Origin of the sequence: Streptomyces sp. B5E4 (genome assembly GCF_039871555.1) — a bacterium.
GTDB lineage: Bacteria > Actinomycetota > Actinomycetes > Streptomycetales > Streptomycetaceae > Streptomyces.
Genome location: NZ_JBDPMI010000031.1, coordinates 1 through 57,671, shown reverse-complemented (window position 1 = coordinate 57,671; position 57,671 = coordinate 1). Strand labels below are relative to the sequence as shown.

Sequence of the window (57,671 nt, the reverse complement as noted above, 5' to 3'; positions counted from 1 at the left end):
CCCAACTCAAGCCCGGCCGCCAAGGCGGCAGGCAGGGAGAGAATCTCCCGCCTCCAGGCGGGAGAGGACGTCAATGAGACAGCGACGCGCCCGTGGGGCGCAGGTGCCGCCACCGGCGTGGGATCCATGCCCGGCGAGGACGCGCGGGAGACCGCGCGCACGGTGACCGGCGAGGTCGGCGACTTCCCGTTCCTGCCCGAGCTGCCCGCGCGCGGGCCCGGCGCCGACATGGTCGGCCGCAGCGTGGGGATGCTCGTCGACGTCTACGCGCACCTGCAGCCCAGCGGCTGGCGCATCGCCGACCGGCCGGGGATGGACACCCGCAGGGCGCGCTCCTGGCTGGGCGAGGACCTGGACGCTCTGGAGGAGTTCACCCAGGGCTACGCCGGCCCGCTGAAGGTCCAGGCCACCGGGCCGTGGACGCTGGCCGCCGCGCTGGAGCTGAAGGGCGGCGAGGCCGCGCTGCGGGACCCGGGCGCCTGCCGCGACCTGGCCGCCTCGCTCGCCGAGGGGCTGCGCGCCCATCTGGCGGAGGTACGCCGCCGGGTGCCCGGCGCCGAGGTGGTGATGCAGCTCGACGAGCCGTCGGTCACCGCCGTGCTCACCGGCCGGATCGCCACCGCCAGCGGCTACCGCACCTACCGGGCCGTGGACCGCGCCGTGGTCGAGGGCACCCTGCGCGACGTGATCGACGCCGCCGGCGCCACCGGTCCGGCCGGCACCCCGGTGGTCGTCCACTCCTGCGCCCCGGACGTGCCCTTCGCGCTGCTGCACCGCGCGGGGGCCGCGGCCGTGTCGTACGACGCGGCGCTGCTGACCGAACGCCAAGGCCAACTGGAGACGCAGGTCGGCGAGGCCGTGGAGGGCGGGCTCGGGCTCTTCGCGGGCGTCGTACCGGCGACGCCGAACCCTCCCGCGGGCGCGCCCGCCGGTGCGGGCCCGATGTCAGACCCTGCAGGTAGCGTCGGGGGTGTCAGGACGTTGTGGCGCAGGCTGGGGCTGTCGCCGCAGGCGCTCGCCGGCAGTGTGGTGATCACTCCGGCGTGCGGCCTCGCGGGCGCCGACCCGGAGTACGCTCGCCGGGCCCTCGCCCACTGCGTCCGTGCCGCGGGGTCCCTCGCCCGGGACCCGGAGTGACGACGGGAGGCCCGGTGTGAGTACGGACAGCGTGGCGCGTGAGCGGCATCGGCTGCTGGCGGAGCAGATCGAGGAGCACCGCTTCAGGTATTACGTGACGACGCCCGTCGTCAGCGACGCCGACTTCGACAAGCTGCTGCGGGAGCTGGAGGCGCTGGAGGAGCGGCACCCGGAGCTGCGCACACCGGACTCGCCGACCCAGAAGGTCGCCGGGGCGTACGAGACGGATTTCACCTCCGTCCGGCACCGCGAGCGGATGCTCTCCCTGGACAACGCGTTCACGGACGAGGAGCTGGACGCCTGGGCCGACCGGATGGCAAGGGAGCTGGACCCCCAGCCGTACCACCTGCTGTGCGAGCTGAAGGTCGACGGCCTCGCGGTCAACCTGACCTACGAGCACGGCCGGCTGGTCCGCGGTGCCACCCGGGGCGACGGCCGCGCCGGCGAGGACATCACGCCGAACATCCGCACCATCGGCGAGATCCCCCACCGCCTGCGGGGGGAGAACATCCCGGACCTCGTCGAGATCCGCGGCGAGGTGTTCTTCTCGCTCGCGGAGTTCCAGCAGCTCAACGCGGACCTGGTGGCCGAGGGCAAACCCCCCTTCGCCAATCCGCGCAACTCCGCGGCCGGTTCGCTGCGCCAGAAGAACCCCCAGGTCAGCGCCTCCCGTCCGCTGCACATGGTGGTCCACGGTATCGGCGCGCTCGAAGGCGCCCGCTTCGACCGGCTCTCCGGGGCGTACGACCTGCTCAAGGAGTGGGGCCTGCCCACCTCGCCGTACACGAAGGTCGTCGACGGCATCGACGGCGTACGGGCCTACGTCGCGGGCTACGCCGACCGCCGGCACGACGTGGCGTACGAGTTCGACGGCGTCGTCGTCAAGCTCGACGAGATCGCCCTGCAGGGCCGCCTGGGCTCCACGTCCCGCGCGCCGCGCTGGGCCATCGCCTGGAAGTTCCCGCCGGAGGAGGTCAACACCAAGCTGGTCGACATCCGCGTCGGCGTCGGGCGCACCGGCCGGGTCACGCCGTACGCGGTGGTCGAGCCGGTGACGGTGGCCGGCTCCGAGGTCGAGTTCGCCACGCTGCACAACCAGGACGTGGTCAAGGCCAAGGGCGTCCTCATCGGCGACACGGTCGCGCTGCGCAAGGCGGGTGACGTGATCCCCGAGATCCTGGGCCCGCTGACCGACCTCAGGGACGGCAGCGAGCGGGAGTTCGTGATGCCCGCGGAGTGCCCCGAGTGCGGCACGGCGCTCAAGCCCATGAAGGAGGGCGACGTCGACCTGCGCTGCCCCAACGCCCGGTCCTGCCCGGCCCAGCTCCGCGAGCGGCTGTTCTATCTCGCCGGCCGCCGCTGCCTGGACATCGAGAACTTCGGGTACGTCGCCGCGACCGCGCTCACCCAGCCGCTGGAGCCGGCGGAGCCGCCGCTCAGGGACGAGGGCGGCCTGTTCGACCTGAAGGTCGAGGACCTGCTGCCCATCAAGTCGTACGTCCTGGACCAGGACACCGGCCTGCCCAAGCGTGACCCGGAGACGGGCGAGAAGAAGGTCGTCACCTTCTTCGCCAACAAGGAGGGCAACCCGAAGAAGAACACCGAGCTGATGCTCGGTCATATCCAGGCCGCCAAGGACCGGCCGCTGGCCCGGGTCATCGCCGGGCTCTCCATCCGGCACGTCGGCCCGGTCGCCGCGGAGGCGCTGGCCCGCGAGTTCCGTTCGGTCGAGCGGATCATGGCGGCGAGCGAGGAGGAGCTGGCCGCGGCCGAGGGCGTCGGGCCGACGATCGCGGCCTCGCTGACGCAGTGGTTCGCGGAGGACTGGCACCGCGAGATCGTCGAGCGGTGGCGGGCGGCGGGCGTCCGGATGGAAGAGGAGGCGGAGGAATCGGAAGGTTCGCGTCCGCTGGAGGGTCTGACGGTCGTCGTCACGGGAACACTGCAGTCGCACACCCGGGACGGCGCGAAGGAGGCACTGCAGAGCCGCGGGGCCAAGGTGACGGGTTCGGTCTCGAAGAAGACCGACTTCGTCGTCTCCGGCGACAACCCCGGGTCCAAGTACGACAAGGCCGTGCAGTTGAAGCGCCCGATCCTCGACGACGCCGGCTTCGCCATCCTGCTGGAGCAGGGACCCGACGCCGCCCGCGAGGCCGCCGTGCCACCGCCCGAGTAGCCGCCGGGCGCGGCCTGTTCGAGTGCTGACCGAAACCCGGCGAGTCGGGGGCAATCGGGCGACCGCAGCCGATCGGCGCCCCAGACCGGCTTTCGCGGCCTAGTGTGGATGGGCGCGCCGACGCGCGCCCAGGCGGTGAGAGGGACGGGATGCGACCGACGGAGAGCACGGAACCGGCGCCGGTGCTGCGCCGGTTGGTGCTGCCCGCCCTGCCGTGGCTGGCGCAGGCGGCCGGCGGCCTGGTGTTCGCCATCGGGGTGCTGCACGGGCTGCGGCAGGGCCACGCGCCCTTCCCGCGCGGAACCGCGGGCTGGGGCCTTCTCGTCCTGACGGCTCTCCTCATCGCCCATCTGGTCGCACCCGGCCGCGACCGCTGGTCCGGCGGCAACGGCTCGGCCGCCGCGCTCACCCTCGCCGTGCTGCTGCTCTACGGCTGGACCCCGGCCGTCATCATCAGCCTGCTGGTCATCCTCGCCGTCGCCCTCGTCCGCCGCCCGGACCGCAGGCAGGCACCGCTGCACGGGGCCGTCGAGATCCTCGGCGTCTCGACGGCCGCCGTCGTGCTGTGGACCTGCGGTGAGCACCCGACGGTCGAGCGCCCCTGGGAGCCCGGCTCCTGGGATGTGTACGCGCTGCCCGAGCTGATCGCCGCCGCCCTGTCGTACGTGCTGGTGACCCGCGTGCTCACCTGGTACGCGGACCCCGGCCACCGCGAAGGCCCCGGCCTGCTCGCCCGCGCCGCGCTCACCCGGCAGGGCCTCGGCGGCGCCGCGCTGCTCGGCATCGCGCCGCTCATCATCGTCGTGGCCGTCAACACCCCCGTGCTGCTGCCGCTGTTCGCCGTGCCGCTCATCGCGCTCGACTCCAGCCTGTGGATGGCCCGCGCCCGCGCCGAGGAGCAGCTGCGCGACCCGCTGACCGGGCTGCCCAACCGTCAGTGGCTGCTGGAACGCACCTGGCACGCCCTCGGCGAGGCCGAGAGCACCGGCCGCCGCGCCGCCCTCATCCTCATCGACCTCGACCGCTTCCGCGCCGTCAACGACACCCTCGGCCACCGCGCCGGCGACCGGCTGCTCCTCCAACTCGCCGGCCGGCTGCGGCTCGCGCTGCCGCGCGGCGCGGAGGCCGCGCGCCTGGGCGGCGACGAGTTCGCCGTGCTCATCCCGCTGACCGACTCCGCCACCAGCGCCCAGCGCGTGGCCCGTACGCTCGTCGCCGCCCTCGGCTCCCCGCTCGATCTCGACGGGATGAGCCTGGTGCTGGAGGCCAGTGCCGGCGTCGCCGTCTACCCCGAGCACGCCACCGAGACCGAGGGCCTGCTCCAGCGCGCCGACGTGGCGATGTACCAGGCCAAGCGGGACCGCAGCGGCGTCGAGGTCTACGAGGCACGCCGCGACGGCAACACCCCCGACCGGCTCGGTCTGCTGGGCGACCTGCGCCGGGCGCTCCAGGCCCGCGAGATCGCGCTGCACTACCAGCCGAAGGTCGGCTTCGACGGCCGTGTCGTCGGCCTGGAGGCCCTGGTCCGCTGGGCGCACCCGGAGCGCGGGCACGTGAACCCGGAGGAGTTCATCGCCATCGCCGAGACCTCGGGCCTGATGCCGGTGCTCACCGAGTACGTGCTGGAGACCGCGCTCGCCCAGGTCGCCGACTGGCGCGCCGCCGGTCTCCACGTCCCCGTGGCCGTCAACGTCTCCCCGCGCGATGTGCACACGCCCGGCTTCGCCGGCGCCGTCGCCGCCCGCCTCGCCCGGCACGGTGTGCCGCCCGGCGCGCTGCAACTGGAGATAACGGAGCACGTGCTGCTGGAGGACCCGCAGCGCGCGGCCGACACCCTGGCCGGGCTCACCGGGCACGGCGTGAAGATGTCGCTCGACGACTTCGGCACCGGCTACTCCTCGCTGGTCCATCTGCGCCGGCTGCCGGTCAGCGAGTTGAAGATCGACCGCTCGTTCGTCGCCCGGCTGGCCGTCGACCCGGAGGACCTGGAGATCGTCCGCTGCACCGTCGACCTCGCGCACTCCCTCGGGCTGCGCGTCGTCGCCGAGGGCGTCGAGGACGACGAGACCTGGGAACACCTGCGCGACCTCGGCTGCGACGCGGTGCAGGGCTGGCTCGTCGCCGCCGCCATGCCGCCGGCCGAGACCACGGCCTGGCTGCGCGCCCGCGGGCCGGGACCCGCCGGGGTCAAGGCGCTGCCGGCCGCTGCGTCCGCCGGCGGCGCCGCGGCGGACGAGCCCGCGGCCACCGGGGCCGTGCAGCAACCGGACGAGGCGGAGGAGCCGGTGAAACCGGTGACGTGACCGGCGGCCGGGCGCGGTAGCGCACCCGGTCGGCCGATGTGTCCCGTGCGGCCGGGGCGACCGTACGGGCGGCCGGAACCGCCCCGCCGGGAAACCCGGTCGGGCGCACCGGCCCGCGCCCCATAGGATTGCCCCGAAACCGTCACACCACCCTGTGAGGATGACCCGCATGCCTGGCATCACGCGCGAGGAGGTCGCCCACCTCGCCCGGCTGGCGCGCCTGGAGCTGAGTGGCGAGGAGCTGGACCACTTCGCCGGCCAGCTCGACGCCATCATCGGCGCGGTCGCCCGCGTCGCCGATGTGGCCGGCGAGGACGTACCGCCGACCTCCCACCCGCTGCCCCTGACGAACGTCATGCGCCCGGACGCCGTCCGGCCGAGCCTGACCGTGCAGCAGGCGCTCTCCGGCGCGCCCGCGCAGGAGCAGCAGCGTTTCAAGGTGCCGCAGATCCTGGGGGAGGAGTGACCGTGGCGGACAGCTCGGGAATCATCAGGCAGACCGCGGCCGAGACGGCCGCGCGGATCGCCGCGGGCGACGTCAGCGCCGTCGAGGTGGCCGAGGCCCATCTCGCCCGCATCGAGGCCGTGGACGAGAAGGTGCACGCCTTCCTGCACGTCGACCGCGAGGGTGCGCTCGCCCGCGCGCGGGCCGTGGACGCCAAGCGCGAGCGCGGCGAGAAGCTCGGCCCGCTGGCCGGCGTGCCGCTGGCGCTCAAGGACATCTTCACCACCGAGGGGGTGCCCACCACCGCCGGGTCGAAGATGCTCCAGGGCTGGATCCCGCCGTACGACGCGACCGTGACCCGGCGGCTGAAGGAAGCCGACGTCGTCATCCTCGGCAAGACCAACATGGACGAGTTCGCCATGGGCTCCTCCACCGAGAACAGCGCCTACGGCCACACCGGCAACCCCTGGGACCTCACCCGTATCCCCGGCGGCTCCGGCGGCGGCTCGTCGGCCGCCATCACCGCGTACATGGCGGCGCTGGCCATCGGCACCGACACCGGCGGCTCCATCCGCCAGCCCGCGTCCGTCACCGGCACCGTCGGCGTCAAGCCGACCTACGGCGGCGTCTCGCGGTACGGGATGATCGCGTTCTCCTCCAGCCTCGACCAGGGCGGCCCGTGCGCCCGCACCGTGCTGGACGCGGCGCTGCTGCACGAAGTGCTCGCCGGCCACGACCCGATGGACTCCACCTCCATCGACGCCCCCGTCCCGCCCGTCGTCGAGGCCGCGCGCAACGGCTCGGTGGCCGGGATGCGCGTCGGCGTGGTCAAGGAGTTCCGCGGCGAGGGCTACCAGCCGGGTGTCATGCAGCGTTTCGAGGAGGCCGTCGAGCTGCTGCGCGAGCTGGGCGCCGAGGTCGTGGAGGTGTCCTGCCCGTCGTTCGACAAGGCGCTCGCCGCGTACTACCTGATCGCGCCCGCCGAGGTCTCCTCGAACCTCGCCCGCTACGACGGCCTGCGCTACGGCCTGCGCACCGGCGACGACGGCACGCACTCCGCCGAGGAGGTCACCTCGCTGACCCGTGCGGCGGGCTTCGGCCCCGAGGTCAAGCGCCGCATCATGCTCGGTACGTACGCGCTCAGCTCCGGCTACTACGACGCCTACTACGGCTCGGCGCAGAAGGTCCGCACCCTCATCACCCGCGACTTCGAGCGCGCCTACGAGCAGGTCGACGTGCTCGTCTCGCCGACCACTCCGACGACCGCCTTCCCGATCGGCGAGCGGGTCGACGACCCGATGGCGATGTACCTCGCCGACCTGTGCACCATCCCGTCCAACCTCGCCGGCAACGCCGCGATGTCGCTGCCCTGCGGCCTCGCGCCGGAGGACGGGCTCCCGGTGGGGCTGCAGATCATCGCCCCCGCCATGGCCGACGACCGGCTCTACAAGGTCGGTGCCGCGGTGGAGGCCGCGTTCACCGACCGGTGGGGCCACCCCCTGCTGGAGGAGGCACCCGCCCTATGAGCAAGTTCGCCAAGGCCAAGGACTTCAAGAAGTCCAAGACCGGTGTGTACATCTCCCTCACGTCCACGCTCTTCAGCGTGATCGGCGTCGCCAAGCAGATGAGGCAGGCGCGCTTCGACGAGGACCGGCTGCGCCAGCTCGACGCCGCGGTGTCCGCCGCCGCCATCGCCACCGGCGTCGCCCTGCTGGTGCGGGAGCTGCGCCGGATGAACGACGACGACATCCTCGCCGGCTGAGCGGGCCGCGCCGGGGTCGAGAGGCTGGAAGAGAGCTGTGACTGTCACGTACGAGGACGCCCTCGCGACGTACGAGCCGGTGCTGGGCCTGGAGGTCCACGTCGAGCTCGGCACCGCGACCAAGATGTTCTGCGGCTGCGCCACCGCGCTGGGCGCCGGGCCCAACACCCAGACCTGCCCCGTCTGCCTCGGCCTGCCCGGCGCGCTGCCGGTGGTGAACGAGACGGGCGTGGAGTCCGCGGTCAAGATCGGCCTGGCGCTCAACTGCGAGATCGCCGAGTGGTGCCGCTTCGCCCGGAAGAACTACTTCTATCCGGACATGCCGAAGAACTTCCAGACCTCGCAGTACGACGAGCCCATCGCGTTCGACGGCTACCTCGACGTCGAGGTCGACGGCGAGGTCTTCCGGGTCGAGATCGAGCGCGCCCACATGGAGGAGGACACCGGCAAGTCCACCCACGTCGGCGGCGCCACCGGGCGGATCCACGGCGCCTCGCACTCGCTGCTGGACTACAACCGGGCCGGCATCCCGCTGATCGAGATCGTCACCAAGCCGATCACCGGCGCCGGCGCCAAGGCGCCCGACGTGGCGAAGGCGTACGTGGCCGAGCTGCGGGAGCTGATCAAGGCCCTCGGTGTCTCCGAGGCCCGCATGGAGCAGGGCCAGATGCGCTGCGACGTGAACCTCTCGCTGATGCCCGCCGGCGCCACCGTCTTCGGCACCCGCAGTGAGACGAAGAACGTCAACTCGCTGCGGAGCGTCGAGCGCGCGGTGCGCTCCGAGGTCGTCCGGCACGCCGAAGTCCTCAACGGCGGCGGCAAGATCGTCCAGGAGACCCGCCACTTCCACGAGGACACCGGCACCACCACCTCGGGCCGGACCAAGGAGGAGGCGGAGGACTACCGCTACTTCCCCGAGCCCGACCTCGTGCCCGTCGCGCCGCCCCGCGCGTGGGTGGAGGAGCTGCGCGCCGGGCTGCCGGAGCTGCCGCGGCTGCGCCGCAACCGGCTGCGCGAGGAGTGGGGCGTCTCCGCGCACGACATGCAGTCCATCCTCAACGCCGGCGCCATCGGCCCGATCGTCGCCACCATCGACGCGGGCGCGGACGCCACGGCGGCGCGCAAGTGGTGGATGGGCGAGCTGGCGCGGCGGGCCAACGAGGACGGCGTCGAGCTGCCCGCGCTGGCGATCACGCCCGAGCAGGTCGCGCGGGTGGCGGCGCTGGTCGCAGAGGGCAAGCTGAACGACAAGCTGGCCCGCCAGGTCATCACCGGTGTCCTCGACGGCGAGGGCACCCCGGACGAGGTCGTCGACAAGCGCGGCCTGGCCATCGTCAAGGACGAGGGTGCGCTCGGCGCCGCGGTCGACGAGGCCATCGCCGCCAACCCGGGGATCGCGGACAAGATCCGCGGCGGCAAGGTGCAGGCGGCCGGGGCACTGGTCGGCGCGGTCATGAAGGCCACCCGCGGCCAGGCGGACGCCGCCCGCGCCCGGGAGCTGATCATGGAGAAGCTGGGCGTAGCGGACTGATCGTGTGAAAAAAGCCACTCACCGGACAAACGATCTCCCGCACCTGTAACAGTGGCAGCGCAGGTGCAGGAGTCTTTGAGGGCCGACCTCCCTGAAAGATCGTGAATATCTCAGGGAGCCGCCCGTGTCCGGTCTCGCCCGGTGGTGTCTGCGCCGCCGCCTGATCGTCGTCCTGCTCTGGCTCGCCGCCTTCGCCGGGACCGCCGTCGCGGCGGTCCTGCTGGGGCCGGCGTACTCGAACGACTACGACGTCCCCGGCACCGAGTCCGGGCGGGCACAGGTGCTCATGGCCGAGGCGTTCCCCGGCATGGACGGCGTCGCGGACACCGTCGTCTGGCACGACGACGGCGGGGTGCGCGACGCGCAGACCACGGCGCGGATGGACGCGGCGCTGACGGAGATCGCCGGGCTCCCCGGGGTCGCGGACGTGACCGGTCCCGACGGCTCGTACGCCGCGGACGAGACCGGCGGCGCCACCGGGAACGGTGCCGGCGAGGGCGGGGCGGCCAGCGCCGACGGGCGCACGGCGTACGCCACCCTCACGTACGACGGCGCCGTGGACGACCTGGCGGCCGGTGACGTCCGCAAGGTCGTCGACACCGCCGGGGCGGCGGCAGGAGACGGTCTGGAGGTCGCCGTGGGCGGCCAGGGGGCCGGGCTGCTCCAGGCGCCGTCCGTGCACTACGGCGAGGCCGTCGGGGTGGTGGTGGCGGCGGTCGTGCTCTTCGTCGCGTTCGGCTCGCTCGCCGCGATGGCGCTGCCGATCGCCACCGCGCTCGTCGGCGTCGGCACCGCGTACTGGTGCGTCACGCTCCTCGGCCACGCCATGGCCGTCGCCGACTTCGCCCCCATGCTCGGCATGCTCATCGGCCTCGGCGTCGGCATCGACTACGCCCTGTTCATCGTCACCAGACACCGCCGCGGGCTGCGCGAGGGGCTGCCGGTCGGCGAGGCCGCGCAGCGCGCCGTGGCCACGGCCGGGCGGGCCGTGGTCTTCGCCGGCGTCACCGTGTGCATCGCGCTGCTCGGCATGCTCGTGCTGCGGCTGAACTTCCTCACTGGCGTCGCGGTCGCGGCCTCGCTGACCGTCGTGCTCACCGTCGCCGCCTCGATCACGCTGCTGCCGGCGCTGCTCGGCGTCATCGGCATGAAGGCGCTCAGCCGCCGCGAGCGGCGCGCGCTCGTCGAGCACGGCCCGCGGCCCGAGGTGCCGCGCGGGCTCGCCGCCCGCTGGGCGGCCCTGGTGGAGCGCCGGCCGCGGCTGCTGGGCGCGCTCGCGCTGGTGCTGATGGGCGTCCTCGCGCTGCCCGTCGCGGCGCTCCACCTGGGCAGCTCCGACCAGGGCAACCATCCCGCGAGCGCCACCACCAGACAGGCGTACGACATGATGGCCGACGGTTTCGGCCCCGGCAGCAACGGCCCGCTCACGCTCGTCGCCCACCTCGACGGGGCCGGCGACCGGGTGGCCTTCGACTCGCTGCCCGAGACGCTGCGCGGCACCCCGGGCGTCGCCGACGCCACCGCCGCGGTGCACGGGAAGGGCGGCGGCACCGGGATGATCACCGTCACCCCGGAGACCGCGCCGCAGGACGAGGCGACGTCGGACCTGGTGGACCGGCTGCGCTCGGACGTGCTGCCGGAGGCCGCCGACGGCACCTCGATGGAGGTGCACGTGGGCGGGATCACGGCGGGGCAGGACGACTTCGCCGAGGTGATCGTCGGCAAGCTGCCGCTCTTCGGCGGCGTCGTGATCGCGCTGGGCTGCCTGCTGCTGCTGGTGGCGTTCCGCAGCGTGGGGGTACCGCTGAAGGCCGCGCTGATGAACGTGCTGGCCGTGACGTCGTCCTTCGGGGTGGTGGTGGCGGTCTTCCAGTGGGGCTGGGGGAGCGGGCTGCTGGGGCTGGGCGCCACCGGGCCGATCGAGCCGTTCCTGCCGGTGATCATGATTTCTGTGCTCTTCGGGCTCTCCATGGACTACCAGGTCTTCCTGGTCAGCCGGATGTACGAGGAGTGGCGGGCGACCCGCGACAACCGGCGGGCGGTACGGGTCGGGCTGGCCGAGACGGGCCGGGTCATCAACTGCGCGGCGCTCATCATGATCGCGGTCTTCTCTGCGTTCGCGCTGGGCGGAGACCGGATCATCGCGATGTTCGGGGTGGCGCTGGCCGCGGCGGTGGCGCTGGACGCCTTCGTGCTGCGCACGCTGCTGGTGCCGGCGCTGATGCACCTGCTGGGCCGGGCCAACTGGTGGCTGCCCGGCTGGCTGGAGCGGCGGCTGCCGCGCATCGGCGTCGAAGGGCCCGGGGAGCCGGCGGCGGCCGAGCACATCGGGCTGCCGCAGGAGACGGCCGTACGTTAATACTCCTCTCAGACGGGCCGCCTACGGTGCCCGGCATGACTGCACTATCGAAGACCGACGAGGCGGCCGACGCCGCCGGGAACGACGCCGCGGACGCCACGGGGGCAGGCGGCACCGCGAAGACCACCGGCACGGCGGAGGCGCCGGCCGACGAGGCCGCGCACGACGGCACCGCGGCGGCCGGCGACCCCGCGGACACCGCCGCGCCGGGCGGGCACGACGACCCCGACGCGGACGACGACGAGCCCGGCGAGCCGGCCCCCGCCGCCCGCGCCTCCTCCGGCGTGGCCGCCGGCGCCGCCGCGCTCGTGGGCGCCGCCCTGGGCCTCGCCTCGCTGACCGGCACCTGGCTGGCCGACCTGGTCTCCGCGCGCCGGGAGCTGACCGGCCAGCTCGAATCCGCCAACGGCACCGCAGCCGAGCAGATCTCCGCCGCGTACGGCACCCCCTGGCACACCATCGCCCTGTTCAACGGCCTCACCGCGGTCGTCGCCCTGATCGTGTCCGCCGCGGTGCTCGTCCGCCCGGCGTTCGGCGACAGCGCCCTGCGGCCCGTGGTGTGGGTACGGGCCGTGGCCGTCGCGGGGCTGGTGCTGGGTGCGCTCGGGCTGGTGATCGCGGCCGTCATGCGCTTCGACGTCTTCACCGACCTGCCCACCGTGCCCGGCCAGTGAGAAAACCGATTCCACGCTGTCAGTGCAGCGTGCGATGCTCGACAGCGTGCAGAGCCGATCCATCAGTCCGGTGTTCGCAGGCCGTCATGCCGAGTTGAAGACCCTTGACGCCGCGCTCGCCCGCGCCGCGCTCGGTGAGCCGCAGGTGCTGCTCGTGGGCGGCGAGGCGGGCGTGGGCAAGAGCCGGCTGCTGGACGAGTTCCTGGAGGCCGCGCAGGAGGCCGGCGCGGTCGCCGCGGTCGGCGGCTGTCTGGAGCTGGGCGCCGACGGCCTGCCGTTCGCGCCGTTCGCCACGGCGCTGCGCATGCTGCACCGCAAGGTCGGCGCCGAGCTGACGGAGCTGGCCGCGGGACAGGAGCCGGTGCTCGCCCGGCTGCTGCCCGACCTCGGCCCGGTCACCGAGGAGCCGCACGGCCAGGACAGCCGGGCGCGCCTCTTCGAGCTGACCGTCGGCCTGCTGGAGCGGCTGGCCGCAGGACGCACCGTGGTGCTGGCCCTGGAGGACCTGCACTGGGCGGACCGTTCCACCCGCGAGCTGCTCGGCTATCTCGTCCGCTCGGTCCAGGGCGCCCGCCTCGTGGTCCTCATGACGTACCGCTCGGACGACGTCCACCGCCGCCATCCGCTGCGCCCCTTCCTCGCCGAGCTGGACAGGCTGCGCTCCGTGCAGCGGTTGGAGCTTGCCCGGCTCAGCGAGGACGAGGTGCGCAGCCAGCTCGCCGGGATCCGCGGCGTGACCGAGCCCGAGCGCGAGCTGACCGCCGAGGTGTATGCGCGCAGCGAGGGCATCCCCTTCTTCGTCGAGGAGCTGGCCCTCAGCGACGACGCGGGCCGCCTCAGCGACTCCCTGCGCGACCTGCTGCTCGTACGGGTCGAGGCGCTGTCCGACGGCGCCCAGCGCGTCGTGCGCCTCGCCGCGCGGAACACGCGCGTCCCGCACGCCCTGCTCGCCGTCGTCTCCGGCCTCAGCGAGGACGAGCTGATCGAGGGCCTGCGCGCCGCCGTCGGGGCGAACGTGCTGGTGCCCGACGAGGAGGGCGAGGCCTACCGCTTCCGGCACGCGCTGCTGCGCGAGGCCGTGCTCGACGACCTGCTGCCCGGCGAGCGCACCCGCCTCAGCCGGCGGTACGCGGAGGCCCTGGAGGCCGACCCCTCGCTGGTCGCGGCGGAGGAGCGGGCGACCCGCCTGGCGAGCTACTGGTACTACGCGCGCGACCCCGCCAAGGCCCTGCCCGCCGTGCTCCACGCCGCCCTGGAGACCCGTGCCCGGCACGCCTACGCCGAGCAGCTCAAGCTGCTGGAGCGGGCGTTGGAGCTGTGGGACGAGGTGTCGCCGGAGGAGCGCCGCGGGCTGCCGCCGCAGGGCCCGCTGGAGTCGTATCCGCCGTGCGGCTGCGGGGACCGGCCGGAGGAGATCGAACTGCACCTGGTCGACCTGCTGGCGCACGCCGCGTTCGCGGCCCGTCTTGACGGCCAGTGGGAGCCGGCGCTGAAGTTCGTGAAGAAGGCGCTCAAGGTCGTCGACGAGACGCGGGATCCGCTGCGCGCCGCCTGGTTCTGGCTGGAGCGCTCCAAGCTCATCGCGCTCGCCGGCCGCGGCGACGGCCGCGCGGAGCTGACCCGGGCGCACGAGCTGGTGCGCGACCTGCCGGCCTCGGCCACCCACGCCGACGTCCTGGCGCAGGTGGCGATGTGGGAGCTGCTGCACGCCTCCGACCTGGACAGCATGGCGCTCGCCGAGCGCGCCGTCGAGCTGGCCCGGCAGGCCGGCGCCGTGGAAGTCGAGCTGGGCGCGCGGATCACGCTGTGCACGCTGCGCTCGGCCAAGGGCGACCCCGACGCCTGGATCGCCGAGTTGTACGAGATACGGGATCTGGCCGGGCAACGGGGCGCGTTCCGCCAGATGAGCCGCGCGTGCATCAACCTGTGCGACGCGCTGGAGAAGGCCGGCCGGTCCGCGGAGGCGGTCGAGGCGGGCCTCGCCGGCATGAAGGACATGTACGCCCGCGGCCTGTACGACTCCGCGGCCTTCGCCGCGCTCAACGTGGTGGAGTCGCTGACCTCGCTGGGCGAGTGGGACCGGGCCGAGCAGGTGCGCCAGGAGTGGAAGCGGTACGCGGCCGGCTCGCGCAGCGGCGCGTCGGTGGCGCTGCGGCGGGCCCAGCTCGCGCTGCTGCGCGGAGAGTTCGAGCTGGTGCCGGAGCTGATCGCCGCGGCCCGCCGGTACCGGGGGCGCAACGACGGCGAGCCGCAGTACGAACTGCCGTTCGCCGTCGTGGAGATGAGTGCGTTGCGGACGCTGGGCCAGGCGCCACATGCGCTCGACCTGCTGGAGGGGAACCTCGCTCTGCTGCCGCTGTCCGGCCAGGAGACGTACGTCTGGGAACTTCTCGTCGCCGGTGCCCGGCTGGCGGGGGACGTCGCGGGGGTGCCGGGCGTGCCGGAGGCGCGGCGTGCGGAGATCGTGGCGCGGCTGGCGGACGCGGCGGCGGGCCTGCCGGCCGAAGGACCGCTCTGGACGCCGCTGTTCCGCCTCTTCACCGCCGAACTGGCCCGCGCCCGCGGGGTCACCGACCCCGCCGTCTGGGCGGCGGCCGTCGCGGCGTACGAACCGCTGGGCCACCCGCACACGCTGGCGCACCTCGGGTACCGCCGGGCGGAGGCGCTGCTCGTCGGCGCCCCGGGCGGCGGCGCGGCGGCCCGCGACACCGCGGCCCCCCTGCTGGCCGCGGCGCACGCGACGGCGGTCCGCCTCGGCGCGGCCCCGCTCCGCGAGTCCGTGGAACAACTCGCCGGCCGCGCCCGCGTCCCTCTCGGCCCGGCGTCCCGGCCGCCGGCGGACCCCGTGGAGTCGCTGGGCCTGACGGCCCGGGAGACGGACGTGCTCCGGCGGGTGGCGGCGGGGCGGAGCAACCGCGAGATAGCCGAGGAGCTGTTCATCGCGCCGAAGACCGCGAGCGTGCACGTGTCGAACCTGATGGCGAAGCTGGGGGTGTCGAACCGGGGCGAGGCGGCGGCGATGGCACACCGGTTGCGGCTCTTCGAGGACTGACCGCCGCGGGTCGGGTCGCGCGTCGCGGAGCGCGGTTGCCGGACCCGTACGGTGACGGGGAAACCCGGGGCGGTGCAGGACGGCGCCCCGCGACCATGCCCGCCGGGCCCTCTCCGTCCCCGGGACGGGCCGGCGCCCGCCACCCCGGGGGAGCCGGGGGTGTCAGGCGCTCTCGAAGAGGCGCAGCCGGTGCGCCACCGCCGCGGCCTCTCCGCGGTTGGACACCCCGAGCTTCGCCATCAGGTTCGACACGTGCACACTCGCCGTCTTCGGCGAGATGAACAGCTCCTCGGCGATCTGCCTGTTGCTCCGCCCCGCCGTGACCAGCCGCAGCACGTCCCTCTCCCGCGCCGTCAGACCCAGCGCCTCCACCGGGTCCTCCGGCCCCGCCGCCGCCTCGCCCGGCCCGGTGAGCGGGATCCTCGCGCGCGCCGCCAACTGCTCGACGCCGTCGCGCAGCGGCGCCGCGCCCAGCGCCTGCGCCGCCCCATGCGCCTGCCCGAGCAGCCGCGCCGCCTGCTCTCGTACGGGCACGGCCGCGCCGCCCGCGAGCAGCGCCTCCGCCCACCGGTACCGCACCCAGCCCAGCTCGTGCGGCCGCTCCAGCGGCTCCAGCGCCGACGCCGCCACCTCCCACGGGGCCACCTCGGAGCTGCCCCGCGCCCGGGCCAGCTCCGCGACGAAGTACCGCTGCCACGCCACCCAGATCGGCGTCGGCGTGTCCAACTGCCCCGCCGCGCGCTCCAGTCGGTCCAGCAGCTCGTCGCGGCCCGCCGCCGTCCCCGGCAGCCCGCGCGCGTCGCCCTCGGCCGCCGCCGCGGAGACCAGGAGCTGCCACAGATACGACTCGTGCCCCAGCTCCGGCAGCTTCACCAGCCCTTCGGCGAGCATCGCCCGCGCCTCGTCGTACCGCCCGCGCTCCATCAGGATCCGCGCCCCGATCTGCACCATGCGAAAGGCGCCCTGCGGCTCCGCCTGGCTCGCGCCCGCCTCCTCGCGCGCCTCGGCGAGCAGTTCCCCGGCCCGGTCCACGTCCCCGCGGTACAGCGCCAGCCAGGCCGCGGCCAGCGAGGCGAACGCGCGGGTACGGGCCTGGGCCCCGTACGACCGCAGCCGGGCGAGGTCTCCCTCGGCGGCGTCCCACTCGCCGACGGAGATCATCGCGTCGACCATGTTGCACCCGATGAAGGCGATCGAGTCGCGCAGGCCCTGCTTCCTGGCCGCCGCGAGACCGCCGCGCGCCGCCTCGATGGCCTCGCGGGACCTGCCGGTCATCTCCAGCACGGACGCGAGGTTGTTGTGCGCCCGGCCGATGACGGTCGGGGCCCCGCTGCGGTCGGCGGCGTCGCGCAGCTCGTACAGCTCGGCGATGCCGCGGGCGACGTCGGCGGCGTGCGTACGCAGCGTGGCCAGCGTGATCCGCGCGTGCAGCTCGACCTCCGCGGCGCCGACGAGCCGGGCCTGCTCCACCGCGCTCTCCGCCAGCGGGATGCTCGCCGGATCGGGGCTGTGCAGCATCTTCCACAGCGCCGCCGTCGCCAGCACGTCCGCCTTCACCGGCGACGGCGGCCGGTCCGCCACCAGCTCCTGCGCCTTGCCCAGCTCCGCCCAGCCGTCGGCGCCGCCGCTGTTCACGACCTGCCACTGCCGCTCCAGCCAGAACCATGCCGCCCGCTCCGGCTCCGCCTCCTCGTCGAGCAGTTCCAGCGCCCGGCGGGTCAGCGTGCGCGCCTGCTCGTGCGAGTCGTCCAGCCGGGCGGCGACGGCGGCCTCGGCCAGCAGGTCGACGAAGTGCAGATGGGGCTGGTCGGCGCAGCGGCACAGGGGATACGACTCGGCGTAGCGCGCGGCGGGCAGCTCGCGCAACTGCTCCTCCGGCACCTCGTCCCACAGCTCGACGGCCCGCCGCAGCAGGGCCAGTTGCTCGGCGAACGCGTGCCTCATCCCCGCCTCGTCGGCCGCCTTGAGCGCGGCGGGCAGCGCCCGGGCGGGGTCGCGGGCCGCGTACCAGTGGCTGGCCAGCCGGGCGGCGTGCTCCTCCGCGCGGACCAGCGAGGGGTCGGCCGCCAGCGCCTCCGCGTAGCGCCGGTGCAGCCGGGAGCGCTCGCCGGGCAGCAGGTCGTCCCCGGTGGCCTCGCGCAGCAGCGCGTGCCGGAAGCGGTAGCTGTCGGCGCCGGGGCCGCCCGCCGCGGGCATCAGGATGCCGGCGTCGACCGCGGGCCGCAGCGCTTCGATCAGCTCCTCCTCGTCCTGCCCCGACACCGCGAGCAGCAGCCCGAACTCCACGGTCGAGCCGGCCTCCGCGGCGGTCCGCAGCACCCGCTGCGTCGCCTCCGGCAGCGTCTCGACCCGGACGAGCAGCAGGTCGCGCAGCGACTCCGACAGCGCGTCCGGCGAGCCGCCGCAGTCCAGCAGGGCGGTCAGCTCCTCGACGAAGAAGGGATTGCCGTCCGAGCGCTGGAAGATCGTGTCCACCAGGTGGGGCAGCGGCCCGACGCCGCGGATCGCGGTGAGCTGGCCGATCACCTCCTGCCGGGAGAAGCGCGCCAGCTCCAGCCGCTGCACCGTGCGCAGCCGCTCCAGCTCGGCGAGAAAGGGGCGCAGCGGATGGCGGCGGTGGATGTCGTCCGAGCGGTACGTGCCCAGCAGCACGACGCGGGCGCCCTGCAGGGACCGGATGAGGTAGCCCAGCAGCTCGCGGGTGGAGCGGTCCGACCAGTGCAGGTCCTCCAGCACCAGCACCACCGTCCGCTCGGCGGCCAGCTTCTCCAGCAGCCGGGCGGCGTGCTCGAAGAGGCGGGCCTTGGCCTCGACGTCGTGCCGGTCCCCGGGCTCCTCCGCGCCGCCGGCACCCGCCAGCTCGGGCAGCAGCCGGGCCAGCTCGGCCTCGCCGCCGCGGGCGGCCTGCGCCAGCTCGTCGCCGAGCGCGCGGTGCAGCGCGCGCAGCGCGGTGGCGAACGGCGCGAACGGCAGCCCCTCGGCGCCCAGCTCCAGACAGCCGCCGACGGCCACCACGGCGCCGGCCCGCTCGGCGCGGTCGGCGAACTCCTCCACCAGCCGGGTCTTGCCCACCCCGGCCTCGCCGCCGACCAGCAGGGCCTGCGGCGCGCCGGCACCGGCCCGCTCCAGGGCGGTGCCGAGGGAGCGCAACTCGTCGGCCCGGCCGACGAGCACGGGGCTCACGCACGAGATCGTCACAGTTGAGAGCATCGCACAGCCTTACGACACGGGGGCAGCCCGGCAAAGCCACGGGGGAGGGGCCGCGGACGGCGAGAGCGCCCGACCCGCGGTGCGCGGGTGGGCGCTCTGTGGCTCGGTCCGGGGCCGTGGGCCCGGTCCCCTCTCCGGTCTTCGGTGGGGACGGCGGCCGCTGCTCAGCAGAAGGGCAGCGGCCGGCCGCCCGGGGTCCTGCGGTCCGGGTGCGGGGTCTCGCGTTCCCGCGGCCCGGGCCGCACGCTGATCGGTCGCACCGCCGGCCACGTCACGCGGCCTTCACCCAACGGGCCAGGACGCGCGCCCGGCGGGCCGCGCGGCGCTGCTCCCGGCGGGCGACTGCGGCCTCGCGGGCGAGGCGGTACTCCGCCGCTTCGCGGCGCAGGTCGGCGGAGCGGGTCTCGTGCATCTGGTACGCGAACATCTCTTTACTCCCCGGCGTTTTGGCTGGTCTCCTGCTGTGTGACTCCAGCTTCGCCGCCCAGGGGGGTCCGCCACATCGGGAGACTTCCGCATCTCTGCGCGCCCACCGCCTTACCCGGACCCCCTACGCGCGCGTAGATGCCTAAGGCCCCCGGGGATTCGCCGCCACCGGGGGCCTGAGGTGCCTTACGCCCGCCGCCGCACGCCTCAGACGACCCGAAACCGCAGCTCGCGGCCGAGCGTTCTACGCGTCCTCGAAGAGCCGGAGGCGGTGTGCCGTCGCGGCGGCTTCGCCGCGGCCGGAGACGCCGAGCTTGGCCATCAGGTTGGAGACGTGCACGCTCGCCGTCTTCGGTGAGATGAACAGCTCCTCGGCGATCTGGCGGTTGCTGCGCCCGGCCGTCACCAGCTTCAGCACCTCCTGCTCCCGCGACGTCAGCCCCAGCGCCCGCACCGGGTCCGCCGGGGCCGGGTCCGGGCCGCCGAGGGACACCCGGGCGCGGGAGGCCAGCGCCGTGACCGCCGTGCGCAGGGGGACCGCGCCGAGGGCGCCGGCCGTCGTGTGGGCGTCGGCGAGGAGGGGCGCGGCGCCGTCCCGGTCGCCGGAGGCGAGCAGCGCCTCCGCCCACCGGTGCCGTACCCGGGCCAGCTCGTAGGGCCGGTCCAGCGGCTCGAACGCGGCCGCCGCCGCGGCCCACGGCGCCGGGTCGGGGTCGCCGGCGGCGCGGGCCAACTGCGCCCGCAGGAGCAGCGCGTGGGCCGCCCACACCGGCGCCGAGCAGGACAGCCCCGCCGCCGCGTGACGGATCCGCGCCAGCGCCGCGGCGGTGCCACGCGCGAACGCCGGCACCCGCCGCCCGTCCCCCTCGGCCTCTGCCGCCACCTCCAGCAGCAGCCACGCGTACCGGTGCACGCCCGGCGCCAGACCGGCGTCGACGGTGCGGGCGGCCTCCTCGCGGGCGCCCGTCAGGTCGCCGCGCGCCGCCGCGACCGCCGCCGTCAGCGTGCTCAGCGGGATCGCCATCTGCGGCTGCGTCTGCTGCGGTCCGAGCCGGTCGCGGGCGGTGGCCAGCAGCGCCTCCGCCCGCGCGACGTCGCCGCGGAACAGCGCCAGCCGGGCGCGGGCCTGGACGAGGTTGCCGTACGTCAGGGCGACGACCGCGTCCCGCTCCGCCCGGTCGGCGACCTGCTCCGCCTCGTCCCAACGGCCCATCGCCACCAGGGAGTCCATCTGGTTGCCGAGCGAGAACGCCACCTTGTCGCGCCGCCCGCGGCTGGCCGCCGCCCGCGCCGCGTCCGCGGCGACCTCCGCCGCCTCCCGGGAGCGGCCAAGGTTCTCCAGCGCCGCGGACAGGTTCAGCTCCGCGCGCGCCGCCGCCGTGTAGTCGCCGCTGCGCCGGGCCCGGTCGCGGGCCCCGCGCAGGATGTCCAGGCCCACTTCCTCCCGGCCGGAGTCCTCCAGGTGGATGCCCAGCATCACCTGCGCGTTCAGCTCCAGGTTCTCCTCGCCGGCCGCGGCGGCGGTACGTACCGCCAGCTCGGCCGCCGCCAGCCCCTCGGGCCGGCCGGGCCGGTGCAGCATCTCCCAGCTCGCCGCGGCCGTCAGCGCCAGCGCCGGGACCCGGGACGGCGGCAGGTCCCGTACCAGCCGCAGCGCGTGGTCCAGCTCCGCCCGGCCGTCGCCGCGCGCCAGGTCCTCCACCAGCCAGTGCCGCTGCACCCAGAACCACGCCGCGCGCAGCGGCTCGGCGGCCTCGTCGATGGCCTCCAGCGCGCGCCGGGTCAGCGCCAGCGCCCGTTCCCGCTCGTCCGCGAGCCGGGCGGCGACGACGGTCTCGGCGAGCAGGTCCAGCTCGGTGAGCGGGGTGTCCGCGCCCGTCTCGTAGTCCTCGATGCGGTCGGCGGGCCGCAGCCGGGCGCGTAGCTCCGCCGGCACGTCGTCCCACAGCTCCATCGCCCGCTTCAGCAGTTCGTACTGCTCGGCGAAGGCGTGCCGGCAGCGCGCCTCCACCGCCGCCGCCAGCACCGCGGGCAGCGCCCGCGCGCTGTCCCGGCCGTGGTGCCAGTGGCGGGCGATGCGGGTGAGCCGCTGCTCGGCCCGGACGAGCGTGGGGTCGGCCTGGAGCACCTCGGCATAGCGGCGGTTGAGCCGGGAGCGCTCGCCGGGCAGCAGGTCGTCGCGGACCGCTTCGCGCAGCAGGGCGTGCCGGAAGCGGTACGACTCGCCGTCCTCGTCGGGTACGAGCACGTTGTCGGCGACGGCCGCGCGCAGCGACTCCAGCAGCGCGTCCTCGCCCTCGCCGGTGACCGCGGCCAGCAGCGCGTGCTCCGCGTGGCTGCCGGCCTCCGCGGCGACCCGTACCACCCGCTGCGCGGGCTCGGTCAGCCGTTCGACGCGGACGAGCAGCAGATCGCGCAGCGACTCGCTGATGCTGCAGTCGGGGTTGGCCGACAGCTCCTCGACGAAGAACGGATTGCCCTCGCTGCGCCGGAAGATGTCGTCGGCGTGGGTAGGGGTGGGCACGGTGCCGTGGATGCCGGTGAGCTGGGCGGCGACCTCGTCGCGGCTGAGCGGGGCCAGCTCGATGCGGCGTACGGAGCGCAGCCGGTCCAGCTCGGCGAGGAAAGGGCGCAGGGGGTGGCGGCGGTGGATGTCGTCGGAGCGGTACGTCGCCAGCAGCACGAGCCGGGTGGCCTGCAGGGTGCGGTAGAGGTAGGAGAGCAGCTCGCGGGTGGAGCGGTCGGACCAGTGCAGGTCCTCCAGGGCCAGGACGACGGTGCGGTCCGCGGCCAGCCGCTCCAGGCTCTGCGCGGTCAGCTCGAACAGACGGGAGCGCCCGTCGCGCTCCTGCGGCGGTGCGCCCGCCGGGGGCACGTACGAGGAGTCGGGCAGCAGCCGGGACAGCTCGTCCTCGCGGCCGCCGACGGCCGCGGCGATCGCGTCGTCGCCCAGCTCGCGCTGCAGGACCCGCAGGGCGGTGGTGAACGGGGCGAACGGCAGCCCGTCCGCGCCCAGCTCGACGCAGCCGCCGGCCGCGGTCACCGCGCCCGCCGCCCGCGCGGCGGCCAGGAACTCCTCCACCAGCCGGGTCTTGCCGACGCCGGCCTCGCCCGCCACCACGAACGCCTGCGGCTCGCCCGCGGAGGCGCGGGCGAGCGCGGCGTCGAGGATCTTCAGTTCTTCCGTGCGCCCTGCGAGTACGGGGCTGAGGCGGACGGCTCTCACGCCGCCGAGGATGTCATGCGCCTCGGCCCCGGCGACAGGTGCCGGCGGGGCGGCCATGCTCAGGCCGCCTTCACCCAGCTCCCGCGGCCGGCGGCGGCCCCGCCCGGCCCGCCCCTGCCGGCCGCGCCGCGGCGGCGCGCCCGGCGGGCGGCGGTGGCGCCGCGCGCCATCCGGTACTGCTCCGCCTCGCGGCGCAGCTCGGCGGACCGGGCCCGGTGGATCTCGTAGTCGTACATTTTCGCTCCCCTGTGAGTCGGCTTTCCCGCCGTGTTCTCCCTGTGCCTCAAGACTCGTCTCCCAGGGGGGTGCGGCACATCGGGCGACTTCCTCATCTCTGCGCACCCGGCGCCTTAGATGCCCGCCCCGGCCGGGCCCCGCCGCCTAAGGCCCCCTCTTACGACCCCTTCATACGACCCTTGCGGCCCCTGCCGCGCCCGGCTCCCGGCGAGTGTCGGGCCGGCGCCGCGCCCGTCCGCGTGCCATGCGATGCTCGGTCGCGTGGAGTCCCCGCAGCCCCTGGAGCCGGCCGGCGCGGACGCCGGCATACGCACCGGCGCCCGGGTCTTCGTCGGCCGCGCCGCCGAGCTGGGCGCACTGACGGAGGCGTACGACCGGGCCGCCGCCGGGGAGCCGTGCGCCGTGCTCGTCGGCGGTGAGGCGGGTGTCGGCAAGTCCCGGCTGGTGGAGGAGTTCCTGGCGCGCGCCGAAGCCGCCGGCGCGGTCACCGCCGTCGGCAACTGCATCGAGTCCGGCGCCGACGGCCTGCCCTTCGCCCCCTTCTCCACCGCGCTGCGCGCCCTGCGCCGCCGCCTCGGCGACCGGCTGGACGAGGCCGTGGCCGGGCAGCAGGGCGAGCTGGCCCGGCTGCTGCCCGAGCTGGGGCCGATCCCCGACCTGCCGGCGGCCGCGCAGGGCGAGGCCGGGCGGGCGCGGCTGTACGAGCTGGCCGCCCGGATGCTGGAGAAGCTGGCCGGCGAGCGGGTGCTCGTGCTGGTCGTCGAGGACCTGCACTGGGCCGACCACTCCACCCGCGAACTCCTCGGCTACCTGCTGCGCTCCGTCCAGGCCGCCCGGCTGCTCGTCGTCGCCACCTACCGCTCCGACGACCTGCACCGCCGCCACCCGCTGCGCCCCGGCCTCGCCGAGCTGGACCGGCTGCGCGGCGTCCGCCGCTTCGAGCTGGCCCGGTTCAGCCGCGACGAGGTGCGCACCCAGCTCGCCGGGCTGCGCGGCGGCGAACCGCCGGAGGACCTGGTGGCGGAGGTCTACGGGCGCTCGGACGGCAACGCGTTCTTCGTCGAGGAGCTGGCCGCGGGCATCCCGGCCGCGGGCAGCGGCGCGGCCGCCGGGCGCCCCACGGGCGGGATCGGCGAGTCGCTGCGCGACCTGCTGCTCGTACGGGCCGAGGCGCTGCCGGACCCCGCCCGCCGGATCGTCGCGCTGGCCGCGGTCGGCGGCGACCGCGTCGACGCCGCGCTGCTCGCCGCCGTCTCCGGGCTCGGCGAGGACGCCCTGTTCGACGCGCTGCGCACGGCCATCGGCGCCGGGGTGCTGCTCCCGGCCGACGAGCGGGTGGACGCCTACCGCTTCCGGCACGCCCTCATGCGCGAGGCCGTCTCCGACGACCTGCTGCCCGGCGAACGCGCCCGCCTCAGCCGCCGCTTCGCCGAGGCGCTGGAGGCCGACCCCGGTCTCGTCCGGGCCGACGAGCGCCCCGCCCGGCTGGCCGGCTACTGGTACCAGGCCGCCGACCCCGCCCGCGCGCTGCCCGCCGTCCTCGCCGCCGCCGCGGACGCCCGCGCCCGGCACGCCTTCGCCGACCAGCTCGCGCTGCTGGAGCGGGCCGTCGCGCTCTGGGACGAGGCGCCGCAGGAGTCCCGTACCGTGCCGCACTCCGGCGGCGCCTACCCGCGGGCCGACCGGCCCGAGTTCGCCGACCTGCTCGCCGAGACGGTGTTCGCCGCCCGGCTCGCGTCCGCGTTCGGCAGGGCCCTCACGCTCGGCGACCGCGCGCTGCGGCTGCTCGGCGCCCGGGCGCCGCTGCGCGCCGCGTGGTTCCGCGTCGAGCGCGCCCGCTGTCTGCAGGGCCTCGGCCGCGGCGACGGCCGGGAGGACCTGGACCGGGCGCAGGAGCTGGTCCGCGGCCTGCCGCCGTCGCCGGTGCACGCGCAGGTGCTCGCCGAGGTCGCCAACTGGCAGGCGATGCACACCCCCGGCGGCGGTGCCATCGAGGCCGCGGAGCGCGCGGTGCAACTCGCCCGGCTGGTCGGCGCCGAGGAGACCGAGCTGACCGTGCGCATCCCGCGGGCCTGGATGATGGTCGACTCCGGCGATGTCGAGGGCGGCATCGCGGAGTTCCACGCGGTACGGGAACGGGCGGTGGCCGACGGCCTGGTGGTGGCCGCGGCCCGGGCGTACGCGAACCTGCCCTCGGCCCTCGAAGGCGTCGGCAGGTCCGCGGAGTCGGTGGCCGCGGCCGACGAGGCGGTCGAGATGCTGGCCGACTCCGGGCTGGCCACGTTCCTGTCGCTCAGCCACGGCAACCGTGCCCACGCGTTGCTGTCGCTGGGCCGCTGGGCCGAGGCGGAGGCGGCCATGGACGCGCAGTTCCGCACCGCGCGCAGCACGCAGTTGCGCGGCAGCGCGCTGCTGGACCGGGCGCTGCTGGCGCTGCTGCGCGGCGACCACGCCGCGGTGCACGGCGAACTCGCCGCGGCCCGGGACGAGTTCGGCAACGACCGGCAGCCGCAGTACGAGCTGCCGCGGGCCGAGATGACGATCCGGCTGGCCGCCGCGGAGGGGCGGGTCGCCGAGGTGCGCGCCGCGTTCGGGCGGGCCGTCGGCGACGGGCTGCGGCTGGGCATGCAGCGCTACGCCTGGCCGCTGCTGTACGCCACCGCCGCCGCCGAGGCCCGGCTGCGCGGTCTGCCCGCGGCCGAGTCGGGCCGGCCCGCGGCGCTGGCCGCGATCCGCGCGGCGATGCGCAACCTGCCGCGGTTCGCGCCGCCGTGGGAGGCGCAGGCGCTGATGACGGAGGCGGAGCTGTGCGCGGCCGAGGGCCGCGACGCGACGGCCCGCTGGGCGGAGGCCGAGGCGGCGTGGGCGGAGCTGGAGTGGCCGTACGAGCAGGCTGTGACCCGTTACCGCTGGGCGGAGTCGGCGCTCGCGAGCGGCCAGGCCACCGCCGCCGCCCGGGACGGCGCGGCGCGGGCGCTGCGGCGCGCGTACGACACGGCGAGGGACCTCGGCGCGGCCGGGCTCACCCGCGACGCGGAGGCCCTGGCAGCCCGCGCCCGGATCCCCTTGACCGCGGCCGCCGCACCGGCGGAACCGGAGGATCCGGCGGAGGCGCTGGGCCTGACGGCCCGGGAGGCGGACGTGCTGCGGCTGGTGGCGGCGGGACGGAGCAACCGGCAGATTGCGGAAGAGCTGTTCATCTCGCCGAAGACGGCGAGTGTCCATGTGTCCAACATCCTGGCGAAGCTGGGGGTGGCGGTGCGGGGTGAGGCGGCGGCGGTGGCGCACCGGCTGCGGCTGTTCGACGGCGGGTGAGAGCGGGCTCCCGCGTACGCCCTGTCAGCTGACCTCCAGCCGCAGGATGCGGTCGTCGCCCTTCTCCGGGGTGCCGCGCAGATCCGTCTCGTTGGTCATCAGCAGCAGATCGCCGTCCGATGCCCGCTGCACCGTGCGCAGCCGCCCGTACTTGCCGTCGAAGAACGCCTGCGGGTCCGCCGCCGCCTTCGTGCCGTCCAGCGGGATCCGCCACAGCCGCTCGCCGCGCAGCGACGCCATCCAGATCGACCCGTCCGCGAACGCGATGCCGCTCGGCGAGGCGTCCGGAGTGGGCCACTGCACGACGGGGTCGACGAAGCCCTCCCGGTTCTCCTTGCCCTCCACCTCCGGCCAGCCGTAGTTCTTCCCCGGCTCGATCAGGTTCAGCTCGTCCCACTTCTGGTCGCCGAACTCCGCCGCCCACAGCCGCTTGTCGTCGTCCCAGGCCAGCCCCTGCACGTTGCGGTGGCCGTACGAGTACACCACCGAGCCCGCCTCGGGGTTGCCGCGCGCCGGCTCGCCGTCGGGCGTCATCCGCAGGATCTTGCCGCCCAGCGAGTCCTTGTCCTGCGCCAGCGCCGGGTCGCCGGCCTCGCCGGTGCCGACGTAGAGCATCTTGTCCGGGCCGAACGCGATCCGGCCGCCGTTGTGCCGGCCGCCCTTGGGGATGCCGCGGAAGACGGTGTCCGGCGCGCCCAGCCGGTTGCCCTCCGGCCCGTCCGAGTCGTACGTCATCCGTACGATGCGGTTGTCGCTGTCGGAGGTGAAGTAGGCGTAGAGCATCTCGTCGGCGCCGAGTGCGAGCCCCAGCAGGCCGCCCTCGTTGCCCGGTTCGCCCTGCACGCCGGGCACCTGGCCGGCCTCGGTGACCTTCCCGCCCTCGGCGGCGACGTGGTAGACGGTGCCGGTGTCGCGGGCGGAGACCAGCAGGGCGCCGCCGGGGAGTTCGGCCAGGCCCCAGGGGGTCTCCAGATTCTCGGCGACGGTGCCGACGGCCTTCGCGGAGCCCTTGTCCGGCGGCGGCTCGCCCCGGCCGGCGGAGCCGCCGCTGCCGGCGGGCGCGGAGGGGGACTCCGCGGCCGGCCCCCCGGAGCCGTCGTCGTCGCCCGACGAGCAGCCGGCGGCGAGCACGAGTGCGGCGGCGGCCACGGCGGTGGCGGCACGGGCTCTCACGGGCGGTTCTCCTTCGACGGGCGGCGGCCGGAACGTACCCAGCACATCACAACCGGACGTACACCGCGCGCCGGTGGGGCGTTCCCGTCCGCGGCGACGGGAGTCACCCGTCCGTACGAGCCCGCCCGCCGCCTTCCGTACGAGCCCGTCCGCACGCTCCCGTACGCACCCGGCCGCCCTGCCCGAACCCACCGGCCGCCCCGCGCGCCTACTCCCACGACCCCTGCGCCGGCGGCAGCGCCGCGATCTCCGCCAGGTCCCCCGGCGCCAGCCGCAGCCCGGCCGCCGCGGCGTTCTCCACCGACCACCGCGCCCGCTTCGCCCCCGGCACCGGCACCACGTGCGCCCCCTGCGCCAGCACCCACGCCAGCGCCGCCTGCGCCGGCGTCGCGCCGTGCCGCTCGGCGACCCGGCGCAGCCCGGCGACCACCGGCTGGTTCGCCGCCATCATCTCGGCGGTGAACCGCGGGTGCCTGGCCCGTATGTCGTCCGGCTCGAAGCCCTGCCCCGGCGTGAGCGTGCCGGTGAGGAACCCGTGCCCCAGCGGCATCGCCGCGAGGAACCCGACCTGCCGCGCCTCGCACCACGGCAGCAGGCTCGCCAGCGCCTCCGGCGACCACACCGACAGCTCCGCCTGCACGCTGCTGACCGGGAACACCTGCTGCACCCGGCCCAGCCGGCGGATCGTCGCGTCGTACATCCCGCCGCCAGCCCGGCGGTCCGCCCGCGCACCGACCGCGCAGAACCCCAGCGAGCGCACCTTGCCCGCCGCCACCAGCTCCGCCATCGCGCCCCAGGTCTCCTCCACGGGCACCTCGGGGTCCTCGCGGTGCAGTTGGTACAGGTCGATGACGTCGGTCTGCAGCCGGCGCAGCGAGGCGTCGCAGGCACGCCTGACGTACGCCGGGCGGCCGTTGGCGACGACGTGCTGCTCGCCGACGAGGAGGCCGACCTTGGTGGAGACGAACGCGTCCGCGCGCCGCTCCTTGAGCACCCGGCCGACCAGCAGCTCGTTGGTGAACGGCCCGTACATGTCGGCGGTGTCGAGCAGGCTCACACCGGCGTCGAGCGCCGCGCACACGGCCCGCACGGACTTCTCGCCCTGCTGCCGCGAGGTGCTGTACGCCCAGCTCATCGGCATGCAGCCGAGACCGACCGCGCCCACCTCCAGGGCCGCCGCCCCGATCGTCCTGCGCTCCACCCAAGGCACACTAGACCCTGCCGCCGACACGGGTCCCGCGGCATCGGGCCCCGCACGCCCCCCTCGTGCTCCGCACGCCCGCGCTGATCACCTAGCCTCGTGTCCATGAGCGATGGACAGGTGTGGCTGCCGATTCCGCCGGACGAGATCACCGGCCTGCCGCCGGAACTCGACTACGTCCACTGGGACGCCGAGCCCGAGTTCCCCGCGGATCCGGCGGACTGCGTGTTCCTCGTGGCCCCGTACATGCGCCGGATCACCCACGACCCGGTGCCGCGGATGACGGCGCTGAAGGTGCTGCAGACGCTCACCGCAGGCGTCGACGCCTATCTGCCCGCGCTGTCCTCGCTGCCGCCGGGGGCCCGGCTGTGCAACGCCCGCGGCGTGCACGAGGCGTCGACCGCCGAGCTGGCGCTCGCGCTCACCCTCGCCTCGCTGCGCGGCATCCCGGACTTCGTACGCCGCCAGGACGCGGAGGAGTGGCGCGGCGGCTTCCACCCGTCGCTCGCCGACAAGACCGTGCTGATCCTCGGCTACGGCGCCATCGGAAGCGCGGTGGAAGACCGGCTCGCGGGCTTCGAGTGCGAGCGGGTCATACGCATCGCGCGCTCCCCGCGCACCACACCGCGCGGTCCCGTCCAGGCCCTCGCCGACGTAGGGGAGTTGCTGCCCGCCGCCGACGTGGTGATCGTGACGACCCCGCTGACCGACGCCACCCGCGGCCTGGTCGACGCCGGGTTCCTGGCCCGGATGAAGGACGGCGCGCTGCTCGTGAACGTCGCCCGCGGCGCCGTCGTGAACACGAAGGCCCTGCTGGACGAGGTGGAGCCGGGCCGGCTGCGGGCCGCGCTCGACGTGACGGACCCCGAGCCGCTGCCCCCCGGTCATCCGCTGTGGCATGCACCCGGGGTGCTGATCAGCCCGCACACCGGGGGGCCCACGTCCGCCTTCCGGCCGCGTGCGGAGAGGCTGCTGCGCGCCCAGTTGCGGCGGTTCGCCGCCGGTGAACCGGTGGAGCACGTGGTCGCCGTTGCCTGACGGACAACCGCACGAACACTCTACGTAGTTGCTACGCAACTCTCGGTTTTAGTTACGCTCCGTAGAGGAAGTATGTCCCTGCGTGACGAACCTGGTGTATCGTCCGCAGCGGGGATTGCTCCCGACGTCAACGTGGCCGGCCCGCTGCCGGCGACGCATCCGATATCGAGGGGGGCGATGGGCACATGCACGGCAAGTGGAAATCCTTTGCGGTACGCGGGCAGCGCGGTAGTCCCGCGCGCCTCCCGGCCCTGAGAGCCGGCGTCGCGGCGGGGCCGCGGACGGGGCCGGCTCCCGGCAGCCGGGGGGCGCGGTGACGGCGTCGATCGGGGCGGTGGTGCCCAGGCCGCCGTTGCCCGCAGGGGTCGTACCCCAGCTGATCCTCGCGGTGCTCTGCGCGGGGTATGCCACCGGTGCCGCTCTGGGCTGGGGCTCTTCCCGAATCGCCCTCATCATGGGGGACTTCGGGCTGAGCGCGGCGGCGTTCGCGGCCGCCTTCTCGTGTCTCTACTACGCGCGTATCCGCCAGGGCCGCTTTCGGCCGGCCTGGCTCATGTTCGGCGTCTCGTCCGCCATGGCGGGCGTCGGCAACGGCATCTGGGGCTGGTACGAGGTCGTGCTCCGGAAGCCGCTGCCCGAGGCGTCCGTGGCGGACTTCTTCTTCCTGCTCTTCGCGCCGCCGGCGGTCATCGGCCTGCTGGTGCTCGCCCGGCGGCCGGTGAGCAGAGCGGGCTGGATCTGCCTGGGCCTGGACACCTGGCTCATCGGCGGCTCCCTGCTCACCATCTCCTGGACCCTCGCCCTGGCGCACGCCGCGGGGGACGACGAGTCGGTGCCGCGGGTCGCGCTCTCGCTCGCGTACCCGCTGCTGGACATCGTGCTGGTGAGCATGGTGCTGGCGCTGCACTTCCGGCGCACCGCGGCGGGCCGCTCCGCGATCAACACGGCGATCGGCGCGCTGGTGCTCACCGTGCTGTGCGACGCGCTGTTCACCTCGCCGCTGCTCCAGGAGCAGTACAGCTCCGGGCAGCTCCTGGACGCCGGCTGGTTCGCCGGCTCGGTGCTCCTCGCGTACGCCCCCTGGGTCGGCAGAGCCGAGGAGGCGGAGGAGGCCGAGGAGCGCGGCCAGAAGGAGCGCGGCCGCCCCATCGCCGGGCACATCGGCGCGCTCGCGCCGTATCTCGCGGCGGGCGTCTGCACCCTGGGGATCCTGTACAACCTGCTGGACGGCCGCAGCGTAGACCGCGTGGTGCTGATGACCGCGTGCACGGTCGTGCTGGCGCTGGTCGTACGCCAGGCGATCATGCTGCTGGACAACATCAGCCTCACCCAGGAGCTCGCCCAGAAGGAGAACCACTTCCGCTCGCTCGTCCAGGGTTCGAGCGACGTCATCATGATCGCGGCGCCGTCCGGCGTGCTGCGCTACGTCAGCCCAGCGGCCCTCGGCGTCTACGGCACGGACCCGGAGGAGCTGGTCGGCTGCGAGCTGGCCGGGCTCATCCACCCCGACGACCTGGGCCGGGTGCTGCACGAGGTGCGCCGGTTCCTGTCGGCGCCGCCGGGCGGCGCGCGCTCGATCCGCATCGAGTGCCGCTTCCGGGCCGGCAGAGGCCGCCGCGGCGGCGCCCGCGCCGGCGGCGAGGACGGGTACGGCGAGGACGGCTGGCTGAACGTCGAGTCGACGGTCAACCGCCACCACAACGGCCTGATCTTCAACTCCCGGGACGTCACCGAGCGCGTCCGGCTCCAGGCGCAGCTCCAGCACAGCGCCTCCCACGACGCGCTCACCGACCTGCCGAACCGGGCGCTGTTCACCGAGCGTGTCGGTCACGCGCTCGGCGGCCGGCGGGCGGGGGACGCGAACGCGGCCGTGCTCTTCATCGACCTCGACGGCTTCAAGGCGGTCAACGACACCGTCGGCCACGCCGCCGGCGACGAGCTGCTCATCCAGGCCGGCCGCCGGCTGCAGGAGTCGATCCGCTCCGGGGACTCGGCGGCCCGCCTCGGCGGCGACGAGTTCGCCGTGCTGCTCGTCGGCGGCGCGGCGGGCGAGAACCGGTCGGACGGCGCCGGGCGCGAGCGGCGCACCCGCGAGGTCGCCGACCGGCTGCGGGTCCGGCTCTCCGAGCCGTACACCGCGGGCGGCGTCGAGGTGCGGGTCGCGGCCAGCATCGGCGTGGCCTTCGCCGAGCCCGGCAGTACGCCCGCGGAGCTGATGCGCAACGCCGACCTGGCGATGTACCGGGCCAAGCAGGCGGGCAAGGCGCGCGTCGAGCTGTACGCGCCGCAGATGCAGGCCGAAGTGGTGCGCCGCATAGAAATGGCGAACAGGCTGCGCTCCGCGCTGGACGACGGCCAGTTCACGCTCGTCCACCAGCCGGTGGTGGAGCTGTCGAGCGGGCGTCTGGCGGCGCTGTCGGCGCAACCGCGCTGGCGCTCGGCGCAGGGCATCGTGCACACGCCGGCTGAGTTCATGCAGGGCCCGCCGGACACCGGCGGGCGCGGCAACGGGCAGGACCGGGCCCGTACCGCGGAGCTGGCACGCTGGCTGCTGGAGGCGACGGTCGAGCAGGCCGCCGCGCGGTACGACGCGGGCATGGGCATCCCCGTGACCGTACGGATGTCGGCCGCCCGGCTCACCGACCGGAGCATGTCCCCGCAACTAGTGGAGGCCCTGCTGGTGCGGCACGGGCTGCCGCCCGGCGCGCTGACCATCGAGGTCGCCGACAGCGACACCCGGGCCGGCATGGACGAGCTGGAGCGGCGCCTGGTGGCGCTGCGCCGCCTGGGCGTGCGTATCGCGCTCGACGGCTTCGGCAGCGGCCACGCCGCCATCGCCGCGCTGCGCCGGCTGCCGGTGGACGTGCTCAAGCTGGACCGGGGCCTGGTCGACGGCCTGGCCGAATCACCCCGGCTGCGCGCCATCGCGGCCGGGATGATCGGCATCGCCGGCGAGCTGGGCCTGGACTCGACGGCCGAGGGAGTCGACCTGCCCGAGCAGGCCGAGGTGCTGCGCGCGCTGGGCTGCCGGCACGCGCAGGGCATGGCCTACTGCGAACCACTGGAGGAGGAGCGAGTACGGGACGCACTGGCCCTGGGAGCGTTCGCGCTGCCGGAAGAGGATGCTTCGGCCATTGCGCTCACATAGTGAGACCCGGGTTCCACGAACTTGACACCCCCGGCGCGCCGGGGGCAAGGTCGGGTCCATGCGCACCCGAATTCTCGTACTTGGACAGCGCGTCGGCTGAAGCGGATCCCGACTCCCGGACCGCGCCGACGCGCTCCCCTCGCTTGCCATCTGGCACGAGGGGTTTTTTGTTGCTCGAACCCGCTGCTCCACCCCCAACCCTCGCACCACTCGAAGACGAGAAGAGAAACCGATGACCGAGCAGGCTCCCCCGCGGAGTGAGCCCCACCCGCAGCCGCCGCGGGCCCGCAGCGGGGGACAGTCCCGCGTTCCGGGGCACACACCGGCAGACAAGACCGTGACGGGCGCGCAGTCCCTCATCCTCGCGCTTGAGGCCGTAGGCGTGGACACGGTGTTCGGCATTCCGGGCGGGGCCATCCTCCCCGCGTACGACCCGATGATGGACTCCACGAAGGTCCGGCACGTCCTCGTCCGCCACGAGCAGGGCGCGGGGCACGCCGCCACCGGGTACGCGCAGGCCACCGGCAAGGTGGGCGTCTGCATGGCCACCTCGGGACCGGGCGCGACCAACCTCGTCACGCCGATCGCCGACGCGCACATGGACTCCGTGCCGCTGGTGGCGATCACCGGCCAGGTGGCGGTCAGGTCGATCGGCACGGACGCCTTCCAGGAGGCGGACATCTGCGGCATCACCATGCCCATCACGAAGCACAACTTCCTGGTCACGGACCCCGCGGACATCCCGCGGGTGATCTCCGAGGCGTTCCACATCGCCGCCACCGGCCGGCCGGGCCCGGTGCTGGTCGACATCGCCAAGGACACGCTGCAGTCGCCCACCGTCTTCTCCTGGCCGCCCCGGCACGAGCTGCCCGGCTACCGCCCGGTGACCAAGCCGCACGCCAAGCAGATCCGCGAGGCCGCCCGGCTCGTCGGCTCCGCCCGGCGCCCCGTGCTCTACGTCGGCGGCGGGGTGCTCAAGGCCCGCGCCACCGCCGAGCTGAAGGTGCTCGCGGAGCTGACCGGCGCCCCGGTCGTCACCACCCTGATGGGCCTCGGCGCCTTCCCCGACACCCACCCGCAGCACCTGGGCATGCCGGGCATGCACGGCACGGTGGCCGCCGTCACCTCGCTGCAGAAGTCCGACCTGATCGTGGCGCTCGGCGCCCGGTTCGACGACCGGGTGACCGGCAAGCTGGACACCTTCGCGCCGCACGCCACGATCGTGCACGCCGACATCGACCCCGCGGAGATCGGCAAGAACCGCGAGGCCGACGTGCCGATCGTCGGCGACGCCCGCGAGGTCATCGCCGACCTGATCGTCGCGGTGCAGAGCGAGCAGGAGCAGGGCGACCGGCCCGGCACGGGCACGGCCCGGTACGCGGAGTGGTGGCAGCAGCTCGACCGCTGGCGCGAGACGTACCCCCTCGGCTACGACCTGCCCACCGACGGCACGCTCTCGCCGCAGCAGGTGATCCAGCGCATCGGCGAGCTGGCCCCGGAGAACACGGTCTACGCCGCGGGCGTCGGGCAGCACCAGATGTGGGCGGCCCACTACATCGACTACGACAAGCCCCGCACCTGGCTCAACTCCGGCGGCGCCGGAACCATGGGCTATGCGGTCCCGGCCGCCATGGGCGCCAAGGCCGGCGCGCCGGAGGCGACGGTCTGGGCCATCGACGGCGACGGCTGCTTCCAGATGACCAACCAGGAGCTGGTCACCTGCGCGCTGAACGGCATCCCGATCAAGGTCGGGATCATCAACAACGGCGCGCTGGGCATGGTCCGCCAGTGGCAGACCCTGTTCTACAACCGCCGCTACTCCAACACCGTGCTGCACTCCGGCCCGAACGGCAACGGCGCCGGTGAGAGCACCGAGGAGCAGGCCCGCCAGGCCGCCGGCACCCGCTGCCCGGACTTCGTCAAGCTCGCCGAGGCCATGGGCTGCGCCGGCCTCCGCTGCGACGACCCCGAGCAGCTCGACGCCGTCATCGAGAAGGCCAACGCCATCAACGACCGCCCGGTCGTCGTGGACTTCATCGTCCACCAGGACGCGATGGTCTGGCCGATGGTCGCGGCCGGCACCTCCAACGACGAGATCATGGCCGCGCGCGACGTCCGCCCGGACTTCGGCGACGGCGAAGACGACTGAGGCCGGGCAGCGAAGAGAGAGACGAAGACATGTCCAAGCACACGCTGTCGGTCCTGGTGGAGAACAAGCCGGGCATCCTGGCCAGGATCTCCGCGATGTTCTTCCGCCGCGGTTTCAACATCGACTCGCTCGCCGTCGGCACCACCGAGCACCCGGACATCTCCCGGATGACGATCGTGGTGAACGTCGAGGACCAGCCCCTGGAACAGGTCACCAAGCAGCTCAACAAGCTCGTCAACGTGCTGAAGATCGTCGAGCTGGAGCCGGGCGCGGCCGTGCAGCGCGAACTCGTCCTGGTGAAGGTGCGCGCCGACAACGAGACCCGCTCCCAGGTCGTCGAGATCGTCCAGCTCTTCCGCGCCAAGACCGTGGACGTCTCCCCGGAGGCGGTCACGATCGAGGCCACCGGCAGCGGCGAGAAGCTGGAGGCGATGCTGAAGATGCTGGAGCCGTACGGCATCAAGGAACTGGTCCAGTCCGGCACCATCGCCATCGGCCGCGGCGCCCGCTCCATCACGGACCGCTCGCTGCGCGCCCTGGACCGCAGCGCGTAGCCCCTCGGGCGGGGTGCCGCACCAGCGGTGCCCCGCCCGCGCCGTATCCCCACGGCACTTCGTGCAGTTCCAGTGAAGGAAGATTTCCGGGGGAGACCCCCGGGCCCCCCGAGGACCCCCCACCGCGCCAGACGTACGGTGGGGCCACCCGCAAGACTCAAGGAGATCGCAACCGTGGCCGAGCTGTTCTACGACGACGACGCCGACCTGTCCATCATCCAGGGCCGCAAGGTCGCGGTCCTCGGCTACGGCAGCCAGGGCCACGCCCACGCACTGTCGCTGCGCGACTCCGGCGTGGACGTCCGCGTCGGCCTGCACGAGGGCTCCAAGTCCCGGGCGAAGGCCGAGGAGCAGGGCCTGCGGGTCGTCACTGCCGCCGAGGCCGCCGCCGAGGCCGACGTGATCATGATGCTGGTGCCGGACCCGGTGCAGGGCCAGGTCTACGAGGAGTCCGTGAAGGACAACCTCAAGGACGGCGACGCGCTGTTCTTCGGCCACGGCCTCAACATCCGCTACGGCTTCGTCAAGCCGCCGGCCAACGTCGACGTCTGCATGGTCGCCCCGAAGGGCCCGGGCCACCTGGTCCGCCGCCAGTTCGAGGAGGGCCGCGGCGTGCCGTGCATCGCGGCCGTCGAGCAGGACGCCGGCGGCGGCGCCTTCGCGCTGGCCCTGTCGTACGCGAAGGCCATCGGCGGCACCCGCGCCGGCGTCATCAAGACCACCTTCACCGAGGAGACCGAGACCGACCTCTTCGGCGAGCAGGCCGTGCTGTGCGGCGGCACCTCGGCGCTGGTCAAGGCCGGCTTCGAGACCCTGGTCGAGGCGGGCTACCAGCCGGAGATCGCGTACTTCGAGTGCCTGCACGAGCTGAAGCTCATCGTGGACCTCATGTACGAGGGCGGCCTGGAGAAGATGCGCTGGTCGGTCTCCGAGACCGCCGAGTGGGGCGACTACGTCTCGGGCCCGCGGATCATCAACGACGACACCAAGGCCGAGATGAAGAAGATCCTCGGCGAGATCCAGGACGGCTCGTTCGCCAAGGACTGGATGGCCGAGTACCACAACGGCCTGCCGCGCTACAACGAGTACAAGAAGCGGGACGGCGACCACCTGATCGAAACGACCGGCAAGGAGCTGCGGAAGCTCATGAGCTGGGTCGACGACAAGGACTGAGCCGGCCGGGTCGCTCGTTCGGGCGGTGGCGGGGCGCAGCGGCGCCCGGCCACCGCCCGGCGCCACTACACTCTTCGTACATCGCGCGTCAGGCTCACAGCGTCGTGTGTCCTTCAAACGCGGCAGCACGCGTCTGTCCGGCGGACCGGCGTCTGCACCCTCCACCTGCGGCCGTCGGGACGGCCGTCCCGCACAGGAATCCAGTGAGGACCACGTGAGCACTGCCCCAGCATCCGGCGCCACCCCCGGGAAGCCGGCCGTACTGATCGCCGAGGAGCTCTCGCCGGCCACCGTCGACGCCCTCGGTCCCGACTTCGACATCCGCCACTGCAACGGCGCCGACCGGGCCGAGCTGCTCGCGGCCATCGCCGACGTGGACGCGATCCTGATCCGCAGCGCCACCAAGGTCGACGCGGAGGCCGTGGCCGCCGCGCGCCGGCTGAAGGTCGTCGCCCGCGCGGGCGTGGGCCTCGACAACGTCGACGTACCCGCCGCCACCAAGGCCGGCGTCATGGTCGTCAACGCGCCGACCTCCAACATCGTCACCGCCGCCGAGCTGGCCTGCGGCCTGATCATCGCCAGCGCGCGGAACATCCCGCAGGCCAACGCCGCGCTGAAGGCCGGCGAGTGGAAGCGCTCGAAGTACACCGGCGTCGAGCTGAACGAGAAGGTCCTCGGCGTCGTCGGCCTCGGCCGCATCGGCGTGCTCGTCGCACAGCGCATGGCGGCGTTCGGTATGAGCGTCGTGGCGTACGACCCGTATGTGCAGGCCGCGCGCGCCGCGCAGATGGGCGTCAAGCTCGTCTCGCTCGACGAGCTGCTGGAGACCTCCGACTTCATCACCGTCCACCTGCCGAAGACCCCCGAGACCCTGGGTCTGATCGGCGACGAGGCGCTGCAGAAGGTCAAGCCGTCCGTCCGGATCGTCAACGCCGCCCGCGGCGGCATCGTCGACGAGGAGGCGCTGACCGCCGCGCTGAAGGAGGGCCGGGTCGCGGGCGCGGGCCTCGACGTCTACGCCACCGAGCCGTGTACGGACTCGCCGCTGTTCCAGTTCGACAGCGTCGTCGCCACCCCGCACCTCGGCGCCTCCACCGGCGAGGCGCAGGAGAAGGCGGGCATCTCCGTGGCCCGCTCGGTGCGGCTCGCGCTGGCCGGCGAGCTGGTGCCGGACGCGGTCAACGTCCAGGGCGGCGTCATCGCCGAGGACGTACGCCCCGGGCTGCCGCTGGCGGAGAAGCTGGGCCGGATCTTCACGGCGCTGGCCGGCGAGGTCGCGGTCCGCCTCGACGTGGAGGTCTGCGGCGAGATCACGCAGCACGACGTGAAGGTGCTGGAGCTGTCCGCGCTCAAGGGCGTCTTCGAGGACATCGTCGCCGAGACCGTGAGCTACGTGAACGCCCCGCTGTTCGCGCAGGAGCGCGGCGTCGAGGTGCGGCTGACCACCAGCTCGGAGTCGAACGCCCACCGCAACGTGGTGACGGTGCGCGGCACGCTCGCCAGCGGCGAGGAGGTGTCGGTCTCCGGCACGCTCTCCGGGCCGAAGCACCAGCAGAAGATCGTCGCCGTCGGCGAGCACGACGTGGACCTGACGCTCGCCGACCACATGGCGTTCTTCAGCTACGGCGACCGCCCCGGCGTCGTCGGCACCATGGGCCGGATCCTGGGCGAGGCGGGCATCAACATCGCCGGGATGCAGGTGGCGCGGGCCAAGGCCGGCGGTGAGGCGCTGGTCGCGCTGACCGTGGACGACACCATCCCGCCGGCCGTCGTGCAGGAGATCGCCGGTGAGATCGGCGCCGCCTCGGCGCGCGCGGTGAACCTCACCGAGTAGCGGACCGGGGGAGACCCCGGGCACCGGGCCCGGGCGGGCGGCAGCGATGCCGCCGGTCCGGGCCCGTACGCGTGTCCGGGCCCGGTCCCGGGCCGTCCGGGTGCGACTCCCGCCCCGATGCGGAGGATCTTCGCGCGGTCCCCTCTCACTTCCTTCCAGACGGATGAAATCTCTCCGGTTCCCTCCTACGGTGCGGGTAAGTGGAGAATTTCCCTTCGGTTGAGGAGTGGCCATGCGGACCCCGATGCGTGCGGACGCCCGGCGGAACCGCGAGCTGATCCTGAACGCGGCGGGCGAGGTCTTCGTGGGCGGGGGCCCCGACGCCCCGCTGGAGGACGTCGCGCGCCGGGCCGGCGTCGGCATCGCCACGCTCTACCGGAACTTCGCCAGCCGCGAGGCGCTGATCCGCGGCGTCGCCGTCGCCACCCTCGCCAGGCTCCGCGGTGCGGCCGAGGAGGCGCTGACCGGCGGGGACGAGCCGTTCGAGGCGCTGCGCCGGTTCGCCCACACGGCGCTCAACCTGCGGATCGGCGCGGTGCTCCCCGCGCTCTCCGGCCGGATCCGGATCGACGAGGAGCTGGCGGAGCTGCGCACGCGCACGCTGCGCCCGGTCCAGGAGCTGATCGTACGGGCGCAGCAGGCCGGCCAGCTCCGCGACGACGTCGTCTTCGGCGACGTGCCGTTCATGGTCATGCGGCTGACGCTGACGCTGCCCGGCGGCGGCGTGCCCGAGGACGAGGCCCTGGCCCACCGCCACCTGGAGCTGTATCTCGACGGGCTGCGCCCCGAGGCCGCCCGCGCCCGCGGTGCCGGGCTGCCCGGCCCCGCGATCACCGCCGCCCGTTTCGTACGGGCCACGGACCGCATCGTCGGCGGGAACGCCCGCTAGCGCCCGTACCGCCCGCAACCCCCGCAGCCACCCGGAACCGGAAGCACGCACGAGAAAGGTAGTGGCATGGACACTACAAAGAGCCCGACGACCGGGTCGCCCGCTTCGCGGCGCTGGCTCGCGCTCGTCTTCATCGGGCTGGCGCAGCTCATGATCGTCCTGGACGTCACGATCGTGAACATCGCCCTGCCGTCCGCCCAGGCGGACCTGGACATCTCCGACGGAGACCGGCAATGGGTGATCACCGCGTACACCCTGGCCTTCGGCGGCCTACTGCTCCTCGGCGGCCGGATCGCCGACTACACCGGCCGCCGCCGGGCCTTTCTCACCGGGCTCGTCGGCTTCGCCGCCGCCTCCGCGCTCGGCGGCGCGGCACCCGGCTTCGGCGCGCTGCTGGGCGCGCGGGCCGCGCAGGGGGCGTTCGCCGCGCTGCTCGCGCCTGCGGCGCTGTCGCTGCTCACCACGAGCTTCACCGAGCGGCGCGAACGCGCTCGCGCCTTCGGCATCTTCGGCGTGATCGCCGGCGGCGGCGGTGCGATCGGCCTGGTCACGGGTGGGGCGCTGACCGAGTATCTGGACTGGCGCTGGTGCCTGTACGTGAACGTGCCCATCGCGGTGCTGGCGGCGGCCGGCTGGTGGGTGCTGCCCGCCGACACCCGCCCGCAGGTGCGGCAGAAGATCGACGTGCCCGGCGCACTGCTCGCGGTGACCGGCCTGGTCGCCGTCGTCTACGGGTGCAGCGAGGCGGAGTCCGAGGGCTGGGACTCCGCGCTCGTCCTGGGCCTGCTCTTCCTCGGCGTGGCGCTGCTCACCGGGTTCGTGCTGCACGAGCGGAACGCCGCGGCGCCGCTGCTGCCGCTGCGGGTGGTGCTCAGCCGGGCCCGGGGGAGTGCGTTCCTGGGCATCGCGCTGGCCACGGTGGGGATGTTCGCCATGTTCCTCTTCCTCACCTACTACATGCAGGTCGTCATGGGCTACTCGGCGCTCAGGACCGGGGTGGCCTTCCTGCCGCTGACGGCGGGGGTGCTGGCCGGCGCGGGCGGGCTCGCCAGCCGGCTGCTGCCCAGGGTGCCGCCGCGCGCGCTGGTCGTCCCCGGGCTGCTGTGCGCCGCGGCCGGCACGGGCTGGCTGGCGACGGTGGACGTCGGCACCTCCTACGCGGCAGGGGTGCTGCCGGCGGAGCTGGTCGTGGGCTTCGGGATGGGGCTGGTGATGGCCCCGGCGATCAACTACGCCACCTACGGCGTGCGCGAGGAGGAGGCCGGGGTCGCCTCGGCGACGGTCAACACCGCCCAGCAGATCGGCGGCTCGATCGGCACCGCGCTGCTCAACACCGTGGCGACCGGCACCACCGCGGACTACCTCGCCGAGCGCCTGCCGGACGCGGGTGCGCTGGAGGAGCGGCGGGCCGCGGGCGGGCCGGTGCCGGAGGTGGTCAAGGCGGGCCTGGTCGAGGGCTTCGGCTCGGCGTACACGGTGGCGTCGGTGATCCTGATCGCCGCGGCGGCGGTGGTGGCGGTGGTGATGAACACCCCGCGCCCCGCCGGCTCCGAGTCCGGCGCCCCGGCGCCCGCCCCGGCGGCACACCTGGGCTGATGGGTCTCCGCCTGCGGCCGGCGCGGCGGGTGGAGGGGCAGAGGGCTGCCGCGTGCCGCGTGGGTGTACGCGGGGGCGGTCAGAGGCGGGCGGACTTGAGGGACATGTGGAGGAGCAGGCGGTCTTCGCCCGCGGCCAGGTCGAGGCCGGTCAGCTCCTCGACGCGGGACAGCCGGTAGTACAGCGTCTGGCGGTGGATGCCCAGCGCCGCGGCGGTGCGGGCGGCCTGGCCGGCGTGGTCGAGGTAGACCTCGGCGGTCCGGGCCAGGGCGGCGTGGGCCGGCTCCAGCAGCCGGCCGACCGCCGGGTCGACGCCGCCGGGCAGGTCGGTGAGCAGCCGGTACGGGCCGATGTCCGGCCACCGCGCCACCGGGCCCAGCTTCGGTGCGGCCCGCGCCGCCCGGGCGGCGGCCAGCGCCTCGCGCCAGGTGCCCGGCATCCCGCCCAGGCCCGCCCGCGCGTCGCCGACGCCGGCGACGACGTCCGGGGCCCCCGCCGCGGGGGCCCCGGCGGTGGTCTCTCCGGGGCGGGTACGCGCCCCACGCCGCGCCTCCGCCGCCGCCTCGCCCGGCGCGCCTCTCCGTGCCCCGCCGGAAACCCCGCCCGCAGCCCCGCCCGCCGCGACGTGCAGCAGCCGCTCCGCCGCCGCCACCGCCGGTTCGACCGACCCCGCGGACGGCAGCAGCACCAGCGCCGCCAGCGCCCGTACCGGTTCCGCCTCGCCGCCGGCCCCCGTCTCGCCGGCCGCCGCCGCGCCCGCCCGTGCCTCCCGGCCCGCGCCCCCCACCCGCAGCACCGTCGTCGCCGCCGTCCGGGGCAGTCCCGGGCCCGGCGCCGCCGGGTCCGCCGGCCGCCAGGGCAGCACCGCCACCGCCGCCACCGGCCCCGCCGTACCGCCCGGCAGCGCATCCCGCAGCTCCGCCAGCGCCGCGTCCCGGCCCGCCGCGGGACCCGCCAGCACGTCGTGCAGCAGCGCCCCCGCCGCCGCGCCCGCCCGGGTCTCCGCCGCCAGCAGCGCCCCGATCCGCGCCGCGGTCCGCATGGCCTGCGCGATCCGCGGGTCCGGCGCCCGGCCGGGCCCGCCCAGCTCGACGTCGGCCAGATGCCCGTCGTCGAGCAGCCAGACGTACCCCTGCACCACCCCGTCGTGCCGCGCCGGCAGGCAGATCCGCCCGGTGAGCACCCCCGCGGAGGGGTCCGGCGGGATCCGCATCGGCCCGGTCGCGCGGGCGATCCCGTACGCCTCGAACCACGCCCGCACCTCCGCCGTGGAGCGCCGGTGCAGGATGGACTTCGTCCGGACCGGGTCCATGAGCGAGGAGACGCCGCCCGACGAGCCGTCGCCGGTGTCGTGGACGCCGAAGGCGATCAGCCCGAAGTCCCGGTCCTCCAGGGTGGCGGGGGCGCCGAGCGCCGCCGAGACCTCGTCCACCAACTGCTGGTAGTCGCCGCGCATGACCGCAGCCTCTCATACATCTGTATGAGGCGGCGCTCTCGGATGCGTGACAGGTGTCGATGGCCCAGGATCGGAGCGATCCTTAGATTTCACGGAGGTGTTACCTGCGCCCCGACCGTGGAGGTGCCCAGTGCTGGGTCCCGTGCTTCTCGCCGCCGCGCGCAGCGAGGGAATCCGTCGCGTCGTCTCGGCCGCGCCGGTCAGCCGCCAGGTGGTCGCGCGCTTCGTGGCCGGCGAGGAGCTGGCCGACGCCGTCGCCGCCGTCCGCGACCTGGCCGCCCGCGGCCTGGAGGTCACCCTCGACCACCTCGGCGAGGACGTCACCGACCCCCGCGAGGCGCTGCGCGCCCGGGATGCGTACCTCAGGCTCACCGAGGCGCTGAAGCGCGAGGGGCTCGGGGCCCGCGCCGAGATGTCCGTGAAGCTCTCCGCCTTCGGCCAGGGGCTGCCCGGCGGCCACGACCTCGCGCTCGCCCACGTCACTCCGGTGGTCGAAGCCGCCGCGGCGGCCGGCACCACGGTCACCCTCGACATGGAGGACCACACCACCGTCGACTCCACCCTCGCCGTCCTGCGCACCCTGCGCGAGCGCTTCCCCCAGACCGGCGCGGTGCTGCAGGCCTACCTCTTCCGCACCGAGGAGGACTGCCGCGTCCTCGCCGGCGAGGGCTCGCGGGTGCGGCTGGTCAAGGGCGCGTACAAGGAGCCGGCCGTCGTCGCCTTCCAGGACAGGCTGGAGGTGGACCGGGCGTACGTCCGCTGCCTGAAGATCCTCATGACCGGCCGCGGCTACCCCATGGTCGGCACCCACGACCCCCGGATGATCGCCATCACCCAGGAGCTCGCCCGCCGGCACGGCCGCAAGGCCGACGAGTACGAGTTCCAGATGCTCTACGGCATCCGCACCCAGGAGCAGCAGCGGCTGGTGGCCGAGGGCCACCGGATGCGCGTCTACACCCCCTACGGCACCGACTGGTACGGCTACTTCATGCGCAGGCTCGCCGAGCGCCCGGCGAACACGGCCTTCTTCCTGCGCGCCCTGGCCGGCCGTCGCTGACGACCCCCGCGAGCCCCCGAGAGCCCCCGAAAGGCTCAGCACCTCGAAGGAGAACGGCAACCATGGACGCTGTGACCCAGGTCCCCGCCCCGTACAACGAGCCGGTGCACACCTACGCCCCCGGCACGCCGGAGCGTGCGCGGCTGGAGGCCAGGCTCAAGGAGCTGGCCGAGAGCCCCATGGAGCTGCCGATGACCATCGGCGGCGTACACCGCATGGGCGGCGGCGCGCGCGTCGACGTCGTGCAGCCGCACAAGCACAAGGCCGTCCTCGGCACGTACGGCACCGCCACCCGCGCCGACGCGCAGGACGCCATCGACGCCGCCCTGGCCGCCGCGCCCGGCTGGCGCGCGCTGTCCTTCGACGACCGCGCCGCGATCCTGCTCAAGGCCGCCGACCTGCTCGCGGGGCCGTGGCGCGAGACGATCGCCGCGTCCACCATGCTCGGCCAGTCGAAGACCGCGCAGCAGGCGGAGATCGACGCGCCCTGCGAGCTGATCGACTTCTGGCGCTTCAACGTCCACTTCGCCCGCCAGATCATGGACGAGCAGCCGCCGATCCAGCCGCCCGGCGTGTGGAACCGGCTCGACCACCGCCCGCTGGAGGGCTTCGTCTACGCGATCACGCCCTTCAACTTCACCGCGATCGCCGGCAACCTGCCGACCGCGCCCGCCCTCATGGGCAACGTCGTGGTCTGGAAGCCCTCGCCGACCCAGACGCACGCCGCCGTGCTGCTCATGCGGCTGCTGGAGGAGGCCGGGATGCCGCCCGGCGTCATCAACCTCGTCACCGGCGACGGCAAGGAGGTCTCCGAGGTCGCGCTGCCGCACCCGGACCTGGCCGGCATCCACTTCACCGGCTCCACCCGCACGTTCCAGCACCTGTGGGGCGAGGTCGGCAAGAACCTGGCCGGCTACAAGGCGTACCCGCGGATCGTCGGCGAGACCGGCGGCAAGGACTTCATCGTCGCCCACCCGACCGCGGACCCGGCGAAGCTGAAGACCGCCCTCACCCGCGGCGCCTTCGAGTACCAGGGCCAGAAGTGCTCGGCCGCCTCCCGGGCGTACGTCCCGCGCTCGCTGTGGGACGGCGGGCTGAAGGAGGCGCTGGTCGCCGAGACCGAGAGCCTGGCCATGGGCGACGTCACCGACCTGGCGAACTTCATCGGCGCGGTCATCGACGACCGGGCGTTCGCGAAGAACAAGGCCGCCATCGACCGCGCCAAGGCCGACCCGGCGTGCGAGATCGTCGCGGGCGGCACGTACGACGACTCCGTCGGCTACTTCGTCCGCCCCACCGTCGTCGTCTGCTCGGACCCGGAGAACGAGGTCTTCACCGAGGAGTACTTCGGCCCGATCATCGCCGTGCATGTGTACGAGGACGACGCCTACGACACGATGCTGGACCAGATGGAGTCCGTCGCCGCGTACGCCCTGACCGGTGCCGTCCTCGCGCAGGACCGCGCCGTCATCGCCGACGCGACCCGGCGGCTGCGCTTCGCGGCCGGCAACTTCTACGTCAACGACCGGCCCACCGGCTCGATCGTCGGCCAGCAGCCCTTCGGCGGTGCCCGCGCCTCCGGCACCAACGACAAGGCGGGCTCGAAGTTCAACCTGCTGCGCTGGTCCTCGCCGCGCGCCATCAAGGAGACGATGGACGCTCCGACCGACTACCGCTACCCCCACATGGGCTGACGCCCCGAGGACCGCTCCGCGCGGTCCCCACCCACGCCGCCCCCGGTCGCCTCCCCCGTCGGCCGGGGGCGGTCCCATGCGCGCGGGCCGGTGCTGTGGTCGGATGGATCGCGTATGAAGAGGACGAGCTTCTTCGCCGCCGTCGTCGTGGCCGCCATCGGGTGCACCCTCGCCGCGACGCTGGTCTCGGGCGCGTGGTGGCCGGCCGCGGGCGTGCTCCTGGCGCTCACCGCGCTCGGGGTGTGGGACGTGCTCCAGCGCCGCCACTCGGTGCTGCGGAACTACCCGCTGGTGGGCCATCTGCGCTTCCTGCTGGAAAAGATCCGCCCCGAGCTCCAGCAGTACTTCATCGAGCGCAACTTCGACGGCCGCCCCTTCGACCGCAACGTGCGCAGCATCGTCTACGAGCGCGCCAAGGGCACCGACGCCGAGGAGCCCTTCGGCACGGAGCGTGACGTGGAGGCCCCCGGCTACCAGTTCCTCGTGCACTCCATGGCCCCGGTGCGGATGCCCACGACCCCGCCGCGGGTCCGCGTCGGCGGACCCGACTGCACCAGGCCGTACGACATGGCGCTGCTGAATGTCTCCGCGATGAGCTTCGGCGCGATCTCCTCCCACGCCATCCTCGCGCTCAACGGCGGCGCCGCCCGCGGCGGCTTCGCGCACGACACCGGCGAGGGCGGCATCTCCGAGTTCCATCTGCGGCCCGGCGGCGACCTGGTGTGGGAGCTGGGCACCGGCTACTTCGGCTGCCGTACCCCCGACGGCGACTTCGATCCCCGGCAGTTCGCCGACAAGGCCGCCGACGACCGGGTCAAGTGCGTGTCGCTGAAGCTGTCCCAGGGTGCCAAGCCCGGCATCGGCGGGCTGCTGCCCGGCGCCAAGGTCGACGCCGCGATCGCCCGTGCGCGCGGCGTGCCCCAGGGCAGGACCGTGGTCTCGCCGCCGTACCACCGGGTCTTCTCCACCCCGCGCGAGCTGGTGCGGTTCGTCGCCCGGATGCGGGAGCTGGCCGGCGGCAAGCCGACCGGGATCAAGCTGTGCGTGGGCTCGCGGGTGCAGCTTCTCGCGGTCTGCAAGGCGATGCTCGCCGAGGGCACCGCGCCCGACTTCATCCTGGTCGACGGCTCGGAAGGCGGTACGGGGGCGGCCCCGCTGGAGTTCGCCGACAACATCGGCGCCCCGCTCACCCAGGGGCTGGCGGCCGTCCACGGCGCCCTCATCGGCACCGGGCTGCGGGACCGTGTCCGCATCGGCGTCGCGGGCAAGGTCGCCACCGGGGCCGACATCGTCAAGCGGCTCGTCCAGGGCGCGGACTACACCAACTCGGCCCGCGCGATGATGTTCGCCCTCGGCTGTCTGCAGACGCAGCGCTGCCACACCAACACCTGTCCGGTCGGGGTGACCACGCAGGACCCGCGCCGGGTGCACGCGCTGGACGTGGCCGACAAGACCGTGCGCGTCGAGCGCTTCCAGCGCGCCACCGTGCAGAGCGCCCTGGAGATCATGTCGGCGATGGGCGTGGACGACCCGGCCCGGCTGCGCCGGCACCAACTGCGCGTCCGCATCGAGCCCCGCGCCGTCCGCCGCGACGACCGGCCCCTGCCGCCGCCGGCGCCCGGGCAGCTCCTGGCCGAGCCGCCGCGGGCCTGGGCGGCGGACTGGGCGGCGGCCGACCCGGACCGCTTCACGGTCTGACGGCGGCCTCCGCATGCCCTCCGGCGGCGGTCGGAGCCCTCCCCGCGTTACCGTCGTGACATGCGGATCCTCGCCGTGGTCTGGGACATCGACGACACGATCTTCGACCACTCCGGCGCCGAGCGGCGCGCCGCGCTGGAGTACCTGACCGACCGCGGCCTGCTGGGCCGGTACGCCTCGCCGGAGGCCGCCGCGGCGCACTGGCACGAGGTCTCCGAGGAGTACGTCGACCGCTACCTCGCCGGCGAGTTCACCTTCCTGGCCCAGCGCCGCGAGCGGGCCCGGGTGCTCGCCGGCCGGCCGCTGACCGATGCCGAGGCCGACGTCTGGATGGCCGGCTACCTGGCCGCGTACCGGCGGCACTGGCGGGTCTTCCCCGACGTCGTACCGGCGCTCGACGGCCTCACCCCGGCCCGCCGGCACGGCCTGCTGTCCAACAACAGCGCCCCGCACCAGGAGGAGAAGCTCCGCGCCATCGGCGTGCACGACCGCTTCGAGGCGCTGGTGTGCTCCGAGGAGATCGGCGTCGCCAAGCCCGCCGCCGGCGCCTTCCACGCCGCCTGCGCCGCCCTGGGGCTGCCGCCGGAGCGCGTCGCGTACGTCGGCGACCGGCCGGACACCGACGCGGCGGGCGCGGACGCGGCGGGGCTGACGGGGATCTGGCTGGACCGCGCGGGTGCGGGCGTCCGGGCGGCCGGGACGGCGGCCCCGGACGTGCGCCGCATCACCTCGCCCGCCCAGCTCGGGCCGCTGCTGGGCACCCTGGACTCGTCCAGATGACCGCAGGTCGGCGGGGGTGCCGTCTCAGATAGTAGGAAGCCCGAGTATATGGCGAGACAAGAACGCTTTGACGTCCTACTTTTAGAGGAGCCGAACGCTCGCCGAACAGCGACGGTGGTCGAGGTCTGGCGCCTCCACGCAGGTCACCCCTGCGGCGCCGCTCCCGCCCCAGCGGCGTCCCCCACGTCTTCCCCCCCGCGCCCAGAGGAGCTGCCCCATGGCTGCCACCACCACGGTCCGCCGCGCCCGCTACGCCGCCCGCACCGAGCAGAACCGGGACTCCGCGATCGCCCGGAAGAACGCCGCCGCCGCGCTGCAGCGGGCGTTCGACCGCCGCGACAACGGCGGCGCGACCGGCCACTGAGCCGCCGCCCCGCCACGCCCGTACCCGGCCCGCGCACGGCGGCCGCTCAGCGGCCCCGTACCAGCTCGAACCGGTCGATCCGCGTGCCGTCTTCGGCATACGCGGCGACCCGCAGCGCGGGCGAGGTGCCCGGCCGGGACTCCACCGCCAGGAACGAGTAGCCGGTGTAGCGCACCCGCGACCACTCCACGTCCTCCAGCGCCCTTTCGCCTCCGTGCGCCCAGGAGAAGGTGTGCACGACGTCGCGGTCGCGGCGCCGGCCCTCGTAGCTGTCCGGCGCGCTGAAGTCGTACAGCTTGCGCCCGCCGCCGCCCGCGGTCACGTAGACCGCGCCGTGCCGCTCGGTGTCCACCGAGCCGCCGACGGGCAGCGGGCGGGTCAGGGCCCCGGCGCGCAGCGCGTCGGTCCGCTCGTAGACGTGGTTGTGGCCGTTGACCACCAGATCGACGCGGTGGGTGTCGAACAGCGGCGTGAAGTGCTCCCGCACCCCGCCGTCCGAGGCGTGCGTGCTGGTGGAGTACGCGCAGTGGTGGAAGAAGACCACGAGGAAGTCGACGCCCGGCCTCTTCCGCAGCTCCGCGAGCCGCCGGTCCAGCCAGCGCGTCTGTGCGCCGCCGGTGAAGCCGAGGTTGGCCGGGATCTCGTACGACACGTCGTTGGCGTCCAGCGCCACGACGGCGACGTTGCCGTGGACGAAGGAGTACGAACCGGGTGCCTCCCGCGGGTCGAAGCCGTTGTCCGGCAGGCTCCAGCGGGCGCGCTGGCCGCCATAGCCGCCGGGGGAGTACCACGCCTCCATGTCGTGATTGCCCATCGCCGGCATCCACGGGACCCGCGAGGACACCGGGTCGATCTGCCGCAGGAAGCGGTCCCACACCCGGGCGTCGTAGTGGTCGCTCTCCAGCCCCTGTCCGGAGTCCTCGGCGTAGCAGATGTCGCCGGCGTGCAGGTGGAACGCCGGCGGGCCGCCGGGCAGCGCGCCGATGCGCCGGGTGATCGCGCGGGCGGCGCGGCCGGTGCCCTGGTCGCCGAAGGCGGTGAAGACGAAGCGCTCCGGCCCGGCGGGCGCGGTACGGAACTTCGCCAGGTGCGCCTCGGCGCCCGGCGAGGCGGCCGGGTCGAACTCCTCGTGGCCGAGCCCGTAGACGTACTCCGTCCCGGGCTCCAGCCCGTCGAGCGCGGCGTGCACGTAGTGCTGCTCCACCGCCGGAAGGCCGCTGAGCGCGGGGGTCTTCAGCGGCCGGATCTCTGCCTCGACGCGCTCGCCGAGGTCGCCGCGGTCCGTGCCGAAGCGGACGTACGGCCGGCGCACCGGCAGCGGGAGCTGCCAGCCGACGCGCATCTGGCTGCGCGGGTCGGCGCCGAACGCCAGATGCCGGCCGAACGCCGCGGGCGCCCCGGAGGGTGCGGGGCTGACGGAGTCGGCGGGGGAGTCGTCCGTACGCCCGGACCCCCCGCCCCCGCCGCCGTCGCCGCACCCGGCGAGCAGCAGCCCGCCGGCCAGCCCGCCCGCGCCGGTGACGACCCGGCGGCGGGAGAGCGCGCGCCGCAGGTACTCGTGCTGTTCGGCCATGCTCATGCTGCGGGCGAGCCGTGGGGGGATGCCGAAGCCGGGGGTGTCCATATGGCCGAGCATTCCCCCTCGGCCGCGGCGCACCGGAGAACCGCGGACGTCGGCGTGGTGAACGCCCGCGGTATGTCCACATCCCGGACGGCGGTGTCATCCCGCAAGACGAAGCGCGTAGGCTCCCCTTCATGTCTCGCAGCATTCGTCTCGCGTCCATTCCCGGCGACGGCATCGGCCCCGAGGTCGTGGCCCAGGGCCTGAAAGTGCTCTCCGCCGTCCTGCCGCAGGACGTGAAGCTGGAGACCGAGAGCTACGACCTGGGCGCCCGCCGCTGGCACGCCACCGGCGAGACCCTGCCGGACGCGGAGCTGACGGCCCTCAAGGACTACGACGCGATCCTGCTCGGCGCCATCGGCGACCCCTCGGTGCCGTCCGGCGTGCTGGAGCGCGGGCTGCTGCTGAAGCTGCGCTTCGCCTTCGACCACTACGTGAACCTGCGCCCGTCGAAGCTCTTCCCCGGCACCGACACCCCGCTCGCCGGCCGCCCCGCCATCGACTTCGTCGTCGTCCGCGAGGGCACCGAGGGCCCGTACACCGGCAACGGCGGCAGCCTGCGCACCGGCACCCCCGCCGAGGTCGCCACCGAGGTCAGCGTCAATACCGCGTACGGCGTGGAGCGCGTGGTCCGGGACGCGTACGAGCGCGCCCAGGCCCGCCCGCGCAAGAAGCTGACCCTCGTGCACAAGAACAACGTGCTCGTCTACGCCGGCCACCTGTGGAAGAACACCTTCGACCGGGTCGGCGCCGAGTACCCCGACGTCGCCACGGACTACCTGCACGTCGACGCCGCGACGATCTTCCTCACCACCCAGCCCGAGCGGTTCGACGTGATCGTCACCGACAACCTCTTCGGCGACATCCTCACCGACCTCGCCGCCGCCATCAGCGGCGGCATCGGCCTCGCCGCCTCCGGGAACATCAACCCGACCGGCGCCTTCCCGTCGATGTTCGAGCCGGTCCACGGCTCCGCGCCGGACATCGCCGGCACCGGCAAGGCCGACCCGACGGCCACGGTCCTGTCGGTCGCCCTGCTGCTGCGCCACCTCGGCTACGCCGCGCAGGCCACCCGTGTCGAGGAGGCCGTCGAGACCGACCTCGCCGCGCGGGGCACCGCCGTGCGCAGCACGGACGAGATCGGCGACGCGCTCGCCGCCCGAGTATCCGGCTGACCGCCGGGACCACACACGCTCGCCGCGGCCGGCCCGGCCGGTCAGGTTTGTCCGTACGGCCGACCGACGCTGCCCTCCGGGCGGCGTCGGGTGCGACGATGACCCTTCGGGCCGCGTACCACCGCCACGCTTGCCGCTGCCCACGCCCACGTCATAATCGACAGCGGGGCCGCGGCACGGGGTAATGCTCGGACGTCCTAGTACCTTCGGGTGCGAGGACCTCGGTACGGGACGCGGTCCGCCACCCACCGAACGGTGAAGGACACGAATCTCATGACCACGATCGAGCTCAAGCCGTCCGCGCACCCGCTGTCCGACGCGGAGCGCGAGGCGATCCTGACCAACCCCGGCTTCGGCAAGCACTTCACCGACCACATGGTCACGATCAAGTGGACCGAAGGCCGCGGCTGGCACGAGGCGCAGCTCCAGCCGTATGCGCCGCTCACCCTCGACCCGGCGACGATGGCGCTGCACTACGGGCAGTCCATCTTCGAGGGGCTGAAGGCCTACCGGCAGCCGGACGGCAGCGTCCGCACCTTCCGGCCGGACGCCAACGCGCGCCGCTTCCAGCTCTCCGCGCGCCGGCTGGCGATGCCGGAACTGCCCGTCGAGACCTTCGTGGCGGCCATCGACGCGCTGGTGCGCCAGGACAAGGCGTGGGTGCCGGGCACCGGCGAGGAGTCGCTCTACCTGCGCCCGTTCATGTTCGCCACCGAGGTCGGCCTCGGCGTGAACTCGCCGGCGCACGAGTACCTGTTCATGGTGCTGGCCTCGCCCGCCGGCGCGTATTTCACGGGCGGCATCAAGCCGGTGTCGGTCTGGCTCACCGAGGAGTACGTGCGCGCCGCGCCCGGCGGCACCGGCGAGGCCAAGTGCGCGGGCAACTATGCGGGCGCGATGGCCGCCACCCTCCAGGCCGTCCAGCAGGGCTGCGACCAGGTGGTGTGGCTGGACGCGGTGGAGCGCCGGTGGATCGAGGAAATGGGCGGGATGAACCTGTACTTCGTGCGGGGCGAGGGCCCCGGCGCGGAGGTGGTCACGCCCGAGCTGACCGGAACGCTGCTGCCGGGCATCACCCGCGACTCGCTGCTGACCATCGCCGCCGACCTCGGCTACCGGACCGGCGAGGTGCGGATCTCCAAGGAGGAGTGGCAGGCCGGCTGCCAGGACGGCACGATCTCGGAGACCTTCGCCTGCGGCACCGCGGCGGTCATCACCCCGGTGGGGCACGCCAAGTCGAGCACGGCCGAGTGGACGGTCGCCGACGGGGCGATGGGGCCGATCACGGCGCGGCTGCGCAAGGCGCTGGTCGACGTGCAGACGGGGCAGGCGCCGGACCCGCACGGCTGGATGCACGAGCTGGGCTGAGTACGCCGCGGGCTGAGGCACGCGCCGCGGCGTCGGGTGCCGCGGTGGGGCGGGTGCGTCAGTAGACGCTCACGCCGTACGCGCTGAGCGCCTCGGTGACCGGCTGGTGGATGGCGGAGCCGTTGGTGCCGCTGCAGCCCGAGCTGCCGGAGTGGATGCCGTACGCGACGGTGCCCGAGAAGTGGGCGCCGCCGCTGTCGCCGCCGGCGGAGCAGGCGGTGGTGCGGACCATGTTGTAGACGGGGCCTTCGCTGTAGTTGACGGTCACGTTCACCGCGGTCACGGTGCCGCTGGTGACCTGGGTGGTGGACCCGCTCTTCTGGATGGCCTGGCCGACGACGGCGTTGGCGGCGCTGGAGATGTCCCGGGTGCTGCCGTTGTAGAGGTTCACGGTGCCCGCGGGGGAGGAGCCGTCGGTGTAGCGGACGATGCCGTAGTCGTTGGTCGGGAAGCTGGTGCCGTAGCGGGTGCCGATCTGCGCGCCGCCGCTGGTGGCCGACCAGGAGGCGCCGGCGTTGGTGCAGTGGCCGGCGGTGACGAAGTAGCGGCCGTTGCTGTTCGACACGTTGAACGCCGCGGAGCAGCGGTAGCCGCCGCCGTAGATCGCGTCGCCGCCGAGGACCTCCTTCTTGAACGCCCCGGGTACCCGTTCCACCCGGGCCGCGCCGTCGAGGCTCTTCGCGACCCGCTGCAGCTTCGCGTACTCGGCGGCGGAGACGGTGGAGTCGGCCTGCACGGCTATCTGGTTGGTGGCCGGATCGACACCCCAGGAGGTGCCGGTGATCTTCGCGCGGTCCTCGAATGCGCCCATCGCGGAGCGCAGTTCGGCGGCGCTGTGCTCGACCAGCTCGGCGCGGGCGCCGGCGGCGCGGGCCTCGGCGGCGGCGGCCTTGTCGGTGACGGTCACGACCAGGTCGCCGGTCTCGGCGTCCAGGTACGTACCGGCGCTGTCGGAGCCGAGGGCGCGGGTGACGCCGGCGTCGAGCGCGAGGGTCGCGGCGTCGGCCTGCACCCCCTGCTCGGGACGGTCGGCCGGCGGGGAGGCCGCGGCGGCCGTGGAGCCGAGGGCGGCGGTGCCGAGGAGGAGAAGGGCGGCGAGGGTGCCGCCCAGACGCGCGGACATCTGGGGTCTCATGCGGTGGTTCTCCTTTGTGTGAACCATGTGGGGGTTGTGTGGGAGGTGCCGTACCGACTGGCCTGGACCAAATTGGCACGCGCATGTCATCCACACAAGACCGCAAATGCGCCCTGACCTCCGCGTACGAATCGTGGGCCCTCTGCCCGTATCGTGAGACGGGGCTCCAGTCCCGGCGGAGTGTGTGCCAGACTGCCCGACGTGACCCCGTTTGCCGTCATGATTATTGGCAACAGGCGCGCCGGTCCGCGCTGACCCGTACCGCGATCCGCATGCGGTGCTGGCTCACCGCGTCCCAGACCCGCGCGCAGACCTCTCGCGACCCGCGAGGGGTCTTTTCCATTTCCGGGACCGGAGAGCACACCATCCCGACAGGAGCACTTCGATGAGCACAGAGCCTGCCGCCCCCGAGGCCCCCGACGACGCGTTCCACGTCTTCGACACCACGCTGCGCGACGGCGCGCAGCGCGAGGGCATCAGCCTGACCGTCGCGGACAAGCTGGCCATCGCCCGGCACCTCGACGACTTCGGCGTGGGCTTCATCGAGGGCGGCTGGCCCGGCGCGGTGCCCCGGGACACGGAGTTCTTCCGCCGCGCCGGCGACGAGATCGACTTCCGGCACGCCCAGCTCGTCGCCTTCGGCGCCACCCGCAAGGCGGGCGTACGGGTCGAGGACGACCCCCAGGTCCTCGCCCTGCTGGAGTCGAAGGCCCCCGTCGTCACCCTGGTCGCCAAGTCGCACGACCGGCACGTGGAGCTGGCGCTGCGCACCACGCTCGCCGAGAACCTGGCGATGGTCCGCGACACGGTCGCGTTCCTGCGCGAGCACGGCCGCCGGGTCTTCGTCGACTGCGAGCACTTCTTCGACGGCCACCGCGCGAACGCCGCGTACGCCAAGCAGGTCGTCGCGGCCGCGCACGAGGCCGGCGCCGAGGTCGTCGTGCTCTGCGACACCAACGGCGGCATGCTTCCCGGCCAGGTGCGCGAGACCGTCGCCGAGGTACTGGCCGCCACCGGCGCGCGGCTGGGCATGCACGCCCAGGACGACTCCGGCTGCGCCGTGGCCAACACCCTGGCCGCCGTCGACGGCGGCGCCACCCACGTGCAGTGCACCGCCAACGGCTACGGCGAGCGCGTCGGCAACGCCAACCTCTTCCCGGTGGTGGCCGCGCTGGAGCTGAAGTACGACATGCGGGTGCTGCCCGCGGGCAAGCTGGCGGAGATGACCCGGATCTCCCACGCCGTCGCCGAGGTCGTCAACATCGCACCCGCCACCCACCAGCCGTACGTGGGCGTCTCGGCCTTCGCCCACAAGGCCGGCCTGCACGCCTCCGCGATCAAGGTCGATCCCGACCTCTACCAGCACATCGACCCCGAGCTGGTCGGCAACCGGCTGCGCATGCTGGTCTCCGACATGGCAGGACGCGCGTCCATCGAGCTGAAGGGCAAGGACCTCGGCCTCGACCTCGGCGACGACCGCGAGCTGCTGGGCCGGGTGGTGGAGCGGGTCAAGGAGAACGAGCTCCGCGGGCTGACGTACGAGGCCGCCGACGCCTCCTTCGAGCTGCTGCTCCGCGAGGAGCTGCAACTGCGCGAGTCCGGCCGGACGCGGCGCTACTTCCGTACCGAGTCCTGGCGGGCCATCGTCGAGGACCGGCCCGACGGCACCCACGCCAACGAGGCCACGGTCAAGCTGTGGGCGAAGGGCGAGCGGGCCGTCGTCACGGCCGAGGGCAAAGGCCCGGTCCATGCGCTGGACCGGGCCCTGCGGGTGGCGCTGGAGCGGATCTACCCCCAGCTCGCCGACTTCGAGCTCATCGACTACAAGGTGCGGATCCTGGAGGGGACCCACGGCACGGCGTCGACAACGCGGGTGCTCATCACCACCGGCGACGGCCGCGGCGAGTGGGACACCGTCGGGGTCGCGGACAACGTCATCGCGGCGTCGTGGCAGGCGCTGGACGATGCGTACGCCTACGGTCTGCTACGGGCCGGGGTCGTGCCGCAGGAGTAGCGCCGGGTGCCGGGGAGGCGCCGGAAGCCGCACCGGCACCCGCCGCACCGGCACCCGCCGCACCGGCACCCGCCGCACCGGCACCCGCCGTACCGCCGCCCGGCTGCCGCGGGCCGCCGGTCGTCCGGGGCCGCAGCACCGCGACCGTCAGCACCGCCGACGCGGCGACCAGCACCGCCCCGATGCCGAACGCGAGCTGGAAGCCGCCCGTCAGCGCAGCGTCCCGGCCGTCCCCGGCCGCGGCCAGCGACTCCGTACGCCCGGCCGCCAGCGTGGTCAGCACCGCGACACCCAGCGCGCCGCCGATCTGCTGCCCGGTGTTGAACAGCCCCGACACCACCCCGGCGTCGTCCGCCCGCGCCCCGGACATGCCCAGCGCGGTCATCGCCGGCAGCACCAGCCCGCCGCCGCTGAGCAGCAGCATCGTCGGCAGCAGGTGGGCCGCATAGCTGACCTCGGCCGGGTCCCGCGGAAGGCGGACGAGCAGCGCCAGGCCGACCGCGAGGAGCACCAGCCCGGCCAGCAGCACCGACCGCTCACCGAACCGCGCCACCAGCCGGGCGGAGACGAGCAGCGAGGTGACGCCGATGGTGAGGGCGGCCGGCAGCATCGCGAGACCGGTCTCGGCGGCCCCGTAGCCCAGCACCTGCTGCATGTAGAGCGCCACGATGATCTGGAAGGCGAAGATCCCCGAGATCACGAGCAGTTGGACGGCGTTGGCGCCGGCGACGGTCCGCGAGCGGAAGACGCGCAGCGGCAGCAGCGGCGCGGTGGCCCGGGCCTGGCGGAGTACGAAGCCGGCGAGCAGGGCGGCGGCGAGCGCGGCGGAGCCGAGGGTGCGGCCGGAGGACCAGCCGTGGCTCTCGGTCTCGACGATGGTGTAGACGCCGAGCATCAGCCCCGAGGTGACCAGCAGCGCGCCGGCGACGTCGGCGCCCGCGGCCAGACCGACGCCGCGGTCACCGGGCAGCACGCGCAGCGCCAGCGCGGCGGTGGCCAGCCCGATGGGCACGTTGATGAAGAAGATCCAGTGCCAGCTCAGCGCGTCGGTGAGCAGGCCGCCGAGCACCTGGCCCAGCGAGGCGCCGATCGCGCCGGTGAACGCGAAGGCGCCGATGGCCTTCGCCCGCTCCTTCGCGTCGGTGAAGAGCGTGACGATCATGCCGAGCCCGACGGCCGAGGCCAGCGCTCCGCCGACGCCCTGCACGAAGCGGGCGGCGATCAGCGTCCAGGGCTCGGTGGCCACGCCGCACAGCAGTGAGGCGGCGGTGAAGAGCGCGATGCCGGCGACGAACACCCGCTTGCGGCCGAGCAGGTCACCGAGGCGGCCGGCGAGGAGGAGCAGCCCGCCGAAGGCGATCATGTAGGCGTTGACCGTCCAGGTCAGGTCGGCGGGGGAGAACCCGAGGTCCTGCTGGATGGCGGGCAGGGCGACGGTGACGATGCTGCCGTCGAGCACGATCATCAGCGCGCCGGTGCAAAGGATCGCGAGTGCGAACCAGCGGGATCGGTCTGACGGTGCGGCGGTGGCGTTCATGCGGCCTCTCCTGATGCGTTGGGCAACAGGAGAGACCGTAGCAGATAGTTTTCTACGGGACTATCTCTTATTCGGTTTTCTTGTACGGACCTTCTTGTCGGCTACCGCCGGGCCTGCCGCGCACGGCGGACCGGCTGGTCGGACGGGACGGGCTCGGCGAGCGGCCCTTCCGTCAGGCCCTCCAGGGCGGCGACGAAGATGTCCCGCTGGGCGTCCGGCAGGGCGTCGAGCACGTCCCGGTGCACCCGGTCGACGACCTCCTGGCCCCGCGCGGCGATCTCCGCGCCGGCCTCGGTGACGTGGATGATGCGGGCCCGGCGGTCCGTGCTCGACGGCCGCCGCTCGGCGTACCCGGCCTTCTCCAGGCCGTCCACGGTCACGACCATCGTCGTCTTGTCCATGCGCGACAGCTCGGCGAGCTGGCCCTGGGTGCGTTCGGCTCCCAGCGCGTGGACGAGCACACACTGCTCGCGCTGGAGCAGGCCGACCTCGGTCAGCGCGGCGGACAGCCGGGTGTTGAGCACGTGCGCGGTGTGCATGAGGATGCCGGTGACGTCCGGCACGGTACGGGCGGGCGCGCGGGATGCGGGGATGGTGGGCATGGCCCCAGGCTAACAAGAATGTCTGCTACGGAACCTTCTCGTGTGTCAACGATCTGTCCAACTGCTTGTCGGAGCCCTACAGCCCCGATCGACGTGTCGTTGGCCGATCTCTGGCCCCGTCACCTGCACGTAGTGCCGGGTGCTCATGATTTCCCGGCCGACGTTGTAGGGAAATGACATAAGGTTCGATGCCCAAGTACCCGTACCGTCGTTTCATGACCACAGTGGACTACGCCCCCTCCGACGCGGCAGCGGCGGCAGGCGCCGTCGAGAACGAGGCCCGGGGGCGGGCGGCCGAACTGCGCCGCATTCGCGAGCAGGCTCATGCGGGGCCGAGTGAGCGGGCGACCGCGGCGCAGAAGGCGAAGGGGAAGCTCACTGCCCGGGAGCGGATCGACCTGCTGCTGGATGAGGGGTCGTTCAATGAGGTGGAGCCGTTGCGGCGGCATCGTGCCTCGGGTTTCGGGCTGGAGGCGAAGAGGCCGTACACGGATGGTGTGATCACGGGTTGGGGGACGGTGCACGGGCGGACGGTGTTCGTCTATGCGCATGATTTCCGGAT

The 57,671-nt window shown here is 74.1% G+C and carries 39 protein-coding genes; 28 read left to right on the top strand and 11 right to left on the bottom strand.

Annotated elements, in window-relative coordinates; all coding sequences use genetic code 11:
- The first annotated feature begins 117 nt into the window (after nucleotides 1–117).
- From ABGA99_RS29815 to ABGA99_RS29770, 10 genes are all read left to right on the top strand, one after another.
- The gene (locus ABGA99_RS29815) at nucleotides 118–1,137 is read left to right on the top strand and encodes a methionine synthase (protein WP_347580616.1); all 1,020 of its coding nucleotides are present in this window, start codon (nucleotides 118–120) and stop codon (nucleotides 1,135–1,137) included.
- 16 nt (nucleotides 1,138–1,153) lie between these two features.
- Nucleotides 1,154–3,313 (top strand): NAD-dependent DNA ligase LigA, encoded by a 2,160-nt coding sequence (ligA, locus tag ABGA99_RS29810; protein ID WP_347580615.1) that lies wholly within the window; start codon nucleotides 1,154–1,156, stop codon nucleotides 3,311–3,313.
- Nucleotides 3,314–3,462: 149 nt separating this feature from the next.
- Nucleotides 3,463–5,616 (top strand): bifunctional diguanylate cyclase/phosphodiesterase, encoded by a 2,154-nt coding sequence (locus tag ABGA99_RS29805; protein ID WP_347580614.1) that lies wholly within the window; start codon nucleotides 3,463–3,465, stop codon nucleotides 5,614–5,616.
- Between the two features lie 169 nt (nucleotides 5,617–5,785).
- Nucleotides 5,786–6,082 (top strand): Asp-tRNA(Asn)/Glu-tRNA(Gln) amidotransferase subunit GatC, encoded by a 297-nt coding sequence (gene gatC / locus ABGA99_RS29800; RefSeq protein WP_347580613.1) that lies wholly within the window; start codon nucleotides 5,786–5,788, stop codon nucleotides 6,080–6,082.
- Between the two features lie 2 nt (nucleotides 6,083–6,084).
- On the top strand, nucleotides 6,085–7,587 hold the full coding sequence (gene gatA / locus ABGA99_RS29795) for an Asp-tRNA(Asn)/Glu-tRNA(Gln) amidotransferase subunit GatA (RefSeq protein WP_347583822.1): 1,503 nt from the start codon (nucleotides 6,085–6,087) through the stop codon (nucleotides 7,585–7,587).
- The gene (locus ABGA99_RS29790; RefSeq protein ID WP_347580611.1) at nucleotides 7,584–7,823 is read left to right on the top strand and encodes a hypothetical protein; all 240 of its coding nucleotides are present in this window, start codon (nucleotides 7,584–7,586) and stop codon (nucleotides 7,821–7,823) included. Before gatA ends, ABGA99_RS29790 begins: the two co-directional genes overlap by 4 nt.
- A gap of 37 nt (nucleotides 7,824–7,860) precedes the next feature.
- Complete coding sequence (gatB, locus tag ABGA99_RS29785) at nucleotides 7,861–9,354, top strand: Asp-tRNA(Asn)/Glu-tRNA(Gln) amidotransferase subunit GatB (protein WP_347583821.1); 1,494 nt, start codon at nucleotides 7,861–7,863, stop codon at nucleotides 9,352–9,354.
- Between the two features lie 124 nt (nucleotides 9,355–9,478).
- Entirely contained in the window at nucleotides 9,479–11,713 is a 2,235-nt protein-coding gene (locus ABGA99_RS29780) for an MMPL family transporter (protein ID WP_347583820.1), read from the top strand.
- A 35-nt stretch (nucleotides 11,714–11,748) separates the two neighbouring features.
- On the top strand, nucleotides 11,749–12,387 hold the full coding sequence (locus ABGA99_RS29775) for a hypothetical protein (protein WP_347580608.1): 639 nt from the start codon (nucleotides 11,749–11,751) through the stop codon (nucleotides 12,385–12,387).
- A gap of 34 nt (nucleotides 12,388–12,421) precedes the next feature.
- Nucleotides 12,422–15,439 carry an AAA family ATPase gene (locus ABGA99_RS29770; protein WP_347580607.1) on the top strand — a complete coding sequence of 1,006 codons (3,018 nt, stop codon included), beginning with the start codon at nucleotides 12,422–12,424 and terminating at the stop codon, nucleotides 15,437–15,439.
- Between the two features lie 162 nt (nucleotides 15,440–15,601).
- On the opposite strand, the gene ABGA99_RS29765 is transcribed toward ABGA99_RS29770, so the two are convergent.
- The 4 genes from ABGA99_RS29765 to ABGA99_RS29750 all read right to left on the bottom strand — a co-directional run bounded on the left by ABGA99_RS29765 (nucleotide 15,602) and on the right by ABGA99_RS29750 (nucleotide 22,537).
- Complete coding sequence (locus ABGA99_RS29765) at nucleotides 15,602–18,613, bottom strand: AAA family ATPase (protein WP_347583846.1); 3,012 nt, start codon at nucleotides 18,611–18,613, stop codon at nucleotides 15,602–15,604.
- A gap of 307 nt (nucleotides 18,614–18,920) precedes the next feature.
- Nucleotides 18,921–19,076, bottom strand: coding sequence for a hypothetical protein (locus ABGA99_RS29760; RefSeq protein WP_347580606.1), 156 nt, complete (start codon nucleotides 19,074–19,076; stop codon nucleotides 18,921–18,923).
- 243 nt (nucleotides 19,077–19,319) lie between these two features.
- A complete protein-coding gene (locus ABGA99_RS29755; RefSeq protein WP_347580605.1) occupies nucleotides 19,320–22,358 on the bottom strand; it encodes an AAA family ATPase in 3,039 nt (1,012 codons plus the stop codon).
- Nucleotides 22,359–22,360: 2 nt separating this feature from the next.
- The gene (locus tag ABGA99_RS29750; RefSeq protein ID WP_347580604.1) at nucleotides 22,361–22,537 is read right to left on the bottom strand and encodes a hypothetical protein; all 177 of its coding nucleotides are present in this window, start codon (nucleotides 22,535–22,537) and stop codon (nucleotides 22,361–22,363) included.
- Between the two features lie 250 nt (nucleotides 22,538–22,787).
- On the opposite strand from ABGA99_RS29750, the gene ABGA99_RS29745 reads away from it, so the two are divergent.
- Nucleotides 22,788–25,853 (top strand): AAA family ATPase, encoded by a 3,066-nt coding sequence (locus ABGA99_RS29745; protein ID WP_347580603.1) that lies wholly within the window; start codon nucleotides 22,788–22,790, stop codon nucleotides 25,851–25,853.
- A 24-nt stretch (nucleotides 25,854–25,877) separates the two neighbouring features.
- Here ABGA99_RS29745 and ABGA99_RS29740 read toward each other — a convergent pair whose 3' ends face one another.
- Nucleotides 25,878–27,026: a PQQ-dependent sugar dehydrogenase gene (locus tag ABGA99_RS29740; RefSeq protein WP_347583819.1), complete on the bottom strand. Its 1,149-nt coding sequence runs from the start codon at nucleotides 27,024–27,026 to the stop codon at nucleotides 25,878–25,880.
- A 208-nt stretch (nucleotides 27,027–27,234) separates the two neighbouring features.
- Nucleotides 27,235–28,227, bottom strand: a complete 993-nt coding sequence (locus ABGA99_RS29735; RefSeq protein WP_347580601.1) for an aldo/keto reductase — start codon at nucleotides 28,225–28,227, stop codon at nucleotides 27,235–27,237.
- 105 nt (nucleotides 28,228–28,332) lie between these two features.
- Here ABGA99_RS29735 and ABGA99_RS29730 point away from each other — a divergent pair, with 105 nt between their 5' ends.
- From ABGA99_RS29730 to ABGA99_RS29695, 8 genes are all read left to right on the top strand, one after another.
- Nucleotides 28,333–29,265, top strand: a complete 933-nt coding sequence (locus ABGA99_RS29730; RefSeq protein ID WP_347583818.1) for a 2-hydroxyacid dehydrogenase — start codon at nucleotides 28,333–28,335, stop codon at nucleotides 29,263–29,265.
- A gap of 313 nt (nucleotides 29,266–29,578) precedes the next feature.
- Nucleotides 29,579–32,413: an EAL domain-containing protein gene (locus ABGA99_RS29725; protein ID WP_347580599.1), complete on the top strand. Its 2,835-nt coding sequence runs from the start codon at nucleotides 29,579–29,581 to the stop codon at nucleotides 32,411–32,413.
- A 232-nt stretch (nucleotides 32,414–32,645) separates the two neighbouring features.
- On the top strand, nucleotides 32,646–34,562 hold the full coding sequence (locus ABGA99_RS29720) for an acetolactate synthase large subunit (RefSeq protein ID WP_347580598.1): 1,917 nt from the start codon (nucleotides 32,646–32,648) through the stop codon (nucleotides 34,560–34,562).
- 29 nt (nucleotides 34,563–34,591) lie between these two features.
- The gene (ilvN, locus tag ABGA99_RS29715) at nucleotides 34,592–35,116 is read left to right on the top strand and encodes an acetolactate synthase small subunit (protein WP_027772032.1); all 525 of its coding nucleotides are present in this window, start codon (nucleotides 34,592–34,594) and stop codon (nucleotides 35,114–35,116) included.
- A 174-nt stretch (nucleotides 35,117–35,290) separates the two neighbouring features.
- Nucleotides 35,291–36,289, top strand: coding sequence for a ketol-acid reductoisomerase (gene ilvC / locus ABGA99_RS29710; RefSeq protein ID WP_347580597.1), 999 nt, complete (start codon nucleotides 35,291–35,293; stop codon nucleotides 36,287–36,289).
- A 214-nt stretch (nucleotides 36,290–36,503) separates the two neighbouring features.
- On the top strand, nucleotides 36,504–38,123 hold the full coding sequence (gene serA / locus ABGA99_RS29705) for a phosphoglycerate dehydrogenase (protein WP_347583817.1): 1,620 nt from the start codon (nucleotides 36,504–36,506) through the stop codon (nucleotides 38,121–38,123).
- 232 nt (nucleotides 38,124–38,355) lie between these two features.
- The gene (locus ABGA99_RS29700) at nucleotides 38,356–39,012 is read left to right on the top strand and encodes a TetR/AcrR family transcriptional regulator (RefSeq protein WP_347583816.1); all 657 of its coding nucleotides are present in this window, start codon (nucleotides 38,356–38,358) and stop codon (nucleotides 39,010–39,012) included.
- A 66-nt stretch (nucleotides 39,013–39,078) separates the two neighbouring features.
- Nucleotides 39,079–40,608: an MFS transporter gene (locus tag ABGA99_RS29695; RefSeq protein WP_347580594.1), complete on the top strand. Its 1,530-nt coding sequence runs from the start codon at nucleotides 39,079–39,081 to the stop codon at nucleotides 40,606–40,608.
- Nucleotides 40,609–40,687: 79 nt separating this feature from the next.
- Here ABGA99_RS29695 and ABGA99_RS29690 read toward each other — a convergent pair whose 3' ends face one another.
- Complete coding sequence (locus ABGA99_RS29690) at nucleotides 40,688–42,064, bottom strand: helix-turn-helix domain-containing protein (protein WP_347583815.1); 1,377 nt, start codon at nucleotides 42,062–42,064, stop codon at nucleotides 40,688–40,690.
- A 130-nt stretch (nucleotides 42,065–42,194) separates the two neighbouring features.
- On the opposite strand from ABGA99_RS29690, the gene ABGA99_RS29685 reads away from it, so the two are divergent.
- The 5 genes from ABGA99_RS29685 (at nucleotide 42,195) to ABGA99_RS29665 (ending at nucleotide 47,657) form a co-directional block, all read left to right on the top strand.
- On the top strand, nucleotides 42,195–43,121 hold the full coding sequence (locus tag ABGA99_RS29685) for a proline dehydrogenase family protein (RefSeq protein ID WP_347583814.1): 927 nt from the start codon (nucleotides 42,195–42,197) through the stop codon (nucleotides 43,119–43,121).
- A gap of 62 nt (nucleotides 43,122–43,183) precedes the next feature.
- Nucleotides 43,184–44,815, top strand: a complete 1,632-nt coding sequence (gene pruA, locus ABGA99_RS29680; protein ID WP_347580591.1) for an L-glutamate gamma-semialdehyde dehydrogenase — start codon at nucleotides 43,184–43,186, stop codon at nucleotides 44,813–44,815.
- A gap of 114 nt (nucleotides 44,816–44,929) precedes the next feature.
- Entirely contained in the window at nucleotides 44,930–46,513 is a 1,584-nt protein-coding gene (locus tag ABGA99_RS29675; RefSeq protein ID WP_347580590.1) for an FMN-binding glutamate synthase family protein, read from the top strand.
- A gap of 60 nt (nucleotides 46,514–46,573) precedes the next feature.
- The gene (locus ABGA99_RS29670; protein ID WP_347583813.1) at nucleotides 46,574–47,293 is read left to right on the top strand and encodes an HAD family hydrolase; all 720 of its coding nucleotides are present in this window, start codon (nucleotides 46,574–46,576) and stop codon (nucleotides 47,291–47,293) included.
- A gap of 217 nt (nucleotides 47,294–47,510) precedes the next feature.
- A complete protein-coding gene (locus ABGA99_RS29665) occupies nucleotides 47,511–47,657 on the top strand; it encodes a hypothetical protein (protein ID WP_347580588.1) in 147 nt (48 codons plus the stop codon).
- A 46-nt stretch (nucleotides 47,658–47,703) separates the two neighbouring features.
- Here the strand turns inward: ABGA99_RS29665 and ABGA99_RS29660 are convergent, their stop codons facing one another.
- Complete coding sequence (locus ABGA99_RS29660; protein ID WP_347583812.1) at nucleotides 47,704–49,281, bottom strand: metallophosphoesterase family protein; 1,578 nt, start codon at nucleotides 49,279–49,281, stop codon at nucleotides 47,704–47,706.
- Nucleotides 49,282–49,412: 131 nt separating this feature from the next.
- Here ABGA99_RS29660 and ABGA99_RS29655 point away from each other — a divergent pair, with 131 nt between their 5' ends.
- A complete protein-coding gene (locus ABGA99_RS29655; RefSeq protein ID WP_347580586.1) occupies nucleotides 49,413–50,453 on the top strand; it encodes a 3-isopropylmalate dehydrogenase in 1,041 nt (346 codons plus the stop codon).
- Between the two features lie 273 nt (nucleotides 50,454–50,726).
- On the top strand, nucleotides 50,727–51,821 hold the full coding sequence (locus ABGA99_RS29650; protein ID WP_347580585.1) for a branched-chain amino acid aminotransferase: 1,095 nt from the start codon (nucleotides 50,727–50,729) through the stop codon (nucleotides 51,819–51,821).
- Between the two features lie 58 nt (nucleotides 51,822–51,879).
- Here ABGA99_RS29650 and ABGA99_RS29645 read toward each other — a convergent pair whose 3' ends face one another.
- The gene (locus tag ABGA99_RS29645; protein WP_347580584.1) at nucleotides 51,880–52,956 is read right to left on the bottom strand and encodes a S1 family peptidase; all 1,077 of its coding nucleotides are present in this window, start codon (nucleotides 52,954–52,956) and stop codon (nucleotides 51,880–51,882) included.
- Between the two features lie 385 nt (nucleotides 52,957–53,341).
- On the opposite strand from ABGA99_RS29645, the gene cimA reads away from it, so the two are divergent.
- Nucleotides 53,342–54,970 (top strand): citramalate synthase, encoded by a 1,629-nt coding sequence (cimA, locus tag ABGA99_RS29640; RefSeq protein ID WP_347580583.1) that lies wholly within the window; start codon nucleotides 53,342–53,344, stop codon nucleotides 54,968–54,970.
- On the opposite strand, the gene ABGA99_RS29635 is transcribed toward cimA, so the two are convergent.
- Entirely contained in the window at nucleotides 54,891–56,507 is a 1,617-nt protein-coding gene (locus ABGA99_RS29635; protein WP_347580582.1) for an MFS transporter, read from the bottom strand. The two genes, cimA and ABGA99_RS29635, sit on opposite strands and share 80 nt — an antisense overlap.
- 101 nt (nucleotides 56,508–56,608) lie before the next feature.
- Complete coding sequence (locus tag ABGA99_RS29630; RefSeq protein ID WP_347580581.1) at nucleotides 56,609–57,109, bottom strand: MarR family transcriptional regulator; 501 nt, start codon at nucleotides 57,107–57,109, stop codon at nucleotides 56,609–56,611.
- 215 nt (nucleotides 57,110–57,324) lie between these two features.
- On the opposite strand from ABGA99_RS29630, the gene ABGA99_RS29625 reads away from it, so the two are divergent.
- Nucleotides 57,325–57,671 (top strand): carboxyl transferase domain-containing protein (locus ABGA99_RS29625; RefSeq protein ID WP_347583811.1); only part of this gene is annotated, 347 nt, incomplete at its 3' end.

Bases quoted from the DNA above. Each gene is read 5' to 3' on its own strand.
- ABGA99_RS29755 (WP_347580605.1), bottom strand. From the start codon at position 22,358: ATGGCCGCCCCGCCGGCACCTGTCGCCGGGGCCGAGGCGCATGACATC.
- ABGA99_RS29675 (WP_347580590.1), top strand. From the start codon at position 44,930: ATGAAGAGGACGAGCTTCTTCGCCGCCGTCGTCGTGGCCGCCATCGGG.
- ABGA99_RS29775 (WP_347580608.1), top strand. From the start codon at position 11,749: ATGACTGCACTATCGAAGACCGACGAGGCGGCCGACGCCGCCGGGAAC.
- ABGA99_RS29770 (WP_347580607.1), top strand. From the start codon at position 12,422: ATGCTCGACAGCGTGCAGAGCCGATCCATCAGTCCGGTGTTCGCAGGC.
- ABGA99_RS29760 (WP_347580606.1), bottom strand. From the start codon at position 19,076: ATGTTCGCGTACCAGATGCACGAGACCCGCTCCGCCGACCTGCGCCGC.
- ABGA99_RS29745 (WP_347580603.1), top strand. From the start codon at position 22,788: ATGCTCGGTCGCGTGGAGTCCCCGCAGCCCCTGGAGCCGGCCGGCGCG.
- ABGA99_RS29650 (WP_347580585.1), top strand. From the start codon at position 50,727: ATGACCACGATCGAGCTCAAGCCGTCCGCGCACCCGCTGTCCGACGCG.
- ABGA99_RS29670 (WP_347583813.1), top strand. From the start codon at position 46,574: ATGCGGATCCTCGCCGTGGTCTGGGACATCGACGACACGATCTTCGAC.
- ABGA99_RS29630 (WP_347580581.1), bottom strand. From the start codon at position 57,109: ATGCCCACCATCCCCGCATCCCGCGCGCCCGCCCGTACCGTGCCGGAC.
- ABGA99_RS29695 (WP_347580594.1), top strand. From the start codon at position 39,079: ATGGACACTACAAAGAGCCCGACGACCGGGTCGCCCGCTTCGCGGCGC.
- ABGA99_RS29645 (WP_347580584.1), bottom strand. From the start codon at position 52,956: ATGAGACCCCAGATGTCCGCGCGTCTGGGCGGCACCCTCGCCGCCCTT.
- ABGA99_RS29700 (WP_347583816.1), top strand. From the start codon at position 38,356: ATGCGGACCCCGATGCGTGCGGACGCCCGGCGGAACCGCGAGCTGATC.
- ABGA99_RS29665 (WP_347580588.1), top strand. From the start codon at position 47,511: ATGGCTGCCACCACCACGGTCCGCCGCGCCCGCTACGCCGCCCGCACC.
- ABGA99_RS29655 (WP_347580586.1), top strand. From the start codon at position 49,413: ATGTCTCGCAGCATTCGTCTCGCGTCCATTCCCGGCGACGGCATCGGC.
- ABGA99_RS29690 (WP_347583815.1), bottom strand. From the start codon at position 42,064: ATGCGCGGCGACTACCAGCAGTTGGTGGACGAGGTCTCGGCGGCGCTC.
- ABGA99_RS29720 (WP_347580598.1), top strand. From the start codon at position 32,646: ATGACCGAGCAGGCTCCCCCGCGGAGTGAGCCCCACCCGCAGCCGCCG.
- ABGA99_RS29635 (WP_347580582.1), bottom strand. From the start codon at position 56,507: ATGAACGCCACCGCCGCACCGTCAGACCGATCCCGCTGGTTCGCACTC.
- cimA (WP_347580583.1), top strand. From the start codon at position 53,342: ATGAGCACAGAGCCTGCCGCCCCCGAGGCCCCCGACGACGCGTTCCAC.
- ABGA99_RS29750 (WP_347580604.1), bottom strand. From the start codon at position 22,537: ATGTACGACTACGAGATCCACCGGGCCCGGTCCGCCGAGCTGCGCCGC.
- ABGA99_RS29805 (WP_347580614.1), top strand. From the start codon at position 3,463: ATGCGACCGACGGAGAGCACGGAACCGGCGCCGGTGCTGCGCCGGTTG.
- gatC (WP_347580613.1), top strand. From the start codon at position 5,786: ATGCCTGGCATCACGCGCGAGGAGGTCGCCCACCTCGCCCGGCTGGCG.
- ABGA99_RS29730 (WP_347583818.1), top strand. From the start codon at position 28,333: ATGAGCGATGGACAGGTGTGGCTGCCGATTCCGCCGGACGAGATCACC.
- pruA (WP_347580591.1), top strand. From the start codon at position 43,184: ATGGACGCTGTGACCCAGGTCCCCGCCCCGTACAACGAGCCGGTGCAC.
- ABGA99_RS29790 (WP_347580611.1), top strand. From the start codon at position 7,584: ATGAGCAAGTTCGCCAAGGCCAAGGACTTCAAGAAGTCCAAGACCGGT.
- ilvN (WP_027772032.1), top strand. From the start codon at position 34,592: ATGTCCAAGCACACGCTGTCGGTCCTGGTGGAGAACAAGCCGGGCATC.
- ABGA99_RS29660 (WP_347583812.1), bottom strand. From the start codon at position 49,281: ATGGACACCCCCGGCTTCGGCATCCCCCCACGGCTCGCCCGCAGCATG.